We start from the raw sequence: 57,671 nt of genomic DNA, 5'->3' as shown, positions 1-57,671 counted from the left end.
GGACAGTGATGTCTGCCGGGCTGGAAGGTGTATGGGCCAAGCGACGTCAATTCCCCGTTTTCCTCGGTCATATCCGAAGTAACGTCTGCCTACTCCGTCGGATGCGCGGCAGTCGAGTGAACGATTCCTGCGATCCTTACCCAATCAAGAATTCACACCGGTCCGGTCGTGGCCCGGTATGAAAAGCGCCGGAACGTCGCGCGAACGGGCGAAAGGCGACGCTCGGCGGCGCGTCCGGGTGACCTTCCAGCGTCTCCGCGCCGGGGCCCCGGGATCGCCTCCACCCTCCTCCACGCGGGGGTCAGCGCTTGAAGTCCCTCTCCTCGATGCGGGTCTGCACCGTCCGGCCGCTTTCCCAGACGTTGGCGCCGGGTGCCACTTCCGGCATGGGGATGTCCGACCGGTTCTCCCGTTTGCGGGCGGTCGAGAGGCCGAGCCTGTCGTCGCGGGCCTGGATCATCTCGTCCGACGCCTGTCCGTCCCCGGTGAAGCCCATCATCAGCTGAGGGATGCCGTACGGGAAGTCGTCGCGGTCGTACTGCCACGTGTGGAAGGTCTTCCCGTATGTGGTCACGAGGTCCTCGAAGTAGGCGTGCTCGGCCAGGTCGGGGATGCCGGGAGCGGTGAGGCTGCCGGACTTGACCTCGTAATGGTGGCTGTGCCACAGCCGCTTCTCGTCCTCGGGCAGGCCGCGGAATCGTTCCTCGCTGATGATGTACTCGATGCCGATCAGACGGGCGTCGGGCGCGTTGCGGTCGAAGATCACGCACTGGTGCAGGTCGTGCTGGAGGTGAATGCAGAAGTGCGTGGCCTCCACCTGCCGTCCCATGTCGTCGGCGTACATGTGGAAGCCGTTGAGGTAGGTGCTCATCGCGTCGAGCGGATACTTCGGCTGCATGGCGCCGGCCGCCAGGTCGAGTGCGCGGTGCTTGAACGGGTGCCCCTTGCCGACCTTGCTGATCGTGGCCACCTTGCGGCCGAACAGGAGTCCGGCCGCGGCCGTCAGGCCCGCCGCGACACCGATGCCGATACTCGCGGCCGGTCCCCGGCGGGAGCCGCGTGCGCGGTGCGTGCCCTGTACGAGTGTCATGGGCGGCGGGTCCCCTGTGCCGGGCGGCCGTAACGCCACCGCCGAAATCGTCAGACGTCAGGGAGTGCGGAAGCCCCGAAAAGTCACCTGCCTGCGGGTCTTGAAGCCGAGCCGTTCGTACAGCGCGATCGCGCCGGTGTTCGTCTCGGCCACGTGCAGGAAGGGCCGTTCGCCGCGGGCCAGGATGCGGGCGGCGAGGGTGCCGACGAGACGGGCCGCGTGACCTTGGCCGCGGGCGCCGGGGGCGGTGCAGACGGCGCTGATCTCGGTCCATCCCGGAGGGCGCAGGCGTTCCCCGGCCATCGCCACCAGGGTGCCGCCCACTCGGACACCCAGGTAGGCGCCGAGTTCGCGGGTGCGCGGCCAGAAGGGCCCCGGCTCGGTCCGCGCGACGAGGTCGAGCATCTCGGGTACGTCGTCCGCGTCCAGTTCGACCACGCGGGCGGCGGCCTGGGATCCCGGTCGGTCGGGGAGGCCGCCCCCGGGCCAGATCATCTGACGGCCTTCGAGGCTGAAGACCGGCTCCCAGTCCGACGGAGGGAGGGCCGGGCAGTCGAACATGTCGGCGAAGGCGCCGGGACCGAGCAGTTCGGCGAGGTCTGCCCAGTCCCTCGCGTCCGGGTCGGTGGACACGGAGGAGAAGGTCGCTACGTCTGCGAGGTAGGTGGCCGCTCGGCCGAGCCGACGTGCGAGATGTGCGTGCCGACCGCCGAGCGACCGACCCACCGGGTCGTCGAGTACCGGGTCGGCGTCGTTCGTCATCGTGCAAGTCCCCTCTACAAGCCTCCGCCCAGTCTCCGGTGGACGCCGAACTGGCGGAACCGGTACGAGTCAACCGCTTCCTCAAGTCGCCCCTGCGGCACCTACAGCGGCGGCGACGAAGGAGGCGACCTGGCTGCGCCGGTCGTCCTGGGCCCACGCGAGGACGAGTGCACTGGTGGGGGCATCGGTTACGGGCCGGTGGACGAGGTCGGGGTGCATGGGCTGGGCCAGCGAGCGCGGCAGGATCGCGACGGTGCGTCCCAGCCTGATCATTTGCAGGGCTTCGGCCGCGTCCGTGACCTCGGGCCCCGGCCTGGCCTCGGGCGCTCCGGTCCAGCCCACGCCCTTCCAGCGCGGCAGGGTCTCCTGGGCGAGGTCGGCGAGAGTGATCTCTGAGCGAGAGGCGAGCCGGTGGTCCGGCGGCAGGATCGCGACACGTCCTTCGACCGCCAGGGTTTCGTGGTCCAGGCCGGTCATGTCGTCGAACGGCGCGTACAGCAGGGCGACATCGGCGCGGCCGTCGCGGACGTAATCGGCGCGGTCGGTGGCTCCGCCGAAGAGGATGTCCACCTGGCGGGCGTCGGGCCGACCGGCGTAAGCGGCCAGGATGCCGGACAGGAGGTTCGCATCACCGCCGGGTTTGATCACCAGGCGAAGATGGCCTTGCTGATCACCGGCCCGGCGGGCCTTCTCGGCGGCAGCGCTGACAGCGTTCAGGGCGTGCCGGCCATGGTGCAGCAGTGCTTCGCCGGCGGGGGTGAGGGCGACGTGCCTGCTGGAGCGCTCCAGCAGCTTCACTCCGAGCCGGGATTCCAAGCGCCGGATCGCTTTGGACAGGGCAGGCTGCGCGATCGCCAGGCAGGCCGCGGCGCGACCGAAGTGCAGTTCCTCGGCGACGGCGACGAAGTACTCCAGCTCGCGGGTCTCCAGCTCGGCCATGCCGCAAGACTAGCGGCCGATCCATTGCCGACAGGCATGGAACGAGAACGAATAGATCTTGGACGGACCCGGAAAATCACTGTGCCGTGGAGGCATGATGCACCACACCGCCTGCACCGTCACCCGCGTCGCCGCGCAGCAGCACGACACCGGGGACCACCACTCGCTCGTCGGCGCCATTCCCTTCCCCGAGCCCAACGGCCACGACCACGTGCCGCAGTCGGCGGCCCACCAAGGCGGCGCTGGAATCGCTGACCCGTACGTGGGCGGCGGAATTCGCCGAGTCCCAGGTGCGGGTCAACGCCGTCGCGCCGGGCCCGTGCGCCGGCGACGAGGTGGCCGTCGAGGATCAGCGCGCTGAGGCCGCGCAGGTTGCCGATGTCCGCAGCGGGGTCAGCGTTCAGCACAAGCAGGTCGGCGCGCTTGCCGGGGGCCACCGCGCCGAGGTCGCGCACCCCCGACACGACCGTCCTCGTGCGCCACCTCGCCCGGTACGGGACGCTGCCTCCCCGGCGGCCCCGAAGGGTGACTGTGTTGTTGCATTGAGCGAGATGCCCGTCTTCGCAGGGTAACGAGGGGCGACCGTTGGGTGACCGGCTCTGTGAGGGCGCGCACAGGGCGCACGTCACACGGGGCCGGGGTTAGTAGACGCCGGACGGCCGCGCGCCGCGTGGGCGCCAGCCGTCCGGGCCCGTCACACGGCCGGTCTGCGAAGCGGCGTAGTAGGTCACCCACTTGTCGCGACGCCGGAGCGTTCCGCAGTGTGTTCGGCGTACCGGGGAGCCGAGCGCCGGGACCGGACGGGAAGAGCCCGTCCGTGATCCAGACACCGGCCCTGATGACGCGAAGCCGCGTCCAACGCGGACACCGCGTCGCCGACCCCCCGTCGGCCTCCCCATCACGTTCCCGAATGGAGAGGTACACCCGTGCACGCCCTCATGCGCCGCCCCAGCTTCCGCAAGTCCGCCGTGGCCTCCCTCGCCGCCGCGGGCGCCGCCGCCGTCACCCTCACCCTCGCCCCGAGCCCGGCACACGCCGCCGAGCCGGCCAAGGCCTCCACCGCGCAGACGCAGGCCCAGACCGACAAGATCGAGGCCATCGTCAAGGCCGGCAAGAAGAAGCACGGCGACGACCTCGACGGCTGGATCCGCACCGCCCTGGACGTCATGGACGCCAAGAACATCCCGGGCACCTACGAGGGCCTGCACCGCAACATCATGCGCGAGTCGTCCGGCAACCCGATGGCGCAGAACAACTGGGACGTCAACGCCCAGAACGGCATTCCCTCCAAGGGCCTGCTCCAGACGATCCAGCCCACCTTCGACACCTACCACGTCAAGGGCACGAAGGACTCCATCACCGACCCGGTCGCCAACATCGTCGCCGCCTGCGTCGCACCCCGTGCGCCCCAGGCCCCAGAGGCGCCACCACGCCCCCCACGGCCTCGCGTTCATGCGGGTTCAGGCCATCGTCGCCCGCCGCGATCCGGCCTCCCCTCAGCCTGACAAGGCGTTGCGCAAGAGGCTGAACGTCCACGACCTCGCATGGCTGAACGAGGTCCGCGACCTGCTCTGGGACGAACGGCAGGTGATCTTCTACGGTCCTCCCGGACCGGGCAAGACCTATCTGGCGCAGGAGCTCGCAGAATTCCTCGGCGGGGGTCCCGAGCACGTCAAGCTGATCCAGAAGGCACGTGTGCATCAGCAAAGTTACTTGATCACCTGCTCGTAGACTCGGGGCGTGAGCCACAACCAAGAGACGCCTGGCGACAGCTGTTCCGATCGGCATGGCCGGGAGGAGTCGCAGCATCTGGCCGAGCTCGGACCGGAAGCAATGTACGAGGCGGCGGTGCGGCTGTGCACGGTCGGCGAAGGGCCCCCTGGAGCCTCCGTGGCGCGGACCGTCGTGCGGATCGCCGAGACCCTCGCCGACACGCGTTCGCGGGACTGTGTGATGTTTGCGGCGGACCTCGTGAGTCGGCTGTTGCCCGACGGGGGCATGTCCCCCGGCGAAGGTGATCGATTGCTGCGTTCCGTGGCTGCGAAGCTGGTCAGGTCTCAGCACCTGCGCGACATTGAGCCCTTGTTCGCCGAGTTGCCGGACGGGGTTCCGGGTCCGGCAGTCGAGCTACGGGCCTGTCTTCTCGGAGAGCTGGCACTGATCGGTTCAGGGGGTGGTCGTCGTTCTCTGGAGGCGTACGCCGACAGGCTGCGTGAGCTGGGGCACCCACTGGCTCGGCTGCCCAGGACGCGGCTGGACATCGAGCACCGGTTCGCCGTCCGCGTCCGGGGACTGGGGTCGGTCAAGACCGCGAAGCAGCTCCGGTCGCGTTTCCCCGAGGCTCCCTCGACTGACGGCGGTGCGGTCGCCGGCTGCGGTGCCAGGGATGCTCGAGACGACGGTCGGGCGAACGCGGCCGCCCGACCGTTCCGTGCCGGCGGATGGGCCCGTGAGCCCGAGGCACGGTTCTTCACGCTGCCGAGCCCGCTCAGCCCCGGCGACTTCGGCATCTCCTTCATCAAAGAACTGTCCTTGCGCTGTCTGGCGGGTGAGGGTAGCCGCCCGGGGAGCGCGCTCGCCTGCGTGACAACACCCGACGATGTGCTCAACGAACTGTTCTCGGCTTCGTACCTCGGCGGAGTGAACGGCCAGGGGCAGGGCGGTGCGTACGCGAGGCTGTATGCCTGGGAGAGTCTCTACGCGCTCATGGGGCTGCCCACCGGTCTACCCCTCTTGGAAGCGGTGCGGCGCGCGGCGGGTCACCGGTGGTTGCGGTTCATGGCGTTCACGGACTGGTTCCACCACGACACCTCGGACCTGGCTTTCGCCGTGCTCGATCCCACCCGGACTCGGATCGCGGTGCTGGCGGCGACCGATACCGATGCCCACCGCGACGCTCTCGGATAGCGGGAAGACGTCCTGGTACCTTCTTCGCCCTTGTCGTCAGAGTGGGCCGAGATCTTTCCACCTGTGGCGTCTGTCTGCCGTAGGCCGTCGACCTGCGTGAATGTTCTTTCGGTTCTTTCACGCTCGTGCTGGCTGATGCGGCGGGAAGTCCCAGGAAAGTCCGGCCCGCTGATCTGGTCGAGCGGCAGACCACCGCGAGCGTCGATGAGACGGGCCGCGAGGACGTCCGCCCGCTCCAGGGCCCGGGAGTGCCGAGCGGTGATGGTGGCGTCGTCTAGCCCGTAGGCGGCGACGGCTTTGTCGTCGGTCCTTCGGCGGAATCCCCTTCTGGCTTGCACGAGTACAGGCCAGGAGGGATTCACGTCGACTTTCCCTAGTGCTTTCAGATGTCCCGGAACTCATGGACAAAGCTTCTGACCTGCGAAAACAACCCTCCTTGAAGATCGTCTTGCACGGTTGTTGCACAAGCCGAACGGTGCAGGAGTCACGCGGCCCGGGTGTAGGCGCTCCGGACCGCGATGCGGACCTTGGAACCGGCTCCCGCGACCCGGTGCACGTACTTACGCAGGGTGAACGCGGGATCGGCGTGTCCGAGTCGGTCCGCGAGCGTGTACACGTCTACACCGCCGCTGATCATCATCGACGCGTACAGGTGTCGGAGCGCGTGCATCATCACGTCGCGGGACTTCTCCCAACGTCGTCCCTTCGCGTTGGATTCAAGGGGCTTGATGAGGCCGGCCGACGCCAGGGCGGGCTTCCAGCGGTAGGAGTTGAACCAATTCGACTGAATGGCGGTCTTCTCCCGGGTGTAGAAGATCAGCCGCACCGTGACCGGGTCGCCGCCTTTGCTGCCCCACGGTCGGGTCACCTCGACCGGCGGGTACTTCTGCATGTGCTCGCGCAGGGGGATGGCCACGTCGTCGGTCAGCTCAACCCACCGGTCCTTCGGGTCCTCGTCGTCTCCGCCCTTGGGGAGGGCGTATACGAGGAACGAGCCGTCGTGGACTACCTGCCGTTGCACGTGGACCATGGCGCCGTCCGGATGTGCCCAGTCGATATCTTCTGGTGACAGGCCGAATATCTCTCCTTGCCGAAGACCCAGGCCGCGACCACAGTCGACGAGCGCTTTGTAGCGGTCGGGAAGTTCGGCACGGATCTTCTCGGTGTCCTCCCATGTCAGGGTCAGCTCTGCCCGGCCGCCACCTCCTCGCTTCGGCTTGGCGTCCTGCACCGATTTGGCGAGGCACGGATTTTTGTGTATCAGGCTGTCGTCCACGGCCAGGTCAAAGACAGCCCGAAGGTTGTCGAAGACCAGGCGCAGTGTGGAACTTTCGAGCAGCCTGCGACGGTCGTGCAGCCAGTCCAGCAAAGATGAGGCGTTCACGTCCTTTACGCGCATTTTCCCGACTGTGGTAGGAACGACGTGCAGGAAAATTCGCTCCTTGTGGCGTCGGTAAGTTCGTGGATTCTTGTGTTCGTGCCCCTTGAGCCACGTAAGGGCGAGTTCGCCGACCCTGACCTCTCCGGCGCGAGGGTTGACATATGAACCGTCGTCCACTCCGGACCGCATCTTGGTCTCATGCCTGCGGGCTTCGACCTCGGTGCGGAACAGCTCCGTCTGCTGGACATCTTCCCGGTTGCGCCATCGAGCCTGCCACCGCTTCCCCGTCCCGTGATCCCGCGTCGGAACTTTGCCGTGTTCCTTGCAGGGCGACTCCCCGTCTTTCGGGCGCGACTTGTGCCAGCGGTCGTACGGCATCGACTCAACTCCTAGTTTCCAACGGCCCCTTGAGTCCATTTGTGGACTCTTTTGAATCAGGGCCAGCGTCGACGGCGAGATTGTCTGCCCGTTCACAGCGCCCTGTGGGAATTGGATCTTGATCCAGGAGAGCTGAAGATGTCAAATGCATTCTTGGGGTCTTCGCGACAAAGGGCGCAGGGTGGTAGAGAAGATTTCACCTAGACGAATGCTCGCTGAGGGTTCGACGAGGGCTCGACGAACCCTCAGCGAAGATTCGCCTGTGTCCTTCGAGAGTTCGCAAGACTCGTAGGCGTTTCGTCGAAAGGCCCTCTGTTTGGTTCGGCCGTAATTCAATGCAAACGTTCCGCTCACCACCACAGCGGGGTCCGCTCACGTGGTTCTTTCCTGCCTGCTTCGAACCGTTTTGGAGTGCCCATGCGTCGAACCACTGCCCGTGCGGAAGAAGCCGCCAGTGGCGCAGGGGACCGTTGTCCCCTGATGAGCGCGGAGGAGCTGGCCGACTTCCTGGGCATACCTCTGAATACGGTCTACATATGGAATCACCGACACCAGGGGCCGCGAGCCCACAAGGTCGGCCGCTATTTGCGCTACCGCTGGCCGGAGGTAGAGGCATGGCTGGAAGGTCAAGCGGTGAATCGCGCTACCTGATCGGCCGAGATTGGTGCTCTTGTCCTTGGTTGGGCGACAGAACCCGGTGTACAGCCCGACTCGCCCGTCACCACCGGCGACTTTAGATCAGAAAGCGCCTCCGACCTGCTTGGGTTCTAGCGGTTTTTGCAACACCCCAGCTCAAGGGGTGCGATGGACTTCGAGATCCGCAAGGACCGGAAGCCGCAGGGACGGAAGAGGCTGACCGCTGAGCGTGCGGCATACTTCCAGCTCATGGCAGCAGGGCTACAACAGCAAGGAAGCCTGCCGGATCGTCGGTATCGATGTCCGGACCGGCAAGAAGTGGCGCAACGGCCGCCACGCCCACGAAGGCCGCGAGAAGGCGGCGCCTCCGATCTACCGGGAGGTGCCGCCTTCGTCGGGTCCGTCCCGCTACCTGGGCGAGGCCGACCGCATCCACATAGCCGACCGGCTGCGGGAGAAGGCCACGGTCCGGGCTATCGCCGCGGAGCTGGGCCGCAGCCCGTCCACGATCAGCCGCGATATCCGCCGCAACCGGCACCCGGGCAACGGCCAGTACCGCTCGCACGCCGCCCACGCCCGGGCCCAGGTTCGCCGGCCCCGCCCCAAGCCCAGCAGGATCGGCCAGAACCCGGAGCTGAGGGGCTACATCCAGAACCGCCTGGACCTTCGGTGGAGCTCGGAGCAGATCTGCCAGGCTCTGCGGACACAGTTTCCCGACCGGCCGGAGATGCACGTGGTCCACGAGACGGTCTACCAGGCCCTCTACGTTCAGGGGCGCGGGGAACTACGCCGCGAGCTGGCCCGAGCCCTGCGCACCGGCCGCGCCCGGCGCAGACCCCGCCGCCAGGCCCAGCAGCGCCAGCCCAGATTCGCCACCCCGATGGTCATGATCAGCGAGCGCCCGGCCGAAGCCGAGGACCGGGCGGTCCCCGGGCACTGGAAGGGCGACCTCATCATCGGCAAGGACGGGAAGTCGGCCATCGGCACCCTGGTCGAACGCGCGACCCGCTACGTCATGCTGCTGCACCTGCCCGGCGACCACAGCGCCGAAAGCGTCCGGGACGCACTGGTCACCACTGTCCAGACCCTGCCGTCACACCTCCGGCGCTCCCTGACCTGAGACCAGGGCTCGGAAATGGCCAGCCACGGCGCGTTCACCATCGACACCGGCATCCCGGTCTACTTCTGCGACCCTGCCAGCCCCTGGCAACGCGGCTCCAACGAAAACACCAACGGCCTGCTCCGTTAGCACTTCCCGAAAGGCACCGACCTCTCGGCCCACGAACGCGAGCACCTCGCCGCCGAACTCAACGGCCGCCCACGCAAAACGCTCGACTGGGAGACCCCAGCCGAGCGCCTGCATAAACTGCTCGCGGCCTGATCAACACGACCACGTGTTGCGACAACCCCTAGAAACCGCCCTGGTGGTTGGGGCCTCTACTGCATATTCGTGAACTGCCTGAGCCCATCGCGCGCACCCAGGTGCCAAGGCCCCGTCGGATACTCGGAGGCGAGGAAGCGGGTGCCGAGCATGGCTTTCATGCTGGCCTCGATACGGTGCTGAAGCTCCACCTCCAGAGCCACCGTCGAGCCGCGCGGCTCGACGTCCCGGCCATCGGCATCCAGTCGGAACAAGTTTCAGGTCCCTCATTCGCCTCCCCGTCCTCCCCAACGTCAACAGTCGGACAATCGACCGGAGGATACGGCTATGCCGCGTTGTCGGCCTGCCTCTGCGAGGGAGCTCGTCGGTGTAGACGCAAGAACGGGGCCTGAACCAAGTGGAGTTGCGGACGTACACCGCGTTGCCTGGACGTGGGCCTGCCACACGACCGTCAAGGTGACATACATTGTCCCCAGTTGATCGTCAGGGGGTGTCTTGGCAGGACGCGATCTTCGGACGCTGTTCAGCTCGAACGACCTGAGCACCTCCGCGAACGAGGCGTTCACCAGCTGGCAGGCCCAGCGGCAGGCCGTGACGGCTTCTCTCCTCGGATGCACGTTGCGGCTTGCGGACCAGACCGAGCAGCCGGACGAACTCGGTGCAGCCGCGTTCGTGCTTGGGTCCCCCCAAGAGGAACGAAGCGAGAAGGAGCACCCCGATGAGTGAGCGAGACCACCTTGTCGAGGATCTCGTAGCTGAGATCCTTGGCCCCCGGGGAGGGCCGATCGAGAGGCTGGGGGGCGACGAGGATCCGCTTGACGAGTACATCGTCGGTGTCCTCGCTCCGTTCTCATCTCCTTCGGTCGAGGTCGACTCGGACCAAGAGCTTGTCGGCGACGAGGTGTCGGGCGGTGATGACGATCTTGATCCAGGCGAGTCCGTGTCAGGACATCAGCCCGCCGCCGCGGGCTTTCCGTCGCTGGCACTCGACCCTCGCGCCAGGCCGTCGTCGATTGGCCTGTCCCTGGCGGTCAGCGCCCCTGACAGGCCACGCCTCGACATCTGCTGTACGTGGGCCAGGTACCGCAAGGAGACCAACGGGGAATGGAGCCGGGAGCCACACGGTGCTGTCTGGCGCGACGTGGACTGTTCCGTCGACAACACGCTGAGCGACCCCGCGGATGCAGGGATTGTGGCGAGGGTCCGTAGCCGAAGGGACTCCGGCGGCGTATGGAAGATCTCGGTGTTCATGGTCAACCAGAGCGCTGTGGAATCAGACCGCCTCTCCCCGTCGGACCACGTGTTCCAGCCGCAGGTACGTCTGCGTTGCCGGGACGGAGCCGAGCTGGTTCCACTGGAACACCAGCACTTGGCGCAGGACGAGGAGGACGAGAGCCTGGCGCTGCTCTACGAGGACCGTCCCGTCCTCGCCCGGGGGCACCTCTGCTCCGCCGTCTGGCGCCGGGTCGACCCGGAGCGCCCGCATCCGGGAGGGTTGGAAGGAACCAGGCCCCCGTTCAGGTGGTCCGACGGGCGTCACCTGTTCGACGACGGGACGGTGGCCGAGTTCGAACCGGCCGACGTCCGGTCCGAGTTCGTTCCTGTGGTTCCCGTCAACGCTCCGGACAAGGGCTGGCCGGCCGACGCGGGAGAACCACCTGAGCTGGACCCGGTGGAACTGGCCCAGATCACGGATGGTGCCGTACTCCGCCTGAGGTTGGAGCCGCTCGCGGACGCCTACGAACGCTGGATCGAGGGCCAGGCCCGCAGCGTTGAAGCCCATGCGCCAGGTACGCCGGCCCAACGACACCTCTCCGGGTGCCGACGCGCGCTGGATCGGATCCGCGACGGGATCGAGCTGTTGGCAGGGGACCGCGACGCCCTACTCGCGTTCTGCTTCGCCAACCAGGCGATTGCCGTCCAGTCGCAGTGGACCAAGGGGAGGGTCAACCGCTGGTGGCCGTTCCAACTCGCGTTCCAGCTGGTCAACCTTCGGGGAATCGTCGACGACGCCCACGAGGACCGGGACGTGTGTGACCTGCTCTGGTTCCCGACCGGTGGAGGCAAGACCGAGGCTTACCTCGGACTCGCTGCGTTCACCCTCGCGCTTCGGCGGCTTCGTGCCCAGCGAGGGCAGGAGCACGGGGGAGGAGCAGGAGTGACCGTCCTTTCCCGGTACACACTTCGGCTCCTCACGATTCAGCAGTACAGGAGGGCGCTCGCGATGGTGACGGCGTGCGAGCTCCTCAGGGTCAGCGGGTTGCCCGGACAGCGTGGCTGGCGGCCGTCCGGGTGGGAGGATCTCGGTGACGCGCCGTGGGGCTCCACCAGGTTCTCGGTCGGACTGTGGGTGGGCGGCAACGTGACCCCGAACAACCTGCAGGACCTCGAATACCGTGACGCGAACAACAGGATCATCACGGCCCACGGAGCCATCTCGATCCTGGAGGGGGAAGAAGGCGAAGGTGACCCGGCGCAGATCCTGAACTGTCCGGCCTGTAGGTCGACACTGGCGATCCCCCCGGAGGGCCTGCGCGAGGGCGACAGGGGTGTGCTGCACTTCGTGGTGGGCGACCCGGACCCAGCTCTGGGCCCGGACGCGGCGCCGCAGCTGTCGGAAGAGCCGTTCGACGTGACCGCGATCACGGTCACCCGTCATCCGGATCCGTCGTACGCGACCGTTTCCGTTCGGTTCAGTGTCACTGCGGACGTGTCCGACCAGAGCGTCGACAAATGGTTCAACGGGCATGCACGTCGTCTGCTCGGTTCCAGGTCCTGGCTCGTCTCCGCCCGCGCGAGCCGGCCAGGGTACTTCGTGCGGACAGTTGAGTGGGGCAGGCAACGAAGCGAGAAGCCCGTCGAGTTCGAGATCTTCTGCCCGAACCCGAAGTGCCAGCTCAACTCCGACCTGGCTTGGTCCGAGGCGACCGAGGTCGGTGCCTGGCCTGTGCCGCCGGCCTTCGACCGGGGCGACGGCTCTTCGACGCACTGCCCTGTCCCGGCGTGGACAGTGGACGACCAAGTCTATGCCAGGTGCCCGTCGATGGTCGTGGCGACGGTGGACAAGTTCGCCCGCCTGGCGTTCGAACCGAGAGCCGGTGCGTTGTTCGGCAACGTCGACAGGCTCAACGAACACCTGGGCTACTACCGGGACTGGGCACCTCCGGCAGGGCCGGCGACACTCCCACGAAACGCCCGTGAGGCGGTGACGTCTGGGGACGACGTTCCCGTCGGTGGATTCCGCCCACCCGACCTCGTGTTGCAGGACGAACTGCATCTCATCGAAGGCCCTCTGGGCAGCATGGTCGGTCTCTACGAGGCTGGCATCGACCTACTCTCCACGGTGCATGACGGCGAGAACACTGTCAGGCCGAAGTACGTCGCCTCCACCGCGACCGTCCGGAGGGCGGAGGAGCAGGTCCGTTCGCTGTTCGACCGGAGCCTGGAGGTCTTCCCTCCTCAGGGCCTCCGTGCTGAGGAGACGTTCTTCTCCTCGACCGGTTCCTCGCACCCCCTCGACGCGCAGGAGGCGGGTCGTCTGTACGTCGGGGTGGTCGCCCCCGGACGAGGAGCACAGACACCCATCGTCCGGATGTGGTCGCGTCTACTCCAGACACCCCGCGACCGACTCGAGGCTGGCGTCGTACAAGCGGAGTTGGACCCGTTCTGGACGCTGGTGGGCTACTTCAACGCTATCCGCGAACTCGCCGGAGCCGTGGCACTGGCCCGTCAGGACATTCCCCAACGTCTCGGGAGCGTCGCCACGACACCTCGCACTCTGGACGAGCAGGAACCGATGGAGTTGTCCAGCCGCACCAGCTCCCTGCGGCTCCCGGGCATGCTCGAGGAGCTGGGAGTCCGACTGGAGCCCGGCCGGGAACCAGCGAACGCGGTCGTCGCCACCTCCATGTTCGGTACCGGTGTCGACGTGGACAGACTCGGACTCATGGTCGTACACGGGCAGCCGAAGACCACGTCCTCCTACATCCAGGCCACCGGCCGTGTGGGCCGCGGTGTCGGCGGGCTCGTCGTCACCTTCTACCGGGCCTCGCGCCCGCGGGACCTCAGCCACTACGAGTACTTCACCGGCTACCACGCCACGCTCTACCGCCACGTCGAGCCTGTCACCGTCAACCCCTTCGCGCCCCGGGCGAGGGACAGGGCCCTTGGCCCGGTGATGGTCAGTGTTCTCCGCCAGGCGGCGAGGATTCCGACCGTGACGGGTTCCGTGGCGGTCGACGAGCGGTGGCGGATCCAACAGCGGCTCAGTAACGGGGGTTGGTTCTGCCGTGCCCACGAGATGAGCGACGCCCACACGGACCCCGAGGTGGACCTGCTCCCCGGCATCCTCGAGCAACGTGCTGCCCAGCAGCCGTCGCTCCGTCGTCCACCGTCATCGGAGACGGAGAACCATGCTCGCTCGGAGTTGGAGCATTGGCGGGAGATCGCAGACCGTGTCGGTGATGTCTTGCTGTACCACGAGTCGACGGTCACACGTCCGGCCTCTCGCCCGGTCGTCCTAGGCGATCTCGCGCATCTTGTCGCGAACATGGATGAGGCTTATGAAAACGCGCCAAACTCTCTGCGAGAGGTGGAGGCCACCACCACGATCGAAGGAAGGGGATAAACCGTGAGCCGTCCCTACCAGGAGGCCCGCCCCTCCCAGTTCGTCATCACCCTCGGCCCTGGAAGCATTCTCGAGACAGGATCCGGGCCGGTCGTACTCAAGTCGGTGGACACGCTTTTCAACAAGATTGGCCGTAACCCCCAGGACTTCGAGATCGTAGACAAACGGCTCTCACGACTCGAGCTGGACGGTGCACGAATCGCTCGTGTGCCAACCAACGCCGAACTGGGACTTCCCTCGGACAGAACGATCTACCCCACACACGCTTTTCCGTTCTGGTCCCTGTGCACACAGCACCGACCGCACCAGGTTCTGTACGAGACGGGAAACGGGTGCCCGGAGTGCCCATCGGTGTCGGCTCCGCAGCGCCGGGAGAAGGCGGGGCGTGAGGCGATCCGCTTCGTGCAGGCATGCGAGAACGGTCACCTGGACGAGGTGCATTGGCACAGACTCGTACACGAGGGGGGAGACTGTGGCACGAAGCACTACCTCTGGCACGGAGGTGGCCGCGCCCTCCGACTCGTCCGCATCGAGTGTCCCCGTTGCCACGCGACCGCGAACTTCGGCCAAGCGTACGCGAAGTCCTGGCGCTGTAGTGGCCGCATCGTGGAGCACGGGGGGCGTCCGGCGCCGACAACGGCGCGGTGCGTTCAGAAGGCGCGCATCGTCCAGCGAGGAGCTGCCAACCTACGGCTCAACCTGCTCCAGAGCGCACTGACGATCATGGATATGCCGACCCGGCTTCACGACATCCTGAACGACCCGTCCCTTTTGGGAGCAGTCGGTGCACTCCATCGCCGCGGTCTCCTGGACCAGGTCGCTCTTATGGAAGAGGCCGAGCAGGTCGGGCTTGCCCGGGGTGCGATCGAGTACCTGAAACAGACGAACTGGTCCGAGATCAGCAAGGCGTTCGACGGACTACTGGGGACTGGTAACACAGGTTCGTCGTCGCTACGTGACGACGAACTCGACCGCCTTCGCCAGGCGGCGACCTCTGGCGTTCCGGCAGTTCCACATCCATATCCCGGCTCTCCTCCGTTGTTCGAGGTTCGCCAGGACGATGTGCGCCTCGTGCAGGGACCCGTCCGCCGGCACAGGCTGCGCGTCGCACCTGTCAGCCGTCTCCGCATGGTCATGGTCCAGACCGGTTACCAGCGGCTGGACCCGCAGAAGGCCCAGAAGATGTCCACCGCTTTCGACTGGAACGGCACCACCTGGTACCCGGGCATCGAGCTCTTCGGTGAGGGCGTCTTCATCGATCTTGCCGGCGACTCGCTCACCCTTGCGGGCAGCCGGGCCGACCAGTGGAACGATCGGTACAGGAGTGATCCGGACGGTGACCCGTCACTCCACCCCGCACACGTCTGGTGGCATACCCTTTCCCACCGTCTCCTGAGGTCGCTCTCGGTGGACTCCGGGTACTCGTCCGCAGCGATCCGTGAGCGCGTCTATCTCAGCGTGCAGGACGGCAGGGTCACGGGCAGTGGACTCCTCCTCTACACGGTCCAACCCGGAGGAGACGGCACCCTCGGAGGGCTGGTCGCCCTCGTTAACCGGTTCGAGCACGTTCTTTCGCACGCTCTAGGAGACGTTGAGAGCTGTTCGAACGACCCGTTGTGCCAGGAGGCGCCGTCGGTGGGGGCGGAGGGAGTCGCCTGCTACTCGTGTCTCCTGGCGTCGGAGACCTCTTGTGAGCACCGCAACCAGAGGTTGGACCGCCTTCTTCTCGCTGAGAACCTACCCTGACCTGCTGAGCGGTTCGGTCGATCACCGACCGCTTCTGCGTGGGCTGGCGGACAGCCGACGCAGAAGCGGTGTGGCGTCGGACTACGTGCGGCGCTGGTTGCTCGACCAGTAGCCGGAGTACCGCTCGTACGCGAGCTGTCCGCTGAAACGGATGTTGTCCTCGATGTCCACGACCAGGCAGCTCTTCGTTCCACCGAATCGCGGTCCGCGCATGCCCCGACCGATCATCTGCTCGTACAGGACCGGGCTGGTGGTGGGACGACCGACTACCAGGGCTCGTACCGCCGGAGCGTCGAAGCCGGTCGTGAGGACGCCGTAGTTGCAGAGAACGGACAGGCGCTTGTCGCGGAACTGTTCGATGAGCGCGCGCCGCGTCGCACTGCGCGTATTGGAGGTGACGACCTCCGCGGCCCGGCCGGCGCGTCGCAGCAGAACCGCCATTGCTATGGAGTGTTCCACGGTGCAGCCGAAGAACAGCGTCGGGCAGTCCGGCGGTAGTTCGAGCAGTTGCTCGAGCAGGGCACGGTTTCTCGCGTCCGATTCACCGATCTTACGGAGGAAGTCAGGGTGGAAGTCCTTGAACTGCTCGAAGTGCGCACGGTGGCTTTCGACGTCGTCCATCCGGAACCCAGGACCGGCATAGGAGAGCACCTTGTGCTCAGGCCGTGACAGGACGTCTCGCCGACGGAGCTCGGACACGATGTCGCCCCCCAAGGAGCGGGAGCTGAGAAGCTTGCTGTGAAACCTCTCCGCCAGCTGGCGAGTCTCGGCGTCGACCCTCCGGAAGGGCGTGGCTGTCAGCCCGATGACGGGAACCGGGGCTTTCTGTCCGAGTTCGATCCCCAGGAAGCGCAAGACCCTGTTGTAGCTGGGGGCCAGCATTCGGTGCGCCTCGTCCACAACTACCGCACCCAGGTCCTCGCGCAGCAGTTCGAGTTCCTGTTGCGTGTCGTCATTGGTGCCTCGAAGGACCGCGTCAAGCTTCTGGATGCTGGCCACCACGATGTCGGGGTCGCTCGGCACCGAGACGCCGCTTCCCCACAGTCGGGCAATCTCCATCGTGTGCCGTACCTGGTCATTGCGGTGCCCCAAGTCGGTCCACACCTCACGGAACGCCTGGACCGCCTGCTCGCACAGCTCCTCACTCTGGGCGATCCAGAGAACGGTCTGACGGCGTGACTGGGAGATGCGCCACTCGATGAGGCTCTCCACCGCGGTCCTGGTCTTGCCGGCTCCTGTGGGCAGGGTCAGAACACCACGGTTGGTGCCCGGTGCCCCGGAGAGCACCTCGATCACCTGCTCCTTGAGGTCCTGTTGGAAGTCCTCCAGCTCTCGGAGAGGTACGAAGGGGGCAACTTCCAGCGTGTCCGGCTCCCGTGTACTTCCCGGCAGGCCAGCAAAGGCAGGCGGGATGTCGAGGACTCGTGCGAAGTGGCGAGGCCAGCTCTTACCGGGCTTCCACGTGCGCTCCGCGATCTTCTTGGCTTTGGCTCTGCTCCCACCACGGCTGCGTTCGGCACCTCGGTAGTCGTGCAGCGTCTCCAGCTCGTCCTCCGATGCGGAAAGCGCAAGCCTTTCCCGTAGCGTCCTGGACTCAAGAAGACCGAAGCCGGACCTATCGACCAGGAAGTCGGCAAGCTCCCCCTCGGGAAGCTTTGACCGCGCCCTTCCGGATTCGTGCTCGACCGCCGCGATGATCCACTCCACCGACTTCCTGGAGCGAGATCTCCCTCCGCTCTCGAGATCCTCGATCACCGCCCGCAGATCCCGCGGAACGAGTCGCCGACGCAATATTTGGATTGCCTGGGAGCGGTCCTGCTCGCTCAATTGGCCGAAGGCTTCCACCGAACACTGTCTCCTGGGCTGGCTAAGAGTCGACTGTGCTTAGTCGTTCATGGATGGTCAAACAACGCAGTGGGGGGTGTGGAAGTCTCTCACCGCCAGAGCGGTCTTCCTTCCGGGCGCACGGTGACTGATCATATGCCAAGTCTGTTGCAACGGGTGATCAGTTCGTCACCTGGAACACGGTCCTTGCGGCGCGAGGATTCTGACACCTCACCCCCCGAACGTCGTTCAGCGGCCTTCGATGCTTGGCTGAGCGAGGCTGGTGGGTCTGTGTAAGAGCCGAGTCTTCCAAGATTTTCGTAGGCGTTGATCGCTGCGGATGGCTGTCAGTTGAGCAGGATGAGTCGGCGCAGGAGGGAGTGGCTGGCGCGGCCGCACCGTTGACGCTTGAGCAGTTTGATCTTGCAGTTGGCGTTCGGTGCGGCTGTTGTGGTGGGGCAGGGCGGCGTCGGCGGCGGCGCGGTCGCGTTTCCATGCCGGTGGCGAGGGAGTACAGGAAGGGCAGGGCGGCAACGCTCACCAGGTGGTCAAGGCCGACCTGCTGCGCCTTCACAGTGATGTCAAGGAGGCGCTCCTTTCGCGGGTCACGGGTGCTTCGGAAGTAATCAGTGCGTTTGCGCGGTCTGCCGCCGGCTACCACCCGCCGGCTTGCGTCGAACACATGGGTAGGGTCTCGGTACCCGAGCTGGAGAGGTAGCCGCATGGACCCCGAGATCGTTATCGCGCAGACGACGAGTGACGACGAGGAGCAGGCGAAGGCCCTCGCCAGAGGCGCTGTTGAGAGCAAACTGGCAGCGGGCGTTCACATCGATGCGCCCATCACCGCCTTCTACTGGTGGCAGGGGAAGGTCGAGGCGGCTCAGGAGTGGCGGATCTCCTACATGACGTCGTCGGATCGCCTCCCCGCGCTGGAGGCATGGCTGCACGAGAGGCACCCGTACGACGTTCCCCAGTGGGTCACGCTGCCCCTGACGGGGGGCTCGGAGGCGTACCTGTCCTGGGTCGTCGACGAGACGCGCCCGCAGTAGAGGCCACCACCTCAGCGTCTCGCTCTCACCGAGCCTGTGCGCTTGGACGCTTCAGATTGTCGCGAACGTCAGAAGGTGGCTGGCCAGGTCATGCTCGGCGTCGGGGAGCCCGGCAGCGATGGCCTGCGCCCGCTGACGGCCCATGGTGTTGGGCTTCGACTCCGCCGCTGCAGCGAACTGGTGCGCGACGTAGGCCCCGCGGTCTACGTCGCCGCCGCGCAGAAGTGCCGACGCTAGGTCCCCGAGGACAACTACACCGGACTCGGGCAGTTCACCGCCGAGGCGCTCGACTGCGGAGTCGGCCGTGGCCGTCAGCTCCGCACCGTCAAGTCGCCAGCCCAGAGAGCCTCCATCGCTTCCTCGGAGTCGTCGTCGACCGGCGAGAGATCGTCGAGGCCGAAGTCGAGAATGTCGTTCACGCCGCCACCCCTGCCTGCTCGGGCGCCGGGGTGGCCAGCACCCGGTGATTGGGGCGAGTTGCGCTGGTCGTGCAGGCCGCGAACGGTCCGTCGGGCGCACGCAGGTGCGCCAGGGTTTGGTCCAGGTGGTCGCGGTGCCAGGTCGAGGGGCCGGACAAGCCGGCCTCCGTGTCAGTGAACTGCTGCCAGGCGAGCCAGAGTGCGTGGAGCCGGGCGACGGCCTCGGGGTGTTCGTGCCAGTGCGCGCACCAGGGACGGCTCGTGCTGATCTCCCGGCCGTACACCGGCAGGAAGAGGTAGTTCACCCAGTTGCTGAGGGCAGCGAGTTCGACGGCGTATTCCTTGCCGCCCAGGGCGAGGATGAACACCGAGGCGGGGCCGTCGGGCTTCTTCCCGTCAGCCGCCTCGGCTTCCGGAGCGCCGTCCGGCGGCTGGATGGCGCCGGGGTCGGGCTCGGAGCCGAGGCGGTCGAGGATGACGCCGTGCTGCCTGACCTCGGCCATGGTCTTGGCGAGGGTGCTGGCGAGGTCGTCGAGGTCTGCGTCGGGGACGCGGTACGGCTCGGGGCCGGGGGAGGTCGGGCTGGTGTCGGCCATGGGGGTGTGCTCCATCTGTGAGACGGCGACATGGCCGAGAGGATCCGGAGAATCAGCGGTTTGGTCCGGCCGGAAGAAAGCGGTAGTGGAGTGCTATCGGTCGGCGCAGCGGGGACAGCGGGGGAAGGGTGGTGCCAGCAACTGCAAGGCGCGCGAAGCCTGTTGTGGGACGACGCCGTTGCCGAGCGCGGTGAGCTGGGCTGGACGGCCGAGCTCCGGAGTCGCGGTGACCCAGCCGGCGTCGAGGCCCTGCATCCACTCCACGAAGTCCGCGCGGAGCCGACCGGCCGCGTCCGTGGGGGCCGGGGCCGGGCGGGTGAGGCTCTCCCATCGGGTGATGGCGGATCCGTACGCTCCCCATCGCCGGTTCGCGCCCCCGCCTCCGGCGTCTCCTCCGCCCAGAGGGGCAGGACCACCGCCGACAAGGGAGGCCGCCATCCCTTCCCGGGGCGGCGGCCCGGGGTGCCCGTGTCGCTGGCCCTCGGGGTCGGCAACAGAGACGCAGCGGCACTGGGCAGGGTCATGTCGCCATTGCCGTGCCGCTGGTTCGGCGAGCCCTTGATCCCGTCCGACGCCTTCGGGGTCGGCAGCAGCAGCCACTCGACCTCGTCGGCCAGGTTCGGACCGTGCCCCCCGTTCTTCCGCTTCGATGGATGCTGGCTGCCGCCGTTCTTCCCGATGTTGCTGGTCGGCGTCTTCAGCAGGGTGCCCGGCGGGCCATGCGGCGAGGAAGATCCGCTCGCGGCGGTGCGGGGCCCCGACGTCGGAGGCGCGAAGCACGAGCCACTTCGCGTCGTACCCGAGGTCGGCCAGGGATCCGAGTACGGCACCGAGTGCCCGCAGAGCAGGCTGACCTGCGGTGTCTCCCATACACCACGGGCAGGGTTCCACGTCGCCAGGGGAACCGGCGGGGGAGGTGAGGAGGCCGCGCACATTCTCGATCACAACCAGGCAGGGTCGGAGGGCATCGACCGCACGTGCGACGTGCAGCCAGAGCCCGGAGCGGGTCTGGGCGTTGAGACCGGCCCGGCGGCCGGCGACCGAGACGTCTTTGACAGGGGAAGCCGGCCGTCAGGACGCACGCCCGGGGGACGGTGCGCCAGTCGGCGGCGGTGATATCGCCCAGGTTCGGGACGCCGGGCCAGTGGCGGGCCAGGATGCGTGAGGCGTTCGGGTCGACCTCGGCGTGCCAGGCGAGCGTGCCGCCGAGCGCGGACTGCACGCCCAGGTCGAGGCCGCCGTACCCCGAGCAGAGAGACCCGATCAACGGGGCGGCGAGGCTCGGGGCCGAGGCGCGTAGGTCCGGCGCGGGCGCGGAGATGGGGTAGATCAAGGCGAGTTCCAGGGGCAGAAGAGGCTGGTGGCTAGGGGGTCTGGTCTCACGGATGGCCGCGCGAGGGTGGTCGGGCTGTCGACAGCGTGGGGAGACGGCTGGCCGGGACTGGGGGTGACGCGCCTGGGCGTGGTGTGCTGCGGGCGCGGGCGGCCTTCACTCGGTCGGGCGGCGGCTCGGCCGCCGACGGCGCGGATGCCGTGGCCTTCGGAGCCGGACTGCTGTTCGCGGTGGCCCAGCGGGCACGTACCTCGTCGAGCGGACCGAGTTCGTGCAGGGCGTGGTTGATCAGCCGGCCGGGCCCCAGAACCTCGTCCTGGGCCAAGGTCCGGATGGCTCGCGCGGAGGCGGTGGCGGTGCGGGTGACGGAGGAGCGCATCACCCGCTGTCCGAACCAGTCAGCGCTTCCGGGGACCATGCCTTCGCAGACGGCGGTCAGCTGCTCGCTCGACACTGTGCCGTCGGCCAGCAGGCCGCGTCGCTGGGCCTCCCAGAGCAGGGTGATCCGGTCGATGGGTTCGCCCCGGTGGTGCAGCGCGCCCAGGCACCGGTAGAGCTGCCCGTGGGTCGGGTCGGCGAAGTCTCCCGGCCGCAGCCAGGCCACCACCTCGCCCATGGCCCCCGGCTGTCCGGCGAGGACGGCCAGGAGGAACCGCTCGTCCTCGGCGACTTGGCCGCTCTGCCCCGGAGGCGGGATGTCCGTGGCGGCAATGGGCCCAGCGGTGGGTGGGACCGGTCGAGGATCGGTTCCCCAGCGTCGCGCATGGTCGGTGAGTACGCCGGTCAAGACGTCCGCCGTGCGCAAGGCTCCCTCGACCTCGCCCTGGACGGCGTCGGCCCGAGCCGCCTGGTGGAGACGGATCGCGTGCTGGGCGACGGTGCGGTGAATCGCCCCCTCCAGCACCATGCGTCCGTACACCGGGGCGTGCTCGGTTCGGGGACACGCCTGGATCAGGGTGTGGGCGTACGCCGCGGTCAGCCCGCGCACGTGCTGTCCGGCCTCCTCGACCGCGTCGGTCACCCACGACAGCGGCAACGGACCATCGGCCGAGAGCGCGGGATGCCCGTCGTCGCGCAGCTTGCGGAGCGCGGCGAACAGCGCCTGGTGGACCGGCCGATAGAAGTGGTCCGCAGCGAGCCACTCCAGGTGCGTGAGCTGCTCAGGGTCGAGGAGTGCGGCACCGAGGACCGCCTGCTCGGCACTCATCAGCGGGTTCACCGCCGGCCTCCGGGATCAACGCAGGACGCCTCGTCCTGCCGGATGAGGAGGTCGGCGACTGCCTGGTCGGCAGCGGCCATCGACAGCGCGAAGTCGTCCAGGACGGCGGTGAAGGCGGGATCGGAGGCGGGAACCGAGCCTGCCCCGCCGTCAAGCCACCACCGCCCACCGCGCAGGACGACGGGAGCGTGGGCCAACCGCCCCTGCTGTGGTGTGGGCGCGCTCATGCCGACAGTCCAAGATCGTCCTGGCCGATGCTCTTCGCGAGGGCACGCTCGGTGATGGCCTTCGTGGCGCGCGCGGAAGCCGGGCCGACCACCTTGGCGGAGGGCTCCTTGTACCAGGGCTTGAGGTTGAGCATGGCGACCCGGATGCCGGTGGCCAGCAGCAGAACCTTGCCCTTGGGTAGGGCGCGGATGGCGTCCGGCGGAAGGATCCGCTCCGTGCGCATGCTCACCGAGGTGGACTTGCCGCCCTCGCTGGTCGACACCGAGGTGGTCTGGACGTCGTGATCGCCGACCTGGCGGCTGAGCCGGTCAGCGAAGTCCGCGTCATCGATGCCAGATCCGATGATCTTGATGGTGGCGGCGGAGTACAGGGCGTCCATACCGGCCTCGCCCCAGCACCGCTGGCCCTGACGGTAGGACTGCAGGATCGTCATCGGGATGACGCCTCGGCTGCCCAAGTGGCTGTAGAGATCAGGGAGGTCCGAGATGCGGCAGACGTTCGCCGCCTCGTCGAGGACGCACAGGGCGGGCGGGTCGAGTCGCCCGCCGGAGCGCTCGGCCACGATCACGGCCGCGCGCATCACGGCGTCGGCCGCCGCCGCGATGATCGCGGACGCGCTGCCGCCGCCGTCCTTACTCAGCAGGTACAAGGTGTCGCGGGACGTGGCGAAGGCGAACGGCTGGAACTCGGGAAGGTCGTCGTTGGGGGTGACCCAGGCGGCGACGTCCGGGTCGAGCAGGCAGCTCGCGTACTGCCTCGCGGTCTCATAGATGCCGTCGCGCGTTTCGGTCGCGCCGGAGACGGTGCCCTGGAGCTGGGCGGCGACCGCATGGTGGCCGGCGTCGGTGAGCAGGTCCACCGGAGTGCGGTCGGCCGGCATCGCGAGCCAGGCCAGGACGTCGGTGATCGGCCGCCGGTGGGACGCGGCGGCGAGGAAGAGGGCACCGAGGGTGTTGCTCGCGGCGGTGGACCAGAAGTCGGAGCCGCTGGACTCGTCCACGCTCGCCGTCACGAAATGCCCCGCCAACCTCTTAGCCCCGGCGAGATCGCGGGCGTCAGCGAGGATGTCCCACCACATCTCGCGCGGGTGGTGGGCGATCTGCTGCGGATCGAGGGTCCAGATCGTGCCGACCTCGGCACGGGCGTCCACCGTGGTGGTGAAGGCGTCGTTCGCGGCTTTATTACTGGTAAGTAGGACCGGGCCCGGTGCCGAGAGGATCGCGGGGATCGCCAGCCCGGACGTCTTGCCGGAACGCGGGGCCATGATCGCGACGATCACGTCCTCCCAGGATGCGCGGATCTCCGCACGACCGGGATCGAGGGTGCCGAGCAGGATGCCGCGGTCAGCGGGCAGGACCTCTTTTACTCTCCCGGCCGCCCAGGCTCGGGCGCAGGCTCTTCGCCTTGGCGACGATCTCCTTGTCCAGCAGCGGCGCCAGGTCCGCCTTGCGGGCGAGGCCGGACTTGGACCCGGCACGCCAGCGCATCCACAGCACGGCTGCGGTGACGACCAGGGCAACGGTGAACAGGGCGGGGACGACGCGGGCGCCGACCATCAGCATGCTGGTGCTCAAGGCCGGCCACAGCACCTCCGGGTGCAGCAGAGCGTCCGTGATGCGGAAGGGGGCCCATGTCCCGCTTCCGACGAAGGTGTTGGTGAGATTTCCGGTCAGCCAGGCCAGGGAGCCGAAGGCCATGGCGGCGCCGAGGATGCCGAACAGGAGGTAGAGGAGCGCGTCCGACCCGGTGGTGGTCGAGGGCGCGCTGGTGCGCGGGGAAGGCACGGCGGTTCCTTGGGTGTGCGAGCGGGCAGGGGCGGGGCGCGCTCGGCTCTCGTGCAGCTCATGGGGGTACTCCTGGACGTCTGAGGCGGAACGTTTCAGCGGGGTCGGCCAGCAGAACGAGGCGCGGGCGGAGGTGCTGCGATGGCCGGCGGACTGCCGGTCAACGGCGATGTTCCGGCGCGCGGCGAGGAGGCGCGGGCCGCCCGCTGCCGGTTTGAATCGACGTTCCGGGCAGCGGACGGCACAGGAGCAGCCTCGGCACCGAGGACATCGGCGAGCAACTCCCGGCTGCGCAAGACGTTGACCATCTGGTGGTGCCGGGGCTCCGTGCGCTCTGCGGGACAGGCAGCGAGACCGTCCTCGGCGACTTCCAACTGCTCACGGACGCCCTGGAGCATCCCGTACGCGGCTGCCAGTCGGGTCCACGTCTCGAAAGTCGGATGGTGATGCGGGTCGTCGAAGTCGAGACGGGCGCGAGTCCAGTCGGCGGCAGAGGCGACGAGTTCGGTCAGCTCGGGCAGAGCCCCGACCAGTGCGCCGTTGACCTCCTCGATGATGCCCGCCACCTCATCGGGCGAGGCGTCCTCGTGGAGGTGAGAAATCATGCCGCGGACCGAGTACGGATCGGCGGAAGCGCTGGGCAGGTGCCTGACCTGCAGCGGCTTGTCGGAGCCCGGTGCCGTGCTGCGGTGGGCGAGCCGGATGTTGTGCTGCATGGCCGCACCGACGGCCTCGCCGATGCTGGAGTAGTACTCGGGCACGTTTGCCTCTTCGGGTGAGTGGTCCTTGACGGGTGAATCGAGCGCGGGCGCGCGACGTACTGGAGGCCGACGGCGGAGAGAGCGGCCGGGGTCACCGTCGGGGGGTAGAGGCGCGCGGTGGGTGACTCGTCGCAGAGCAAGGTGCCGGCGCGGAACTGGACGCCGAGGAGACCTTGGCCTGGTTCGCCGCAGGAGAAGTGGCCAGAGCGGCACCACGGTGATCACGGACGGTCCGTGCTGCGGAGTAGCTCGTCGAAGCGGCGCCGACGCGGCGTAGCTCGGCCTCGGAATCGACGAGTTCGGACTGGGCCGAGCTGACGAACTCCGAGGCGAAGCCGAACCGGTCAGCGAGCGCATACGCGTCCTCATCCAGGTCGTTGACCTGTTCTCCCGCTGCATCCAGTGCCTCCCGGACACGCTCCAGCGCCGTGCTCGGGGTGAAGGAGGTGGTCAACTGCCCGCTGAAGGCTGGCTCCGTCTTCGGCCGCACGGATCTGGTCCGTGATGCTGAGAAGTTCGGCTCCGGCGGCGTAGGGCCCCAGCGCATGCACCGGAGGGCTCATCCGGGCCGTGTCGAGAGACGGCGGAAGGGTGACGTCATAGCGAGCGGCTCGAAGCATCTCGGCCGCATGGCTGGCGATGGCGACCTGGTCGGCGAGCGGAGTGGTGGTGGGCAGGCGATGGCGTCGGCCGTGCCAGTCGTCGATCTGCTTGAAACCGGCGTGACGGAGGAGCTGCGCGGAGAGGTCATCAGTAGCGCCCTTGGCAACGACGCTGCCGCTGAACTCGGACGTGATGGTGATCGAGGTAGGCACGGAAGTCTCCGGGGCAGAGGGAGCGAAGGACCCGTTGGAGGTGGGCCAGTGGGCAGAGCGTCCGGCAAATCCGGGGTTTGGTCCGGCCGGGAATCGCTGGTAGAGGCCGCACGGTGGCGGTCAGCCGGGTGCCCCGCCGCAGCAGGGCACCCGGTCGGTCAGAAGAAGGGATTCTCTGTCGGCCGGTCGGCCCCGGTGGCGGCTCGGAGCAGTTCGGTGAGGTCTTCGGGCTCGGACGACCTCTGGTCTATCCACCACCCGGCGCGGGTCACCGTACGAGCGTTCTCCTCGATCTCCGCCCAGTCCGCTTCGCTGGTCGTGCCTTCGGTGACCAGTGCGGTGTAGGCGTTGGTCAGGATCTGGTGACGACAGCGCACGCCCCAGGGAACGGCCCGCTCGGTCCCCTCCAGGGGAGGCATCCGGTACTGCTCGGACCAGGCTTCGGACGCCGTCTGCTCCTCGGCGCGCTTCGCCTTGAGCCAGGCGGTCTTGTCCTGCTCGTCGCCCTCGTTCGAGGCGCGCCAGCAGTCCGTGCACTCCTGCCTGGCGAGCCACTCGGCGAAGCCGGCGCGGCGGTCGGCCGGTCGGTCGGACAAGTCGCGGTCGGCATGGTGACCACAGGTGTGGTCGATAGGCCAGATCGTCTTCAACCGTGAAGGATCATCCCAATTCCGCCTGCCAGTTTGGGTGACCAGCGCGCTGGCGATGCCTGGCCCCCGTAGCCCCTTGCGTGCACCATCGGTCATTCCAGGAAGGCGGCGCTTCCCCAGTCGAAGATGGTGGGCTGCCTGAAGCCGTCCAAGGGCTCGGCTACCAGGGACCCGATACCACGGTCACCAAGCTGACCGGCCAACGTGGCCCAATCCTGTTGCAGATCGCGCAGAGCGTTGGCGAATGCCTCCGCGTAATCGCTTCCGTCAGCGAGTTCGATTGCGAGGAGCGCACCGAAAACGGTGGCGGCATCTCCGTCGACTGGCCACAAGTGGCCAATGACCGCTTGGTCGGGTCCCACCACGGAACGGGCGATTCCCCGGTCATCATAAGGGCCTTGTGTGTCTGCGGCCGCGCTGTCACAGGTATTGAACACAACGAGTCGTCGGGTTGACGCTGGCGGCCGCGTCACGCGGGCGAGGTCGTCGAGGAAGACGTATTCGCTGTCGCTGAGTACGACAGCAGATTGGTCGGGCGCGTAGGGAGGATGCGACCCGTGCGCGACGACCCAGATGACGTCGTAGTCATCGCGCTGGAACTCGGCAAGGAATCGGTCGCAGGACAGGTCATCGCCAGTGATTACGTCGACAGTCTTACCAGCGTAGGAAAAAACTGTCTCCACGATGATGGCTTCCGTACGAGCTGACGGTGCATCGCCGCACCACAACTGCACTCGTTCCACAGGACGGTCCGGCAGCGGTGCTCGCAAACTGACGGCCAGCGGAAGGGCCGGTCCTTGCGCGCGGGCCAGCAGCGCTTGTACCGGGGTTAGGCTCGGCAGCAGCGAGATAAAGGCGGCGGCGTTTTCACTAAAGGCGAATTCCACGAGATCCGCTACGTCGAGATGGGCGTGCAGGGCGTCGTGCAACTCCTCTGCCTGCGTCAGATCTTTGCGCCCGGTGGCAGGGTGAGTTAGTGCGGTGTCGCCTTGGCCGCGGGTAACCAAGGCTTTCCCCAATGCCTTATTGAAGGCCGTGGTGAGACGGTTGCCCGAGTCCGGGAGGTCAGGTGATGGGGCCGAACCTGGCCGGAACCAGACCTTACTTCCGGCGTTCGCCAGCGTAAGGCACCGGTCGTTGCGAGCCTGATCCGCTGGTACACCCCGCCAGATGCTCAGCAGCTGGGTCAGGTGCAGCGCGTCACCTGACTGGAGAAGCCGGTACTGAAGCTGGCCCAAAATGGAGAGAACGATACCTCGATCGCGTGACACCTGCGCCGGATCGCTCTCGCTCTCCACTATGGCGATGACCTTCTCCACCTGCTGCAACAATTCAGGCAGGACGGCGTCCCCCTCGTTCTTGGGCATCCCCAAGAACCGACTCACCTGAAGATTCAGGGCGGCGAAGGGATTCATGGAGACATGTTGTACCGCCCACGCCGCGATTACAGTGGGGTCGCGATGGGTCACCGGAGGCCGCTCCCCGGCCAGAAAGGCAGCCATGGCCCCCGCGAGAGGGTGAGTAGGATTGGCCAGTAGGAGAACCTCCAAGGCGTGTCCTAGGAGGCACGCCGGCCGGCGCAAGTCCTGCCAGACCAAATGTTTTGCCAGGTGAAGGGCAGCCTCCACCACATGCTCGTCCCCGGTCGGCAAGGCACGGGCGCAGATGGAGAATACAGGTGCACGGAAGCCCTGAGCCAGGTGCTCGCCGGTACTGTGGTTATTGGCCAGATAGAACACCATCGGCGCAAGCAAGATGACGATTCGCTCCACGGACTTGGCCCAATACGGGTCTTTCAGGGCCCGGTCGACCGGCCCCAAGTCAATGTCGATCGATCCGCCCTCGTTGTCTGAGGTAGCCACCGCCCGATGCAGCCACTCCCACATGGCTAAGGGTTGCGCACACTCGAACGCCAGCCGCGCGGGGGCCCAGCAGACGCCCAGTGCTAGAACAACACGCGCCCCTTCAGGAACCCGGGGAACGACAGCTGGAACACCTCGAATGTCGCTCAGGAGCGCTTTGGTGAACTGCTCCCACATGTGGGGGGTGTCCTGAAGGTGATCCTGTTGAAGTCGGATATGGGCAAGCAACTGCGCCACACTGGTCGGATCCGTGGGATCCACGTCCAAATTGGAAGGCACGTCGAGGTATCCGGCAGCGGAAGGAAACAACTCATCGGGTCGCACCTGCGTCAGACTCGCTCTCTGCCCTGCAGGGCGTTGCACTCCCACACCTGACTCGGCAGTTGGGCCGAGTGGGCTGGCGACACGTCGGTTAGCCCGACACGTCCTACCCTATCGGCGTCTGTGGCTGCTGTTGTGGGCGTCTGCGTCCGCTCTAGCAGGCTGCGCTGGGGTGTTGACCAGCAGGTGACATGCGCCCATCGCTGGACGGCCAGCGCAAGAAGACTGATCTGTGACGAACACGGCACTTTACTCGAGATCGTCACCATTGCACTGAAAGCAACGACGTCGCCGTGGCCGTGGCCGTGGCCGTGGCCAAGCTTAGATTCACGAGCTGCGACCGTGATGGCACCGCGTGATCAGATGACCCAGGCACGGGTTGCAGCCCGGCGAGATGCTGGATTTCCCAGGTCGGAGCGGCTTTGACCACTTATCGTCAGTCCGGTGAGCGACTTCGGCCCTGGTGCCCGCCTCTGCAAGATCCTGTTCGGTCGCGCGACGGGTTGCGCGTACCCCGACTGCTCAGAGCCTCTGATCGAGGAGCACCGTGGCCACCAGAGCCCGAACGTGGAGGTGGCGCACATCCGGGCCGAGAAGCCCGGCGGGGCTCGGTACGACCCGAACTTCACCAAGGCCAACGGCAAGCTCAACGGCGAGGAGAACCTGCTGCTTCTGTGCCTCAAGCACCACAGGTGGGTGGATGCCCATGAGGAGTCCTACCCGACCGAGGAGCTGCTTGCATGGAAGGCGCGGCAGGTTACGGAGAGCCGGGGTGCCGGCCTGAGCGCAAAACAGTTGGATCAGGTTGTCAAGGCGTTCACCACGCCGAAGGCCGAAGCGGAAGCGGTCGGTGCCAGCAGTGTTGGCATCGTCACCAAGATCGAGAATCTCAAGGACGTTAAGCCGGTCAACGTCGACTCCATTGAGTTCTTTCCCGGGGTGCGGATCTCGAACGTGGGGGCCATCGACTTCACTGTCGATGGCGTGGGTTTTGATCTCGACCTCGACGGACAACTTTCGGCCTACCTGTTCCCTCCGGCACATCGCTTGCATCAGCCGGTGAGGCGACTGCAACCACAGTCGAACAGTGTTTGGGTCGCAGACGCCGACGACCTCCGGAGACTAGCCAAAGAGATGATCAAGATGGCGCGGGTGCCCACTCGGTTCCGTGCCTTCGGGGATCTCGGATCAGGCAGTCGAGTCCACGGCCCGTGGGTGTCGTCCCTGCACCTGCCGGTTTGGGAGGGCCACGTGACTCAGGAGTGGCTGGACGGGTTCGTCGACCTCGCCAAGCAGACGCGGGCGCAGTTGGGGCGGGGCACCTGAAAATAGAACATGCATGCGCAGCAAACCGCTTCGAGCGGAGGCCCCTGAGATGCGGCCCCAGCCGCCCTCTCGGAGGCTGGGGCATGGAGCGACGTGTAGTCGTCTACCCGCCCGACGAGCGTGGGCGGCGCAAGGTTCGATATGACGGGCAGATCCTCGGGACCGCCTACCAGGCGGGTGACGTGGTCGAGTTCCTGCGGGAGGCCGGCCACCCGGACCCGGACGCCGTGGACCTCACGGACAAATACCGCCCATTCCGCCGAGAGCTGGGGACGGCGATTCACTCTCTTTCCCCTCTGTCTGGCTGCTAGAACGACGGACCAGCGGCCCCGAAGTCCTCGCGGGTCTTGTGCCGATGGCACGGGCGGAAGAGCGGTTGAACGTTCCCGTCTGAGTCCGTCTCGCAGAGCTCCCCTCGGCGGTCGCTCGGGCCGGCGTTCCGCAAGTTCTGATAGCCGGGATGAACAGCAACAACCATGGGCGGGCCTCCTTGAGGAGTTGGATCAGCGGTCGCGGGAGTACGCGACGCGGGGGTCAACCGGCCGGACCGCCGGTGTGGTGACGGCGGCGGGGACCGGCGCCCTGCCCGGCATACCGGCACGGGCCGGGCTGGCGGCGAGCGCGGCGGCGCTCAACGGAGACGCGCGAACGGGACCACGGCCGCGCTCACGGCCGACGGCCGGCGTGGCAGCAGGGCGGGGCCGAGCCGTCACCTCTTGAGCGAGGCGGGGCTGCACTGCGACCTGGAGCCCCGAACGGTGCAGGGCCACCGTGGCGTCGGCGACCTTCCCCAGCGCCTCGACGCGATCGGTGGTCGCGGGGAGCGTGTAGATGTCCAGGCTCGAGTTGTGCCGCCAGCCGTCCTCCACCAGCGCGAGCTCGCTGAGGCCGGAGACACGGTCGTCGAGGGCTGCGACGATGCCGAGCTGCGGGTGATCGGCGAAGGCGACGTCTGGTTCACCGAGCGGACCGCGGTCGCGTACCTGTGCCGTGTCGGGCGCCAGTGCAGGGTCAAGTGCGACGTCCACATCGACCTGGTAGCCGGCCTTGCGCAGCAGCTCGATGGCCCGGCTCGTACGGCCGTGTCCGTCACGGTTCTGGTCGGCGAGCGCGTACAACGTCGGCTGGTCGGGGACGGGATGGAAGTCGAACCCATTGAGCATCCAGGTGCTGGCCGCGAGATTCTTCGGGTTCGCGGCGACGATGCCGTGGACGGGGTGGTGGCCGAAGGCCAGGTCGGGCAGCACGTCGTAGTGGCTGGGCGTGGCAGATCCATCCGAGGGGGGTGCGGTTACAGGTGCGGGCGACGGGCGGATCAGTTCTGAGGGTGCGGTGCACGGACGACTCCTGGATCGCGGTCGGTCATAGCCGGGGAGCGGATGAGGAACTGGCCGACGGCGGCGCGGCCCGCGCGGAAGACTCCGGCGGCGCGGTCGGGAGCGCGCGCTGGCCGACCGACGGCGAAGAGGCGAGAGCGACACTCGCCCGGGATGGAGCGGAGTCGGGCGGGAGCACGGTGGCGGCGCGCGCCTTGCCGCAACGTTCCTGCTCCTGGCGTGGTTGTACGCCAAGCTGGTCCAGGCGGGCGTCGACAGCGGAAAGAAGGTCCGGCACGCTGCCGCCGTGGCGCGCATGCGGACCGTCCGGCTCGGAGTCGTAGATCACCTCGTAGACGGCGGGCTCGGCGGACCGGTGGCGGGTGACCATCCAGCTTTCCGGGGACTCGGGGTGCTCGGAGGGTGGCTCCTGCGGGGGCGAGATGATCAGCGAACTGCCGTCGGGAAGCTCGGCGTGGACGATGTAGTCGCTGAGGCCGTACTCGACGGTGCCCTCCAGGCCGCGCTGCCCGAGCGCGGAACAGAGGGCAGCCTGAATGCGACGCGGATCGGACACGGCGGTCGGGGGCGAGGCTTCGAGGTGCATGGAGTTCTCCGTTGCGAACGTCCCGCCGCACGGCGGGAGCCGGCGGGGCGTGGAGCTTGAAGGAGTGCGGTGGTCCATGAGGATCTGGTGATCGGGCAGTTTGGCGCTGCCGTTACTGCGTGCTAGGGATCACCGCGAGCGACCGGGAGCCGGCGGTTGCGATGCCGGCGGGAGCTGGGGCGAAGCAGGTGATCCGGCAGGGGCGTTGTGCGTCGAGCGGGTCAGGGCGACGCGAGCCCGCTCGGTCTGCGCCGGCCGTTCGGTGTCCGCTCGGTGAGCGAGGTATTCGCCGACGCGCACCAACGCCATTCCCTTGGAGCCGAGTTCGTGTGAGTAGTGCCAGCCTTCGGTGTTGCGGTGCTCCTCGGCACGCTCCTGGTAGAGGTGGAGCACGCTCGGCTGCGAACCGTCCATAAGCGCCATGACGTCAGCCCATTCGTGCCGCAGTTCCTCCGCCCGGAACAGGATGGTGTCGATTCCGCGTATCCGACGGAGGTCGTCACTGATCGGCCCCTCGACGTAGTCGGGGCCGTCGGCGGCGGCGCGGACCCCGGCCAGCACCTCGGGTCCGTGGTCGAGAAACACCTCGGCGTGCTTCCACGCTGCGGCGTCCCGCTTGACCTTCCCGTCCCCGTAGACCTTGTCGTCCAGCGGCCAGCCGTCCGCGTCGCAGAGGGAGTCCGAAACCGCGTCCCAGGCGTCGCACGCCTCGTTGATCCCGGCGGCGGCCGAGGCCAGTGCCGGGAGGTGCCGTCGCCACGCCAAAGGGTCGGTGGCCTGCGACGGCTGGTTGTCACCGGAGGAAGGAGTGGAAGAAGCAGACATGATCGATTCCCGTTGCTGTGCTGGTCGTTGGGCTAGGCGGCCATGCGGGCGTCTGTGTCGAACAGCTCCCGCTCGGCCGGGTGGAGGATGTGCTGGGTGATGAACGAGCGGCCGGCAACCTTCCACAGACCCCGGCCCTTGGTCAGAGCGGACACCGCCTGGGTCTCGACGCCGGTCAGGCCGAGCAGAGATGCAGCGGCGGCGAGCTGGTCGGGCTCCTGGCGGTAGATGATGCGCGTGCTGCAGTCCGCGAGGAGCCCCTCGGCCAGGACTCGGCCGCGTGAACCGGCGTCGCCCGCCGAGAGCAAGTCGCTGAGCCGGTGGATCACCATGAGGTTTGCGATGCCCAGCCCCCGGGAGAGCTTCCACTGGCTCTGCATCCGCTCCAGCAGCCCGACGTGCCGCATCAGCCGCCACGCCTCGTCGTAGATCACCCAGCGCCGACCGCCATCTGGATCACTGAGGGCTGACTCCATCCACGCGCTCGCGCACGTCATCGCGAGCACCAGTGCCGTGTCGTCACCGGAGCCGCCGAGACGGGAGAGGTCGATGGACAGCATCGGTGTGGTCGGGTCGAACGACACGGTGCTCGGCGCATCGAACATGCCGCTCAAGTCCCCGTGCACGAGACGTCGCAGGGCGTGGGCGAGGTCCTGGGCGGCTGAGCCGAGGTGCCCCGCCTGGTGGCCGAGGGCGTGGTCGAGGCGTTCGGGGGAGCCGAGTACGTGCGCGATCTCGCCGAGCAGCGGCACCGTGCCCCGGGCGGCGGCCTCAGCGACGACCAGATCCAGGGCCAGGTCGAGGGCGGTGTGCTCCATCGGCAGCAGGTCGCGCTTCAGCACGGTGCGGGCGAGGCTGGCCAGCAGCAGCAGACGGCGCTTGCGAACCTCCGTGAACCAGTCCTCCTCGCTCACGGAGGCGGGGCGGGCCGGAGCGTCCAGCGGGTTCAACCGGCCGGGGAGCCCCGGGCCCAGGGCGATGCTGTAGCCGCCGAGGGCCTGCGAAACGCCGGTCCACTCCCCCTTGGGATCGCAGGGGATGTAGATCCGGTAGCCGTGGGCGATCGACCGGGTGGCGATCGACTTCGCCAGCGCCGACTTGCCCATGCCGATGATGCCGGCCAGGACCGCGTTGGGGTTGGTGAAGCCCTCCACCCTGCCGCTGTTGTAGAGCGAGAACGGGTCGAAGCAGAAGGCCGCCTCCGCGTGCACATCGCGGCCGATGAACACCCCTTCGGCGCCCAGGCCGCCCTCGGCCACGAACGGGTACGCGCCGCTGGCTGTGGCGGTGGTCATCCGGTGGGCGGGCAGGGCGAGCTTGCCGCCGCGGGCGGAGGCCGGACCGGGGCGACCGGCGGGCGGGTAGGTGGGCCGCAGATCCGGGTCGAGGGTCTGCTCGGCGCGGTGCTTGGGCGGGTTTCCGGCGAGGCGTGCCTGGCGGCGGGCTTCGGTGAAACCGGCTCGGGCGGCTCGCTGTTCGGCGCGTGTCGTCTTACGGGGCACGAACAGAGGGGAGGCGCTGGCGCGGGTACGGGGGATGAGCGTTTCTCCAGATGAGGGGTGGGTCAGCGGCGGACGAGGCCGGTGAACGGGGCGTGCAGGTCGGCCGGGGTGGTGCGCCGCCGGACGAGATGAGCGGTGCGCTGGTGGCGCTGGCAGATGGTCAGTCCCGGTGCTCCCTCCGGAAGGCCGGCCTGGCACGTCTCCGGTGCGGGGATCTCGCCGGAGTCCGGCCGGTGGCGCCGCGTGGTAGGCGGCGTGGAGGTGCTCGGCGGCCTGCCAGATGCGGGTGCGGGCGGTACGGAGCTGGTCGCCCTCGACCGCGACGAGCTGCCCGGTGCGACCGGTGTGGGCGTCGAGCAGCCCGTACAGCGAGACGAGGTGGGCGTGCAGGGCGTCCAGCTCGGCCCGGCTGGTGACCAGCGGGCCGCCCGGGATGTTGAGCGCCCGGTGGAAGTCGAGCGCGGCGGTGGCGAAGGGCACGAAGTCCTGCGCGGTCGGGCTGGCGGTGCGGGACATGAGGGTGCTCTTTCGAAGGGAAGGGTCAGGCAGCGAGCGCGAGCGGCAGGGCGGCGGCGGTGAACGCCTCGGCCTGCTGCCAGGTCAACGGCCGGAGATCGAGCTGGGCGCCGACAGCGGCGGTCTCCACGACGGCGCAGGCGGTGCGCAGCTCGTCCTCGGTGTCGGCCGAGACGGTCAGCAGACCGGTCAGGGCGACATCGGCGTGCCCGGCGATGAGCTGGCGTTCGCGGGACTTGATGTCCTGGTATTCGATCGAGTCCGCCTCGGAGTCGACCTGGCCGCGCCGGGCCCGTTCGGCGGCGTCGGCGATCACGCTGGACTTCTTGCGCTGCACGTCGCGCAGGGCGGCGTCGAGGTTCTTCGGCTCGTAGGAGAGCGACAGCGTGCGCCGGACGCCGCCGGTGAACAGGAGCTGGTGCAGGAAGCCGGCGCTGGTCTCGGTGCGCGGCCAGTTCTCCACCCAGTAGGTGGCGTGCACGGCGGAGTCGGTGGCGATGTGGTCCGCTTTCTCGACGACCACGACGGGGCCGGCGGCGGCGGGCTCGGCCTCGGGGCGACCGGCCGTGGACCAGCGGTCGAGTGTCGCCAGCGCCTTCGGGTCGTAGGAGGTGCGCACCACGGCGGCGATCTCGCGGGCGGTGAGCCAGCCCGTCGGGGTGAGACCGGCGGTCCGCGCCGCCTGGTCGAACGTGGAGGTGAGCTGGGCGAGGACGCTGAAGGCACCGGTGAGACCGCCGTCGGCCTGGTTGATCAGCTGGCGGGCCGCCTTGGTGTCCAGGGACACCGCGACGTACGCCTCGTGCGGGGCGGCTGCGGGACCGGCGCTCTGGATCAGCTCGTTGTAGATCGCGCCGGCCATCGGGGTGTCGGGGCGTCCGTGCTCTTCCCAGTAGCGGCGCAGCGCGTCGCCGGAGTCGGGGATGGTGCGCTGGATCACCTGGATGCGGGCGATCTGCCCGGTACGGGCGAGAGCTGCCAGCGCGCGTCCCCAGCCGCCGACGTTGGCCTGCTGGGTGCCGGGGTCGAGCAGGGCGTAGGCGCGGGAGGAGACCTTGACCACCGCGGTCAGCGTCCCGGTGTGCGGGTTGTGGACGGCGCCGTACTTGCCGTCGGGAGCGGTGGTCACGCGCAGGCTGGCAGCGGTGCCGGGAAGGTGGAGCAGTCCCTCGCGGGTCGGCCGGCGGGAGGGCCGGGTGAGCCAGACGAGCTGGCCTCGCATTCGGCGCAGCGCGTACCGGACGACGATCGGGGCCCAGTCCGCCAGAGCACGGCCTCGGTGGCGGACGAAGACGAGCAGGGCGATCACGGCCCACAGCGGGATGAGCTGGAGGGCGCCGACCACACCGCGGGCGAGGATCACGGCGAGAAGGAGAAGGCCGGAGAGCCCGGCGACGACCAACTGCGGGACGGACAGGCCGAGCAGGACGCCGCGCCTGCTGCGGTGCGGGAACTTCACGGTGGGCGTGGAGGACTGGTGCTTGCCGGACATGGTGATTCCAGACGGTGGGAGCGGGCGGAGGACGGGGCGCGCGGCGCTCTTCTGGACGTCATGGCGAAACCTTCCTGCTGGTGGGGGGCGGGGCGGGCCGTGGAGTGCGGCCCGCCCCCGGGATGTGGGTCAGGAACCCGACGGCGGCTGGGTGGGATACACCCAGTTCGTCGGCGTCGCGGAGCCGGTGGCCGACGGTCCGGACGCGGACGCCGGAGTGCCCGAGGCCGAAGGTCCGGGGTCGGCTGGCGGCATGGAGGTCATGTCGCCGCCCGGAGATGCGGCTGCGAGGTGACCGGAGCCGCTCGCAACGCCTTGGGCAGCCGATTCGGACCCTTCCGGTTCGTCCTCGCCAGGACGTGTGATCAGTGGCGGGATCCCGGGGGGCTGGATCAGAGCCCGGCCCTTGTCGCCGCTCGCGTCCGGGTCTTCGCCGTACCGGAAGCGGGTCTGCTGCTTGGGCGGCCCGGCGTCGATTCCCTCCTTGCTGAGGTTGCCGCCGGAGGGGTTGATGTCGGAGACGACGCCATCGGTGCCCGCGCCCGGGACCTGGTTCGGACCCTGCGGAGCGGGGGCGCCGGTACCGGCCCGCAGCGCGAGGCTGCCTGCGGTCTTTGCGGCTCCTGCGGCGACCGCCATGCCGGCGACACCGGTGCGGTGCATGTCGTCGTGGCCGCCGCCGTCGCTGGCCCAGTGGACGAACTTGTACGTCGCGTAGGGGCAGAGCAACACCAGGACCATCACGACGATGCCGGCCATCGCATCGGACAGGGCCGCCATTCCGTCACTGGCGTCGGTCTTGCCCATGGCGGAGACGCCGATGAGGAAGACCACGGTCATCAACAGCTTGGAGACGATCAGGGTACCGGTGGCCTCGATCCAGCCGCGCCGCCACCGTTTGGCGACTTCCCAGCCGCCGCCCGCCCCGGCGAACACCGCGAGCGCGACCATGATCAGGACGCCGACCTTGCGGGCCACCATCACGCCCCAGTAGAGGAAGGCACCGATCGCGCACCCGAAGGCCACCAGCGCGGGCACACCCCAGCCGAGGCCGTACATGGCCCCCATCTGATCAACCTTGATCACACGACGGATCGCGTCGTCGATCGAGGTGTTGGCGGCTTTGAAGAGGCCGTCGGACAGCGCGTCCACCACGGTGATGGCGACGGTCGTGAAGGCGATGGCCGAGAAGCTGAAGAGGACTCCGGTCATGGTGCCGAACGCCGCCTTAGCGAGGGCACGTTCGTCTCGGCGCCAGGCAGCGGTCATGAGCTGGATGCAGAAGATGCCGTCGGTCAGGGCGAGGCCGATGGGCAGCAGCAGCTCGTAGTTGTCGCGGAACCACCCGGCGTTGAGGTCGATGGCCGTCGTCTTGTTGACGGCCTTGGCGGCCAGGTCGGCCGCGCTGGACGCCAGCTCGCCCGCCGACTTCGCGATCCACGCGCCGAGACCGTCGGTGACGGTGCCGGCGGGGTTGGTGGCGAAGTCGACAGCGCCGCACACCTTGTCCATCAGCGGGAAGTCGCAGACTCCCATGGGTCGTACCTCCGTTCTGGGGCGAGGATCAGGGCGCGACGGACGGCATGACGCCGACCAGGGCGCAGGAGCGGTTGGGCCGGCACTGGACCGCGAGGGTGGTGGACCGGCTCTCCGCGCCGCCGGCAGCCGAGCCCTTCCAGCGAATCGACTGCTTGCCGGAGACCGTGACGGCGTAGACGTACGCCTGGGTGATCGCCCCGGGGTCGTCCTGGAGGGCCTGGGTAAAGGCGTGCGGGAAGTGCCCCTCGTTGATCTTGGCGGTGGCGACCTGCTTGTTGGCCGCCATCTCCTTCCACAGCACGGCCGAGGGGACCGCCTGGTCGACGGAGGCCGGGTCGGCGTACTTCGACTCCGTGGTCAGCCAGCCGCGCAGCGCCTTGCGCAACTCAGGCTGCGAGTACGCACGGGTGTCGTACGACCACAGCGCTGCGGCGGCGGCCTTCCCGTACGTGATCGGGTCGCGGGTTTTCGGCGGAACGGGCAGAGCGCGGGGCCGGGTGTGCGGCCCGGACGGTGCCGCGGGCGACGAGGATGCCGTGGGCGAACTCGGCGGTGGGGAAGCAGCATCGGAGGGGCTTCGGCCCTCGCGGGTGAGGTAAGCGGCCAGACCGGCGAGGGCAACGAGCACCGCCAGGACGGCAGTGCCGAGGAGCGCCCGGCGGCGCACGCGAGATGCGCCGCCGGGGTGGGTGGAGTGCTGAGCCATCAGTGGACCTGCGTCCCGAGCGTCGAGAAGAACGCCACTACACCGTTGGCCGCACCGAGAAGAAGGGCCGCGCCAGCGCTGACCAGCACGCCCTTCTTCCCGTTCGCCTCGGCCTGGTGACCACCGGAGTGGTGACCCCAGGCCCACACGCCCGCACTGACGGCGAGGGCTCCGACCACGGCAATGAGCCCGAACAAGTTGATCGAGCCCATCACCTGCTTGAGGACGTTGAGGCCAGGGAGCCCGCCCTCGTTGGGCTTGATTCCCGGGTCGTAGGCGAGCTGTATGACCTTGTCGGCGAGAAACATGGGAATTCCAGTTCGAATGAGCGCACGCCAAAGCCCGGCGGGGTGATCCGGCGGTGCGAGGGGGAGGTGAGGAGGGGGGGGAGGAGCGCCGGTCAGACGACTCGGCGGGCCGCGAGAATCCGCGATTTCCAGGACGCGACGGTGGTGATCCGTACGACGTCACCGGTGTGCGGGGCGTGGACGATCAGGCCCTGCCCGATCGCCATCCCGACGTGTTCCGGTACGGCGGCCGTCCCCTCGGTGAAGAGGAGGTCGCCCGGCTTGAGGGCATCGACCGAGACGGCCTTGCCGTCCTTGACCTGCGTGTACGTGGTCCGCGTCAGGCTGACTCCGGCGGCCTTGTACGCGCCCTGCATCAGAGAGGAGCAGTCGCAGCGGCCCATCGGGTTTTTGCCGTGGGAGTCGGTGCACGTGCCGCCCCACTGATACGGGGTGCCGAGCTGGCCGAGCGCCCACCGGATCGCCGTCTGTACCTTCGGCGGCGCGGAGGCGGGAATCGTGTACTCCTTCGGCAGTGCACCCGCCGGGATGGTGCCGAAGTCCGTTCCGTCGCCGTCCGCCGAACAACCCCCCGCGGAATCGGGAGAGGGGCTGGTGTCGGCAGAGCCGGACGGCGACGGGCTCGGCGATGCGCCGCCGGCCTTCTGCAGCAGGGGCTCGAGGCCTTCTGCAGGGCGGTGGCCAGCGGCTCCCATTTGGCGTACGCCTCCGGGAAGCCCGACTTCTGCACCGCCTGGGCGGCCTGGGTGACAGAGAGGGACTGCCAGCCGGAGACCTTCTTGAGCCCCTCGTAGAACTTCGTCGAGGCGTGCACCGGGTCAAGGATCTGGCTGGCCGTACCCCAGCCCATCGACGGCCGCTGCTGGAAGAGACCCAGCGAATCGCGGTCGCCGTAGGTCAGGTTCCGCAGGCCGCTCTCCTGCAGAGCGGTCGCCAAGGCGACGACCTGCCCTCGGGCGGGGATGTTCATCGCGACGCCCGTGGCCTGGATCGTCTTGGCATTGGGCACCTGGTCGGCAGGGGCGTCCAGACCCGGCACGGAGACCGAGCCCTTGTCGCCGCCGCCCAGGATCGCCTTCACCTGCTTGGCGACGGCGGAGGCGTCCACACCCGGTGCACCGTCGGTTGAGCACGAAGCCGAAGCGGTCCCGGCACCGATGCCAAGGATCGGCAGTGCCAGCAGGAGTGGTCCGGTGGCGCACAGACCGACGAGGGCTCCCGTCGTCTTCTTCACGGCCGCCGCCGTTCAGCGCGACGGCGGTGCGGACCGGTCGAGGGAGGTGGGTCGGGGCGCGGGTGTGTCAGGGCAGGCTGCATCGCAGCGGCTCCTCGGTGTTCGAAGGAGACGCGGTGCCGACTTCTCGTGCAAAGCCGTCGGCACCGCGCCGATGTGCATCCGCCTCTCGGCGGGCCCGGGTCAGAGGAGTTGGTAGCTCCAGGACGCCGGTTTCTGGTCACGCGCGGCAGCCAGCCGCGCTCGTAATCTCAGGCAGTGCACAGGGGCCTCCTCATGGCGCTCGCGGGCAGATGGGCAACATGCCTCCGACGCTGCTCGATTGGACGAGATAGCACGGATAAGTACAGCTCAACGGGGGTGGAGCAGCGCTCCTTCCCGGTGGCACGGCGAGACAGTAGACCGGGATTCCGGCCGCACCAAACGACTGCCAGCCAGGGGCCCGAAGTAGGAAGCCACCTCGTTAGGCGCGGCCGGAATTCGCCGTTAACCTCCGCTGCAACCTCGCACCGGCTGCACACCGTTGAGCGCTGCCCGGAGCAGGTCCAGACTCCGCCGCGCCTGAAGAGAGGCCTTCCCCATGAGCTACACGCTGCACCGAGGCGACGCCCTGACCGTCCTGAAGTCCCTCCCGGACGAGAGCGTCCAGGCGGTGATCACCGATCCGCCGTACAACTCCGGGGGCCGCACCAGCTCGGACCGAACCGGCCGTACCGCACGAGCCAAGTACGTCACGAGCAACTCGGCGCACGACCTCGCCAACTTCCCCGGCGAGAACCGCGACCAGCGCTCCTACCGCTCCTGGCTCACCGAACTGCTCACCGAGGCGTACCGGGCCTCGACCGAGCACGCGGTCGCGATGGTCTTCACCGACTGGCGACAGGAGCCGACCACCTCCGACGCCCTGCAGATGGCGGGATGGACCTGGAGCGGCACGATTCCGTGGATCAAGCCATCGAGCCGGCCCCGCAAGGGCGGGCCGAAGCAGGACTCGGAGTTCATCGTCTGGGGCGTCAAGGGCTCCCTCGACAACACCCGCGATCTCTACCTGCCGGGGCACTACATCGCCTCCCAGCCCCGCAAGGGCCGGGTTCACATCACCCAGAAGCCGGTCGAGGTCATGCAGCAGCTCGTCCAGGTCTGCCCCGAGGGTGGCACCGTCCTCGACCCGTTCACCGGCAGCGGCTCTACCGGGGTCGCGGCCCTGCGCGAGGGGCGCCGCTTCGTGGGCGTCGAGCTGTCCGCGCACTACGCGGACGTCGCCGAGGAGCGGCTGCGGGCCGAACTGACGAAGGACGACTTCGAGCTGGCCGGACCGGAGGCATGATCGTGAGAGCGAAGAGAGGCCAGGGCCGACGGCCCCCAGACGCCAGAGGGGCGGCTGAAGCATCGACTACCCGATGCACCAGCCGCCCCTCCTGTTACGTCAGGCCGCCTCGAACGCCCGCCGGATCAGCGGCGCCGCCTTCTCCAAGTCGGCTGCCGAGACGACGCGGACCTCCAGGTCGCCGGTCCCGAGGTGCCCGATACCGCGCATGTCACGGGTGAAGCCCTCCTCCAACTCGACCGTGTCCGGGTCGAGTCTGAGGTACACCAGGATCGCCTCGTGCTTCGGACGGAAAATCACCGACGCCACGTTCACCAACCGCCGGTAGGCGATGTAGTGCCGCAGGGACGCCACCTCCACCTCGCCCCATGCCGTGAGCGCCTCGTCCAGTTCCGCGTACAGGTCCTGCAGGCACTCCGGCACCGCTCCTCCACCCGCAGGCGGAGAGACCGCCGAAGCCGTCGGCACGCTGTCCGCCACGGGTGCCCGCTCCCGGCCCCGGCGAGACGAGGCAGCGCTCGGGAATCCGGTCGCGGAGTCCACGAGCAGCAGCCCCAGCAGGCCACCGTCGAAGATCCGGTAGCGCACCAGGTCGATCCGCTCGGGCAACCTCTGCACCGCCACCCGGTCGTGGTGCGAGAAGCCCGCCGCGATGCAGATCATCCGCGGACGACGCCAGTCGACGGACTCGGCGGCCTCCGCGCCCAGCACCTTCCGCACGAGCGCCTCGAACTCGTGCTGTGCCGATTCCAGCCAGGATAGGTAGGAGACCGCCTGAGACATCACCCCGCTGTCCGAGCCTTTCTTGAACTCGATCACCACCGGGCTGCCGTTCTCATCGAGCCCCAGGGTGTCGATCCGCCCCCGGTGCCAAGGGCCGGTCTGGTACTCCGACGCTAGGAACCGGACGCCCAGCATCTGCTCCAGGCCGGCCTCGACTCGCCGCTGCAGCTCCACCTCCAGCGCCACCGTCGAGCCGGCCAGCTCGACATCCCGTCCGTCCGCGTCCTGCCGGAACATCATCAGCTCGGCCACCAGCGCTCCCTCCCGCGATCTCCACAGAGGGCAATCAAGGGGACGCTGCGGGTATTCCGCATCGGGTAGCGGGAAGGGCAGGCAGCTCGACAATGGGATTGGCCGAGTGCAGGACAACGGCATCGCCTCGGGGCGAGAACCGAGCCCGCAGGGTAGCTCGACTGGCGAGAGCTCCGATGGTCTTGTCAGTGTTTGTCCGTATGGTTGCCCCTCTCCAGTGTTACTGGGGGGTTGCTTTCCAATACAGGGGTGGGTGCCGCGTAATATTCTCGGGGCGCCTGTGGCGTCCTAATCGATCCAGCCATCCGAGGTGGGCGCCGGATTCTTGATCTTGCCAGAGGTTGTGTGATCTCCTGGTGCTCGTTCTTCTCGTCCGATGGAGGTTGGCGCAGTGCGCAGGCAGCACTATGGGGTGCCTCTGGAGCGGAGCGACTGTCTGGAGCTCAGGCGTCACAGGAACAGTTGCAAGCCCGAGAACTTCGGCAAGTGGCTCGGTGGCTTCGGTGCTGGCAAGCGTCTGGCCGTCGACCTCTTCTCTGGAGCGGGTGGACTGAGCCTCGGACTGGAGCGAGCCGGGTGGACGGTCGCAGCCGCGGTCGACTTCAACGAGCGGGCACTCCAGACGCACGCTGCGAACTTCCCCGGCATGAGTCTCCACATGGACCTGGGTAATCCTGACGAGCGTGACAGGCTCGTCGAGATGCTGTCGCCCGCCAAGATCGATTTGGTGGCCGGCGGCCCGCCATGCCAGCCGTTCAGCAGGGCTGGCCGGAGCAAGATCCGCAGCCTCGTGGAGCATCACGGCCGCGATCCCCATGATCGCCGCAAGGAGCTGTGGAGCGCCTACCTCGACGTCGTGAAGCGCCTCCGGCCGCGTGCGGTCCTCATGGAGAACGTTCCGGACATGGGTCTCGGTGACGACTTCTTCGTGGTACGCACCATCGAGGAGCAGCTGGAGGACCTCGGATACGCGACGCAGGTCCGTCTCGTCGATGCGTGGAAGTACGGCGTTCCGCAGCACAGGAAGCGACTGATCCTGCTCGCGAGGAACGACGTGGAGCGCTTCTCGTGGCGGCAGGAGCTGGAGCACGATCAGCGGACTACGCTGCGTGACGCCATCGGTGACCTGCCGGTGCTGCCTGTCGTGCCCACCGAGCGTGTCGGGCAGCGTGAACTCCCGTACGAGGAACCGTCCGAGCTTTCCAAGTTCGCTCGGGACATGCGTAAGTGGGCGCGCAAGGACCGGGTGTGGGACCACATGACCCGGCGGGTCCGGAAGGACGACGCGGAGATCTTCTCCAGCATGGACTCCAAGACCCTGTACTCGCAGATCACCCCGGAACTGCAGCGCTACAAGGCCGACCACTTCACGGACAAGTACAAGAAGCTCGACTGGGCGGACCTCAGCAGGTCGATCACCGCCCACATCGCCAAGGACGGCTACTGGTACATCCACCCGGACCAGGACCAGCCGCGCACCCTCACCGTGCGGGAGGCCGCGCGAGTGCAGACGTTCCCGGACAGGTTCCGCTTCGCCGGCACGCGCAGTGACGCCTTCCGCCAGATCGGTAACGCTGTGCCGCCCCTTCTTGGCGAGGCTGCCGCGGAAGCCCTGCTGCCCGCGGTCGGCGAGCAGCCGAGCGAGGGTGGACTCCAGCCGCACTGGCGCACGGTGCGAAGGGACCTGACCGCTTGGGCCGAAGCGCGGCGTGAGTCGGAGGACTGGTACCAGCTTCCGGGCAAGCAGATGTCCGGCTTGCAGGCCGCCGTCGTAGCCATACTGTCCGGGACCCGGATCCAGCCCGCGCAGCTGGCGGAAATGGTCGAGGCCGTGCGGGGACAGACGTCCCTGAGCAAGGCCGCGCTCGAGACGCTTACTGCGGCGGCGCCCTCCGAGGCAGCGAAGGCCCGGGTCGCCCGGCTCACCGCGGTGATCGATCAGTCGAGCGTCTGGGCCGACGAGGAGAAGGTCCGCGAGCAGTTGAAGTTGAAGCCGGCTGAGGCGACGGTGTACCGGCTGCTGGTCGGCGAGGACCTCCTGTGGGTCGGGCAGGGGGCGCTGCGCGTCGCCGCCCGTCTGCACGGCAGTGATTCGGATCGCACGAACAGGCTCAGCGACGGTCGAGTGGACTTGGTGAAGCTCGTCGGAGCCGGTGAGGACGCGCCTCTGCGTATGGCGGCGCTCCGACTCATCGGAAGCAGCTTCTGTCGGGCCAAGGAGCCGCTCTGCGAGGAGTGCCCCCTGAGCAAATACTGCGTCGCCAGGGAGAGCGTCTCCGGCGACCTGTTCACGGACGCGTTGACCGGGACCCACGGACGGGAGACGGTGCCGACCCAGGCTCGTGGGTCTGGTCGCACTGCTGGGCGACGCTGAGCGCAGCGCGCTCGACGTCCGCCCGGATCTCGCACTCCCAGACACGGGCGACGGTCCAACCGGCGGCCTCGGCTGCTGCGGTGTTCCGGCGGTCGCGCTGCTTGTTGGTCTCGATCTTCGCTTCCCACAAGGAGGTGTTCGGGCCGCGGAACGTCTTCGGGCCGTGCACAGGACAACCGTGCCAGAAGCACCCGTCGACGAACACCGCCACGTCGTATTTGGGCAGGACGAAGTCCGCCGTGCAACGGGCAGCCACCTTGCGCTGTAGACGGAACCGGAGGCCGAGCCGGTGTACGGCACGCCGGAGGTCCACCTCCGGTTTCGTGTCGCGGGCGCGCCGACCGCGCAGATGGCCGCTCAGCTCCGTGCTGACCCACTGCGTGCTCGTGGTGTCCTCACGTGCTGCCATACCTCAGCCCCAGCCCGTCGTCGGCCTACGAGTGTGAGGGTGCCACACTCGTCCCATGCTTCGTGAACCTGCAGAACTCCGTGTCGATGATCATGGCCGGGTCGAGCTTCCCGTCGGCCTGCTCGCGGAGGCGGGCATCGCACCCGGGGCGGACCTCCTGGCCTTCAGCGACGGAGACGGGCGGATCGTGCTCCGCCGCGCCGAGGACGCCATGAGCGACCTGCTCGAGCGCGGGGAGCTCTGAAGGCCGGGACGAGTCGGACCTACGGACCGGGGACGAACCCGAGCGAAAGCGCCTCGTTGCGCGCGTGCAGTGCCTGTACCGCCTGAGGCTCGGGGATCTCCTGCTCGAGTTCGAGCCGGCGGCCGACGTACTGCGCGAGTTGGCGCTGCGAGGGATCCAGGTTGTGCGTCTCCTTCGCCCATCGCTCGATGGCGTACCACTCGTCCGCCGGGATCGACGTCACCTCGTCGCTCGCCCCGCGGTCGCCTTCCGCACCGCCCGCGAGGGCCTCGTCGTCCAGCGGATGATCACGGAGCTCGGCCTCCAGGTCGCGAGGAACGGACCAGGGTACGCGGGAGACGGCGTCCCAACAGGCGGGCTTCTTGGCCCACTCACCCACGTGGTTGCCCTCACGTGGCTTGGTGACGACCCGCATGACCCGGGGGCACAGATCGTCGATCGCGGCTTCGAGGGCCGACGAGACCCTCTGCTCGCGCCAGATCCTGTCGAGATCGATGCGCTGTTTCGTGGCGAGCGCCAGACGGGCCATGGTGTAGGTCGTGATCATGCTCTTGTAGCTGCCCGCCTCGTGGTTCGCCGCGACGCGGTCGACCGCCTTGAAGAGGACCGCCATGGCTATCACGCGCTGGCAGTACCGGACGTCGACCCGAGGGGGCGCCTCGCTGATCCGGTCCATGAACGCGACGAAGTTCTTCTGTGCGCCGCGGCTGACGCTGAACGGGAGGAGACTCCAGGAGTTGACGTACTTCGCGAGGTCCGCCTTCGTGAACTTCCGACTGGTCGGGTTGAGCTTCTTGAAGGTGCGCTGCTTCGCCGGTGTCCGGGCCTTGGCCACCTCGTCGGTGTACTGGCCGCGCGCCCTCTCGTAGAACCAGTGGGTCTCCTGGCCGCTGCCGTCGGTCGCCGGCGCCCACAGGGACCGGGTGATCCGCTGGACGGCCACGTGGTACGCGTGGTTCGAGCTGAAGTCGACGAGCGTCACGCGGTTCTGGGTGTTGGAGTACTCGGAGATCATCGGGACGATCTCCGAGAGCCGCTCGGGAGAGACCTCCGTCAGCTTCATCTGGACGGTCACGTGGGACAGGTCGGCCTTGTCCCGGCTCGAGGCGTAGTGCAACGAGGCCGTGGTCTGACCGCCGTTCACCACCTGGAGCCCGTGCACCCGGGAGATGCCCGTGGGGGTGCCGTCCGGGCCGTGCACGAAGTCGACCTGGGACGCGGTCGCCGTGATGCCGTTGTTGTACGCCAGGAACCTGCCCGGTGAGTGCAGCAGGGTCTCTCTGATTCCCCGGTTGACCGATCCGCGGGCCTGCAGGAAGGACCGGACGTTCAACTCGAGAAGTCTGGTCCCGTACTCCCCGTACAGTTCGGCCAGTCTCTGGCCGGGGATCACGGCCATGGTCACCGAGTGGTCCGGCTCGCTGCTGGGTGCCGAGACACAGGGCAGCGGAGGGGCGAACGAGACCACGATGGGCTCGCTGATGCTGCCGGAAGTCTCGTGGCGGTGCATCCGCGCCAGGTCCCACACCTCGTGGGTCACGGGAAGGCCGTCGAACTCGGTGGGCGGGAAGGAGGTACTCGTGCCGACGCGGTTGCTGAGCAGGAAGAGCCGGATCCTCCGTACCTCGGTGAGCGCCTTCTCCACTGCCGCGCACATGTCGTACACGTCGAAGGACTCGTCGATGTGCTGACGCAGGCCCTCCCGACACCGGCGGACGAACGTCAGCAGGCGCCTGAACGCCGTCTCCGCCTGTCCCTTCGTGAGTTTGGAATCCAGCGGGTCCAGGTCGAAGTCGGTCACGAAGAGGTCGAGGCACTCCCCGGAGTCCCCGATGCCGTACCCGTGCACGAGATGACCGTGGGCCGAGTGGTAGGCGGTGAACGTGTTGGACACGATGCCGGCCCGTTCCAGGTCCTCGAACACGCGCCGCGTGAACGCCTCCGGGGTGGTGGTCCCCTCGGCGTCGGCAGTGGCCTGGACGTCCGCGACGACGTCGTGGGCGTACTGGGACAGGTCGAGCTCAGGCATGGGGTCCCCCGATCAGTGCGGTCACCTCGTCGGTCGTGGCGCGGTGGTGGTCAAGTCCCGAGGTGCTCACGTGGTACGAGCACTCACCGACCCCCTCGGGAAGATCTGCCTCGACGAGTCTCGGGAAATTCTCTCCCACGTGCCAGAAGCGCAGGTCGCGGACGGTGTAGCGAGGCTCCTCGTAGGCGTCTCGCTGGCCGGGGAGATAGCCGGCCTGTACGAGACGACCGTCGAAGGCGGCTCGGACGACAGGGCTCGTGAGCTGCTCGCGTACGCGGTCCACCAGGCGGTTCAGACTCTCTCCTGATCCGCCCCGCCGTTCGTCGAGCATCGCCAGCGCCAACAGGAGCGCAGGCGTCCCGGTGGCGTCCAGTTGGCGCTCGCTGGCGATCCGGATGCTGCGGGGGCGTTTGGCGGTGCTGGCCTTCGCCTCGACGGCGACTCCGGGCAGCTGGAAGTCCTGGTTGGTTCCGCTCGGCCCCGTCCACGCGTCGACGGCCTCGGCCGGCCCGACGACGGGCAGGATGTGGTCGCGCAGCACCAGGAGCTCGCCGACGAGTCCACGACGGGCCTCAGGGCCGAGACCGTCTCTGCCGACCGCGCGAAGGAGGTCCTGCCACCGCTCGAACCTCTCCACCGCTGCTGTCAGGGCTGCCGCGGCCCCAGGGGCTTCTCGGACCGTGTCAGCCACGTCCGTGACGAGCGGGTTGAACACCTCGCGCAGCTCGTCGGCGGTGAGGACCACCTGGAGCTCGTACTCGAGACGCGACACGGCGCTCACGTTCATCTCCAGCCCGGCAGCGCGAGGCAACTGGCGTACGGAGCGCACGATGTGGTCGGCGGAGCGGGCGTCGGCCCTGAGCACGAGCATGCGCTGCTGCGCCGGGTGGGAGACGGAGAGGAAGACGTCCAACGGAGCGTCCGGGTACAGGCGGATACGGGACCTGCCCGGGGCACCCTGAGGTGTCTCCAAGTCACGCCACTCGGACTCGGTGACGGTCACTCGTCGTCCTCTCCGTCGTCGAGGGCGTCAAGGCCCTCCTTCTGCCAGATGGCGTTGACCACGTACTCGGTGTCGGACTGGTGCTCGGAGCGCGGGAAGCTCACCTTGAAGCCGACCAGGGGCGGTTGTGCTGGACCGTCTTCGGTCGCCGGCCGCTCGACCAGATAGACGAGCAGAAGTGCCTGGTCGGCGCGGCGCTGCCAGCGGACGTGATCTCCTGAAGGTGACTGGGGCACTTTCTCTCGCTTCTTGAGGGCTGCAGCCTTCTGTGTCGCTTCCAGGGCGGCTTTCACCTGGTCAGGAGCGAGGTCGCGGTATTCGTCGGGAGGGCTGAGCAGCCGGCGAATCGTGTATCGACCGTCGCTGGTGACGTCGTTGAGCGCCGCGCGCTCTACGGGCCCCAAGTCGTAACCGGCGATGTCCTGTGGTTTAGCTGCCTGCTTGCCAACCAGGACCACCGTCCACTGCGGGAGCTCACCTACGGCCATGCACTGTTCGATGTACTTCGCGATGAAGCGGGGGCGAACCCTCTGGGCCATGCGGTCGGTCTCGTAACGCGTGAGGAAGTCCACGATGGCGTCGGAGGGCACCTGCTTCCATGTCACGCTGGCGCCCACCGCCTTCTGCTGGGCGGTGGCTAGGCCATCAAGTCTACGGACGAAGTCCCCGAGTACCTTGAGGTTGTGTTCAGGTACTCCGTCGGAGAGGTTGAAGATTACCGTCTCCGGCCCCTCCCCGGAGTAGCTGAGCATGACCTTCGTGCCTTGGCGCATCTTGTTGGCGGCCGTGACGGCTAGGCCGAGCGAGGAAGCGCGGACCTTCAGCCCGAAGTACCTCGGACTGAGGTCCAACGCCGCCATCTCTTCGATCTCACGGCGTAGCTCGTCGGTGGCAGCAGTCACCTCAATGTACTTGGCCCTCAGATCGGGCGTGGTGTACAGGCGACAGAGGTCCTCGTGCCCCGGTCGGTAACCGAACCAGCGTCCCATCTGAAGCAGGGTGTCGTACGTGCGGGACGTGCGCAGGTAGTAGCTGACAGTCAGTCCCTCCAGGGTGAGACCTCGGGAGAGCTTCTGGCCTCCGATCGCAATGACCGATAGACCGTTTTTGCGGTGATCGTAGTAGTCGAGTGCGTCGCGGGAGGCGCCGTTCACCGTTTTGACCACGATCTTTCGCAGAGCGGGCATGAGCTGGCTCGACACGTCCTCCCAGGTGACGCGTCGGGCCTCGTCCGCGGGGAAGTGGTCCGTGGTGGGGACGAAGTCCCGCTCCCACAGGGCCCGGAACTCGGCCATGCGCTGCGGTGCCTGTCCGTACCGGTCGCGGAGCGAGTCCACGAGGAGCCGCAGATAGTCGTCCACCTGGTCGCGGACGATCCCTTGGACCGCCGTGAAGCGGGTTACGTGCACCAGCATGGAGTTGTGCACCTTCGTCTGTCCGCGCACCCGTCGTGCAGCGCTGGCGAGGACGAACGAGGCGATCGCCTCCCGGAGGGACCGCGGAAGGTCGTCGGAGGGGACGAAGGAGGACTTGTGCTTGCTCGGGATCCAGCTCTCGGCGTCGTTCACGGGGCGTACGAGCGGAAGCGGGGGCACGTCCTCCTCGTCGTCATTGTCGACCTGGAGACCGAACACCCGCTCCGGGCCAAGGTAGTTGGTCGGCGAGGGCAGGGTGCGGATGAAGCTGTCGGGAAAGAGGTCGGCGCCGAGTTCGGCGTGGTCGACATCGGGATCGATGTAGATGTTGGCGAACGGGGTGGCGGTGTACCCGACGTACGCCGACTTCTCGAAGCTCTTCATGAGCTCACGGATCGCACCGTTGGTCCTGGTCGGATCCGCGTCGGGATCGCGCTCGGTGTTGATGGAGGCGTTGTCCGCCTCGTCGTCGATGACGAACAGCGGGATGTCGCGTACGACCTTGTTCCCGCTCTCGTCCTCCGTGCCCTGGACCTCGGTCACCCACGTCCGCAGGTACTCGAGGATTTTCCAGTGCTTCTTGACCACCAAGACCACCGGGAAACGGCCGAGCGGGAAGTTGACGGCGTTTGCCGCCTGTCGACCGAAGTCGCCCTTCTCCGAGCTGTTAGTCGGAGATGCGATATCGAGTTTCTTGGCACCAGGCATCCGGCCAGCACCCATGAGCCGGGATTTCCCCTTCTGGTTGGATCGCTGGTGATGTTTCGTATCGAAGCCCAGGAGCCCTTCGTCGACACGCAGCTGTGTCTGGCTCCGGAGGTCGTTGTGGATGCCGGCAAGGATCACCACGAACTGGTATCCCGCGTCCACGGCTTTCGCAGCGAGTCCGATGTACTGGCTGGTCTTGCCTGACTGGACCTGTCCGATCACGAGGCCGGTCCGGCGCCATGGGCCGGCACGCCGCGGGTCCTCGAGCTGGCTCAGGACCTCGTCTGTGCTCTGGTCCAGCCGCCGCACAACAAGTGGAGGGTAGCCGCTGACATCCTCCAGGTACCGGCGGTAGCGTTCCCAGAAGTCCCAGGCCCGGTCGTTCTTGGCTTCGGGCAGCCAGGGCTCGTGCCCGCTGTCGCTCTCCAGCCCGGAGGAGCCCTCCTGGAAGACCGCCGTCAGGACCTCGATCTCCTTGGCCAGCTGGTCACGGTCGAGGACCTCGCCTTGGCCGGCCAGCATCCCGAAGATGACGGTGACCGCGTTCTGCACCTCGTCCGGCGTCGGCTGACGGTCCTGGGACAGTAGTGCGAGAACCAGGCGACGGGCCTTGGCAAGAGACTCGAGAGAGTCCTCGGGGGTGGAACTCACAGCAGACCTCCGGCTGGGCGGGAACGGCATAGGGCAGGCTAGGGGCGGGCACTGACAACGGGCTCACCCGTTCCAGAAGCCCTGCATCTGGTCGAAGGGGGGCATCGTCCGGAGGCGTTCGCGAGCGGCCGCAGGTGAGCGGCCGTCTGAGACCAGTGCCTCGTAGATGCGCTGTGCGACCTCCGTGGCCTCGGCGTCGGCGGGCCCGGGGCCCCCGAAGGGTTCGGGGTCGTCGCTGGTGTCAGTCTCGTGCATCACGCGGAGGGCGGTGACCGGCACCGTCTCCTCAAGCAGACGGATCAGGGCACGTACGTCATCCGAACCGGCACCACCAGAGCGCAGAGCTGCCTTCACCAGAGGGTGGCCCCGGTTGATCCGACAGGTGACTTGGTCGTCGACACGGCGGACGTTCCACGCGTACACGAGTGGATCCCCGTGTGTGCGCGCAGCGATCTGCCCGCGGTGCCGAAGCACGTCGGCGGCCCTTCTCCTGGCCTGCAGGGCGATGCGCCGTAGATGAGAACGCAGTGCGACGGGCGGGACGACACTGGACTTCCGGACGTCGACCCCCCATTCGACATCCGTCTCGGCGGGGATGTCCACGGCGATCCGTGCCAGGTTGTACTTCTCCTCGCGGCGCAACCCGCGCTGTCCCAGCCAGTCACCGGCAAGGATCAGACGGTCCCGGCGGTACACGTAGAACCCCTGCTGGTCGAGCCACCCACGCGGGCCGCCGGCCTTCTCGTACTCGTCCGGGGCGAGCCTCTGGGCACTGGGAAGGACGAACGCCTCCACCCGTACGGAACCCGCCCCCAACCGCAGACGCTCGACCGGAAGCGGTTGTACGGACGGGTGACGGGACAGGAACGGGTCCCAGGGCTCGACGGGGCTGCCCGACACACGCAGGTTGCGACGTCGGCTTCCGGTGAGGAACCTGCCGAAGACCATGCCCAGGTGGGACTCCGTGCGGGCTGCCTCCGCGTAGAACTGCTTCTGTGTCCGCTCGTCCTCCACCGTCACCGCGTCGACGTGGTAGCCGTTGAGGCGCCGCCACAACACAACGGTGCCGTGGTCCGCCTCACCCCGGATCCGGTCGAGCAACTCGCTGGTCGTCTCGTCCGCGCCGCGTAGCAGTCGCCACTCGCCCGACCTCTCGACGACGTTGAGGTCCCATGTGCGTACGTGCCATTCGCCGGTGGTGGCGGTGGCGACGGTGAGCTGCCGGGCCTGGGAGAACGAGGCCGACTTGAGGCCGACGCCGAAGCGGCCCAGGTCCGTTGCACTTCGGGGCGTCGCAGGGCCTCGCGCGGCCACGGTCATGGCGGTCACGAGCTCGTCGGCGGTCATCCCGGCACCGTCGTCGGCAACGGCGATCCACGAGTCCTGCCCGGCCCAGGTGAACTCGACGTCGATGGTCGACGCCCCAGCGGACACGCTGTTGTCGACGAGATCCGCGATGGCAGCAGGCAAGGAGTACCCGAGCGAACTGAGCGAGGCGACCATGCCCGCCGGCTCCGGAGCCGCTATGTCGTACATCATGCCGAGTTTCCAGCCTACTTCCGAGTTCTGGTGCTGGATGTGATTATCCACCGGCATCGCCACCTGCAGGGGACGTATCTCTGTCCCGAGAGGACGCACGAGCACCGTGCTCTCGGTGGTTCGCCTGGTTGACCAGACGAGTTCTCATGTCGCGTCAGAGAGCCGATGATCAGGCTGACTCGCTACCCGAAGCGGGGGCGCCAAGAGCTCGTGCGTATCCCGAGCGCGTCGATGTGTACTTGGTGTCGGCCCACGGTGATCGACCGTTTCCGCACGTCGAAGTGCACCCCTCTGGCCGGGAGATCCGGGTTCCTCAGGGCGGTCACCAGGGAATCGAGGTCGGGCGGCGTCCCCAGCGCCTGCACGTAACGAAGAGAGGTGGCGTGCATGTCCGGAACAGGAAGAGGGCGCGTGGTGAGCTGCTGCGGCGTGCCGACGCACCAGGTCCAGCTGATCGAGTCGAACGAGGGCCAATTTCGCGGCAGACGAGCACTGGCGGCACCCGATCGGAGCTCGCCTCTGAGGCGGTCCAACTGCGCTGCTGCAGAACTGATCCAGCTCTCGATCTTCATGCCTTCGTGCAGGGACAGGGCTTCGATCGGCCACTTGATCTCGAGGCAGAGGCCGAGCATGCGGACCGGGTCCACGACGACCACGTCCAGATCGCCGGCAGACCCGCCGTCGGTCCTGGCAGCCGGGATGCGCTCGGCTACCAGGGCGCCCGGGGTGGCGCGCAGCCACTCCGTCCAGGCCGTCGCACGTGCACCCTGCGCCCTTCCGATGCGGCCGAATCCACCGGGCGCATGAGTGGCTGAGCGAAGCATGATCGCGTCCACGGACCTCGGCGTCAGGAGGGGCGGACAGATGATCACGACGTCGTCCTGGCTGATGAGGGGGGAGGTCCTGCAGGACCTGCCGGGTCGGTAGGTGAGTCTCTCCAACACGAGAGCCTGGTGCGCCTCGGACACGTTGGGGCACATCTCCGCGATGACGGCGAGCAGCCGGGAGGTCGGCATGTGCGCGAGCGTCGCCTCCAGACGGGAGAGCCTGTGCGCGGTGTACTCACTCAGAGAGGCGATTCCCATGATCACAGCCAGCACGCTGGTCATGTCACCGGCGGTCATTCCATCTCCGAGTTCGAAGGAGTCGGGAACCTGGCCCTCGGATACCGACTGCCGGTACACCTCGATCGTCGCAGCGGCCCGCTGGACAGCTGCCTCGAGGACCTCCGGCGGTGGACCACTACGAAAGTCGACGACTCGGGACGAGATCCACTTCCGCTCCACGTCGGAGAGCAGGGGCACGCCCGTGGGACGCGCGTCCTGCTCGAGGATCATGTCGGCTACCTCGGCCGAAGCGTCCCAGCGGTGACGCACGCGGAAGTCGCCTCTCGTCATGCGAACGTCGTAGGCGCCGCTCCGAATACTGGCCTCCAGGGGGTCGAACCGCTGAGCTGCCACCGCGGCGAGGACGATCTCGTCGGCGTCCTCCTGCGAGCACGCACCCGTGCCGACGGGTTGGTCGTGATGCCACGCGACGAGTTGCGCGAGAACGCTTTCCCACGGAACGTCCGTCGTGACTCCCGAGGCGATCCCCATCGCACGGACTCTGGTCGCGGTCCGGAGCAGGTCGTAGATCCGCTCCGGACCGGAGTTCCATCCGCTCAGCGCTCGGGCCCGGTCCCGGGCGTCGGCAAGGACGCCCAGCAGCTCTTGTTGTGGTCTCACGCTGAGCTCCACTCGTGCAGTTCGGTGGTCAGGAGCCCTGTGTTGTCGACAGGGCGCGCGGGTACTGCCCTCGGTCTCAGAGAGTCGGGTCCCAGTACCCGACCCTCGAACCGTCCGGGGAACCGAAGAGATGCCAGCGGGAGAGGTTGCGGTTCCAGGACTGGCAGGCCGTCTCGGGCAGCTGCAGGCAGCCGTGGTCGGCACCCTCGTTCGTGATCATGCAGTTGGGGTCGTACAGGCACGAGTCGTTGTCGACGGCGCGACTCACGACCGCGTCGAGGTTCTGCTCCAAGACGGTCCGCATCGCACCCAGGCTGAAGTCGCTGCCCCCGTTGGGGTAGACGGCGAAGGCCAAGTCGTACGGGAACAGGTACTCGGACAGGCTCGTCTCGCTGTACCCGCTGTCGACCGCCAGCGCCCGCAGGATCTGGTGCGACAGGGAGTGCAGCAGACCGAACAGCTCGTGGACCGGGAGGTCGGGGTGTCCCGGAGCGGGCCGTACCTCGTGGGAGAGAGCCTGGCCGTTACTCGGACCGAGCTGGTGAACAAGCCACTGGGCGACACCGCCGGCGTCGTCGAGGGCGCCTTGGCTGACGAGCTCGTTCCGGACCATCCACCGGCTCACCCGGTCCCGGTCCACCGGGAAAAGCAGCGCCTCCGCCTGGGTGGGGTGCGCGTAGAGCAGTGTCTTCTCGGGAGCACCCCGTGAGACGCGCCCCCGGTAGGGGACCAGGTCCGCCTCCTCGGGGCTGAAGCCGGTCCGGCTGTAGCCGATCGCGAGGTAGGTGATCGGGAGGTCACTCACCAGGCAGGTGTCACGGCTGAGACCGGCGGCTGCCAGGACCTCGGGGTAGCGTTCGTAGAGGGCGCGCCGCTCCGGGTTGCGCGCTTCCCGCTGCAGTCGTGGGACCCCGAGGCGTTCCAGGTTGAGGACGCGACGGTAGGTGTGCAGCTCGGCCGCGAGCCCGCGGGCGTCGTCACTCCCCGCGTCGAGCCCGAGAGCCTTGCCCACCCGGTCCCGCAGATGGTCGACTTCGACCGGCATGAAGCGTGCCCGCAGGGCACGCGCCTGGTCGTGCAGACCGGCCTCCTCCATCACCCGGATGCTCTCGACTACCTCGTCGGGCACGTCGACCGTGTGTCCGTCCGTGAGCCGACGGAACTCGTCCTCGGTGATCTCCCCGAGCCACCAGCCGAGCACGGCCGCGGTGTACAGGGGATTGCTCTGCCGGGTCGCCTCCTCCGTCGTCGTCACGTTCACGAGGGTCAGCCCGTGGCCGACGTGCGCGGTTCCCGCGGAGTGAAGCAGGGGGTTCATGAACTTGTCCGGGTAGCTGCACGAGGAGTTGCTGCAACTCCACTGCACACCCAGAGGGAAGCCACAGGTCATGCACTCCCACCGGAAGTCGCGGAACCGGCTGGCGCGGTCGTCGAGCCTGAACCGGGTGTGGCCCCTTGGGCACTTGCTCGGCGGGTACATCGGCGACGTCTCGCCGCACTTGTGCGCGAAGACGAACTGGAGCTGCCGGTTGCCGACGACGCCGCCGCAGGCCGGGCACGCCGGCGGCCAGTCGTCGGTCCCCGGCCGAGGGTCGCCGGCCGTCCAGACGTGCCCGCACCCAGCCCTGGAGCAGCGCACCACCCGGGGCCAGACGCGGCAGAAGACCTTGCCCGGGACCACGACCTCGTAGTGGCGATCGCCGAGTCGGTCCTGGTCGCCGGGGAACTCGGGGGCCCGGTCGGACCCGGCGACGAAGGCGCGTCCGGCGGCCCGCCATCTGCGAACGAACCGCATCGCCTCCTGGACGAGGTGGTCACGATCCAGGGAGGGGCCGTCGAACTCCTCGTCACGCCCGAGCTGGATCACCTGTGTGGTGTAGCCGCCACGGTGGTCGAAGGTCTGGCCGGGCCTGAACCGGAAGAGGACCTGGCCGCGGTCGCGGGACATCTCGTCGTTCCTGGGGTTGAACGCCATCACGACCTCCGGTTGTCGGACACGACGTGGAAGGGGATGCCCTCGGAGACGTCGCGGAGACTCGTCATCGGTCGGCACTCGAGTCCCAGGTAGTCGCCCGTCGCGCGGTACCCCCGGTTGTTCCCGCCGGCGAGGGTGGCGGAGGCGCCCGCGGAGCGCAGGCTGGCGACCGCGTGCTCCACCATGTCCTCCAGGTCGCTCCGGAGCTCCTGTCCCTCAGGTCGGTGGGACTGGAAGACCGCGTGGAGTGCCTCGAGCAGCTCGGTCAGCTGGACTCCCTCCAGGCCGCCCAGGGAGGGATCACGGAGAGCAGCCTGCATCTTGGAGAGGTCGTGCAGATGCCCCGGAGCGTTGCCCGCCTGCCACCAGTCGCGGTTGGCGATCTGGAGCAGGTGACCCATGAGGATTCCGGGAAGGGTCCTGCGCACCGCGAACCGGCTCCAGCGGTTGATCGCCACCGGTTCGACCATGCGGTCCAGGTACTCGTGGAACTTGCCGTGGTACCGGTAGTGCGAGCGGTCCCGCTCCCGTACCGGGTTGAAGAGCATGAACACGAGTCCGTGGTACGCGCGGCCGACGCGTGAGGATGCCTGGATGTACTCCGCCATCGACCTGGGCATGCCGTTGAACAGCATGAAGTTCAGCCGGTCCACGTCGACCCCGTGGCTCACCATGCTCGTGGCCACGACCATGCCCGTCTCGCCGTCGGTGCTGCTCAGGTCGTCCAGGACGCCACGCACCTCGTCCAGGCGCGTCTCGCTCTTCAGCTCGGCCACGCGGAGGTCCGGATAACCTTCCCTGCGCAGCGCTTCGTTGACCTGCGTGTCCAGCGAGCGGCGGATACGGCCGAAGTCGACGAGCGTGGTGGCGTACGTGAGGCTCGTGCGGTACAGGTCGACGACCGCCCGAAGCTCCTCCTCCGGCCACGCCTCGAAAGCCGGCGGAAGTTCGCGGCGCTGCTCGAGCTTCCACAGGGCTCGGTGTGCGGAGGTCAGGATCCTGACCAGCGTCATCTCCGCGGTCCCGCGGGTCGGCATGACCCCGACGAAACGGCGGAGGGGGAGCCCTCGGTCCAGGCGCCAGTAGAAGCTCTCGTCGAGGTTGGGCCCCGGGAGGGGCACCACGACGGACCTGAGGCCGAAGAGGTGCTCGCTCT

The 57,671-nt window shown here is 67.9% G+C and carries 46 protein-coding genes and 6 pseudogenes (1 of these 52 only partly in view); 14 read left to right on the top strand and 38 right to left on the bottom strand.

What is annotated here, in order from left to right; all coding sequences use genetic code 11:
* Positions 1-301: 301 nt before the first annotated feature.
* The 3 genes from BZZ08_RS06875 to BZZ08_RS06865 all read right to left on the bottom strand — a co-directional run bounded on the left by BZZ08_RS06875 (position 302) and on the right by BZZ08_RS06865 (position 2,791).
* Positions 302-1,090 (bottom strand): OBAP family protein, encoded by a 789-nt coding sequence (locus tag BZZ08_RS06875; protein ID WP_104631227.1) that lies wholly within the window; start codon positions 1,088-1,090, stop codon positions 302-304.
* 57 nt (positions 1,091-1,147) lie between these two features.
* Positions 1,148-1,852, bottom strand: coding sequence for a GNAT family N-acetyltransferase (locus BZZ08_RS06870; protein WP_104631226.1), 705 nt, complete (start codon positions 1,850-1,852; stop codon positions 1,148-1,150).
* Positions 1,853-1,933: 81 nt separating this feature from the next.
* A complete protein-coding gene (locus tag BZZ08_RS06865; protein ID WP_104631225.1) occupies positions 1,934-2,791 on the bottom strand; it encodes a LysR family transcriptional regulator in 858 nt (285 codons plus the stop codon).
* Between the two features lie 242 nt (positions 2,792-3,033).
* On the opposite strand from BZZ08_RS06865, the gene BZZ08_RS40080 reads away from it, so the two are divergent.
* The 4 genes from BZZ08_RS40080 (at position 3,034) to BZZ08_RS06845 (ending at position 5,698) form a co-directional block, all read left to right on the top strand.
* Complete coding sequence (locus BZZ08_RS40080) at positions 3,034-3,363, top strand: SDR family oxidoreductase (protein WP_446750239.1); 330 nt, start codon at positions 3,034-3,036, stop codon at positions 3,361-3,363.
* A 354-nt stretch (positions 3,364-3,717) separates the two neighbouring features.
* Positions 3,718-4,296, top strand: coding sequence for a transglycosylase SLT domain-containing protein (locus tag BZZ08_RS06855; RefSeq protein WP_342210966.1), 579 nt, complete (start codon positions 3,718-3,720; stop codon positions 4,294-4,296).
* Positions 4,244-4,522: an AAA family ATPase gene (locus tag BZZ08_RS06850; RefSeq protein WP_342210965.1), complete on the top strand. Its 279-nt coding sequence runs from the start codon at positions 4,244-4,246 to the stop codon at positions 4,520-4,522. The genes BZZ08_RS06855 and BZZ08_RS06850 overlap by 53 nt, the downstream gene beginning before the upstream one ends.
* 9 nt (positions 4,523-4,531) lie before the next feature.
* Positions 4,532-5,698, top strand: coding sequence for a DUF6183 family protein (locus tag BZZ08_RS06845; protein WP_104631224.1), 1,167 nt, complete (start codon positions 4,532-4,534; stop codon positions 5,696-5,698).
* A gap of 484 nt (positions 5,699-6,182) precedes the next feature.
* On the opposite strand, the gene BZZ08_RS06840 is transcribed toward BZZ08_RS06845, so the two are convergent.
* The gene (locus tag BZZ08_RS06840; protein WP_104631223.1) at positions 6,183-7,457 is read right to left on the bottom strand and encodes a tyrosine-type recombinase/integrase; all 1,275 of its coding nucleotides are present in this window, start codon (positions 7,455-7,457) and stop codon (positions 6,183-6,185) included.
* A 417-nt stretch (positions 7,458-7,874) separates the two neighbouring features.
* Here BZZ08_RS06840 and BZZ08_RS06835 point away from each other — a divergent pair, with 417 nt between their 5' ends.
* Together BZZ08_RS06835 and BZZ08_RS06830 are read left to right on the top strand one after the other, a co-directional pair.
* Complete coding sequence (locus tag BZZ08_RS06835; protein ID WP_104631222.1) at positions 7,875-8,108, top strand: helix-turn-helix transcriptional regulator; 234 nt, start codon at positions 7,875-7,877, stop codon at positions 8,106-8,108.
* A 153-nt stretch (positions 8,109-8,261) separates the two neighbouring features.
* A pseudogene (locus BZZ08_RS06830) lies at positions 8,262-9,474 on the top strand (IS30 family transposase).
* Between the two features lie 56 nt (positions 9,475-9,530).
* On the opposite strand, the gene BZZ08_RS06825 reads toward BZZ08_RS06830, so the two are convergent.
* The gene (locus tag BZZ08_RS06825) at positions 9,531-9,728 is read right to left on the bottom strand and encodes a hypothetical protein (RefSeq protein WP_104631221.1); all 198 of its coding nucleotides are present in this window, start codon (positions 9,726-9,728) and stop codon (positions 9,531-9,533) included.
* A 241-nt stretch (positions 9,729-9,969) separates the two neighbouring features.
* On the opposite strand from BZZ08_RS06825, the gene BZZ08_RS06820 reads away from it, so the two are divergent.
* From BZZ08_RS06820 to drmB, 3 genes are read left to right on the top strand one after another with little or no spacing between them, the layout of a single operon-like run.
* The gene (locus tag BZZ08_RS06820; RefSeq protein ID WP_104631220.1) at positions 9,970-10,200 is read left to right on the top strand and encodes a hypothetical protein; all 231 of its coding nucleotides are present in this window, start codon (positions 9,970-9,972) and stop codon (positions 10,198-10,200) included.
* Positions 10,193-14,101: a DISARM system helicase DrmA gene (gene drmA / locus BZZ08_RS06815; protein ID WP_104631219.1), complete on the top strand. Its 3,909-nt coding sequence runs from the start codon at positions 10,193-10,195 to the stop codon at positions 14,099-14,101. Before BZZ08_RS06820 ends, drmA begins: the two co-directional genes overlap by 8 nt.
* Positions 14,102-14,104: 3 nt before the next feature.
* Complete coding sequence (drmB, locus tag BZZ08_RS06810) at positions 14,105-15,847, top strand: DUF1998 domain-containing protein (RefSeq protein ID WP_133169156.1); 1,743 nt, start codon at positions 14,105-14,107, stop codon at positions 15,845-15,847.
* Positions 15,848-15,928: 81 nt separating this feature from the next.
* Here the strand turns inward: drmB and BZZ08_RS06805 are convergent, their stop codons facing one another.
* Positions 15,929-17,602 carry a DEAD/DEAH box helicase gene (locus BZZ08_RS06805; RefSeq protein WP_198601326.1) on the bottom strand — a complete coding sequence of 558 codons (1,674 nt, stop codon included), beginning with the start codon at positions 17,600-17,602 and terminating at the stop codon, positions 15,929-15,931.
* A gap of 791 nt (positions 17,603-18,393) precedes the next feature.
* Here BZZ08_RS06805 and cutA point away from each other — a divergent pair.
* On the top strand, positions 18,394-18,720 hold the full coding sequence (gene cutA, locus BZZ08_RS06800) for a divalent-cation tolerance protein CutA (protein WP_037876769.1): 327 nt from the start codon (positions 18,394-18,396) through the stop codon (positions 18,718-18,720).
* A 51-nt stretch (positions 18,721-18,771) separates the two neighbouring features.
* On the opposite strand, the pseudogene BZZ08_RS39425 reads toward cutA, so the two are convergent.
* The 12 genes and pseudogenes from BZZ08_RS39425 to BZZ08_RS06740 form a co-directional block, all read right to left on the bottom strand.
* A pseudogene (locus tag BZZ08_RS39425) lies at positions 18,772-19,038 on the bottom strand (transcriptional regulator); the annotation flags it as partial.
* 97 nt (positions 19,039-19,135) lie between these two features.
* Positions 19,136-19,735, bottom strand: a complete 600-nt coding sequence (locus tag BZZ08_RS06785) for a DUF4913 domain-containing protein (protein WP_104631216.1) — start codon at positions 19,733-19,735, stop codon at positions 19,136-19,138.
* 93 nt (positions 19,736-19,828) lie between these two features.
* Positions 19,829-20,734: pseudogene (locus BZZ08_RS06780) on the bottom strand (DNA cytosine methyltransferase); the annotation flags it as partial.
* A gap of 121 nt (positions 20,735-20,855) precedes the next feature.
* Positions 20,856-20,957, bottom strand: a pseudogene (locus tag BZZ08_RS39815) (DNA cytosine methyltransferase); the annotation flags it as partial.
* 157 nt (positions 20,958-21,114) lie between these two features.
* Positions 21,115-22,287 carry a DnaB-like helicase N-terminal domain-containing protein gene (locus BZZ08_RS06775; protein WP_198601325.1) on the bottom strand — a complete coding sequence of 391 codons (1,173 nt, stop codon included), beginning with the start codon at positions 22,285-22,287 and terminating at the stop codon, positions 21,115-21,117.
* Positions 22,284-22,514, bottom strand: a complete 231-nt coding sequence (locus BZZ08_RS06770; RefSeq protein ID WP_104631215.1) for a hypothetical protein — start codon at positions 22,512-22,514, stop codon at positions 22,284-22,286. Before BZZ08_RS06770 ends, BZZ08_RS06775 begins: the two co-directional genes overlap by 4 nt.
* Positions 22,511-23,779, bottom strand: a complete 1,269-nt coding sequence (locus BZZ08_RS06765; RefSeq protein WP_202432747.1) for a type IV secretory system conjugative DNA transfer family protein — start codon at positions 23,777-23,779, stop codon at positions 22,511-22,513. Before BZZ08_RS06765 ends, BZZ08_RS06770 begins: the two co-directional genes overlap by 4 nt.
* A gap of 79 nt (positions 23,780-23,858) precedes the next feature.
* Positions 23,859-24,299, bottom strand: coding sequence for a hypothetical protein (locus BZZ08_RS40075; RefSeq protein ID WP_096624751.1), 441 nt, complete (start codon positions 24,297-24,299; stop codon positions 23,859-23,861).
* A 95-nt stretch (positions 24,300-24,394) separates the two neighbouring features.
* Positions 24,395-25,060, bottom strand: coding sequence for a hypothetical protein (locus BZZ08_RS06755; RefSeq protein ID WP_104631214.1), 666 nt, complete (start codon positions 25,058-25,060; stop codon positions 24,395-24,397).
* A gap of 365 nt (positions 25,061-25,425) precedes the next feature.
* Positions 25,426-25,875, bottom strand: coding sequence for a hypothetical protein (locus tag BZZ08_RS39420; protein WP_241965393.1), 450 nt, complete (start codon positions 25,873-25,875; stop codon positions 25,426-25,428).
* A 158-nt stretch (positions 25,876-26,033) separates the two neighbouring features.
* Positions 26,034-26,525, bottom strand: a complete 492-nt coding sequence (locus BZZ08_RS06745) for a hypothetical protein (RefSeq protein ID WP_104631213.1) — start codon at positions 26,523-26,525, stop codon at positions 26,034-26,036.
* 92 nt (positions 26,526-26,617) lie between these two features.
* Complete coding sequence (locus tag BZZ08_RS06740; RefSeq protein ID WP_133169155.1) at positions 26,618-28,711, bottom strand: CHAT domain-containing protein; 2,094 nt, start codon at positions 28,709-28,711, stop codon at positions 26,618-26,620.
* A 441-nt stretch (positions 28,712-29,152) separates the two neighbouring features.
* Between BZZ08_RS06740 and BZZ08_RS06735 the strand changes: the two genes are divergently transcribed.
* Positions 29,153-30,034 carry an HNH endonuclease gene (locus BZZ08_RS06735; RefSeq protein ID WP_104631211.1) on the top strand — a complete coding sequence of 294 codons (882 nt, stop codon included), beginning with the start codon at positions 29,153-29,155 and terminating at the stop codon, positions 30,032-30,034.
* A gap of 503 nt (positions 30,035-30,537) precedes the next feature.
* Here BZZ08_RS06735 and BZZ08_RS06725 read toward each other — a convergent pair.
* From BZZ08_RS06725 to BZZ08_RS06680, 11 genes and pseudogenes are all read right to left on the bottom strand, one after another.
* Complete coding sequence (locus BZZ08_RS06725; RefSeq protein WP_104631209.1) at positions 30,538-31,281, bottom strand: hypothetical protein; 744 nt, start codon at positions 31,279-31,281, stop codon at positions 30,538-30,540.
* 115 nt (positions 31,282-31,396) lie between these two features.
* The gene (locus BZZ08_RS06720) at positions 31,397-31,957 is read right to left on the bottom strand and encodes a hypothetical protein (RefSeq protein ID WP_104631208.1); all 561 of its coding nucleotides are present in this window, start codon (positions 31,955-31,957) and stop codon (positions 31,397-31,399) included.
* A gap of 129 nt (positions 31,958-32,086) precedes the next feature.
* Positions 32,087-32,782: a hypothetical protein gene (locus BZZ08_RS06715; protein ID WP_241965392.1), complete on the bottom strand. Its 696-nt coding sequence runs from the start codon at positions 32,780-32,782 to the stop codon at positions 32,087-32,089.
* 32 nt (positions 32,783-32,814) lie between these two features.
* Positions 32,815-34,320 carry an ATP-binding protein gene (locus BZZ08_RS06710; protein ID WP_198601334.1) on the bottom strand — a complete coding sequence of 502 codons (1,506 nt, stop codon included), beginning with the start codon at positions 34,318-34,320 and terminating at the stop codon, positions 32,815-32,817.
* Positions 34,321-34,346: 26 nt separating this feature from the next.
* Positions 34,347-34,499 carry a DUF6238 family protein gene (locus BZZ08_RS39810; protein ID WP_274543255.1) on the bottom strand — a complete coding sequence of 51 codons (153 nt, stop codon included), beginning with the start codon at positions 34,497-34,499 and terminating at the stop codon, positions 34,347-34,349.
* 79 nt (positions 34,500-34,578) lie between these two features.
* Positions 34,579-34,800, bottom strand: a pseudogene (locus BZZ08_RS39805) (DUF6238 family protein); the annotation flags it as partial.
* Between the two features lie 25 nt (positions 34,801-34,825).
* Positions 34,826-36,292, bottom strand: coding sequence for an SCO6880 family protein (locus BZZ08_RS06700; protein WP_104631205.1), 1,467 nt, complete (start codon positions 36,290-36,292; stop codon positions 34,826-34,828).
* A 129-nt stretch (positions 36,293-36,421) separates the two neighbouring features.
* The gene (locus tag BZZ08_RS06695) at positions 36,422-37,828 is read right to left on the bottom strand and encodes an SCO6881 family protein (RefSeq protein ID WP_104631204.1); all 1,407 of its coding nucleotides are present in this window, start codon (positions 37,826-37,828) and stop codon (positions 36,422-36,424) included.
* Between the two features lie 28 nt (positions 37,829-37,856).
* The gene (locus BZZ08_RS06690; RefSeq protein WP_104631203.1) at positions 37,857-38,537 is read right to left on the bottom strand and encodes a hypothetical protein; all 681 of its coding nucleotides are present in this window, start codon (positions 38,535-38,537) and stop codon (positions 37,857-37,859) included.
* A complete protein-coding gene (locus tag BZZ08_RS06685; RefSeq protein ID WP_104631202.1) occupies positions 38,537-38,845 on the bottom strand; it encodes a DUF6112 family protein in 309 nt (102 codons plus the stop codon). Before BZZ08_RS06685 ends, BZZ08_RS06690 begins: the two co-directional genes overlap by 1 nt.
* A 92-nt stretch (positions 38,846-38,937) precedes the next feature.
* A pseudogene (locus BZZ08_RS06680) lies at positions 38,938-40,049 on the bottom strand (C40 family peptidase).
* 610 nt (positions 40,050-40,659) lie between these two features.
* Here BZZ08_RS06680 and BZZ08_RS06675 point away from each other — a divergent pair.
* On the top strand, positions 40,660-41,406 hold the full coding sequence (locus BZZ08_RS06675; protein WP_104631201.1) for a DNA-methyltransferase: 747 nt from the start codon (positions 40,660-40,662) through the stop codon (positions 41,404-41,406).
* A 99-nt stretch (positions 41,407-41,505) separates the two neighbouring features.
* On the opposite strand, the gene BZZ08_RS06670 is transcribed toward BZZ08_RS06675, so the two are convergent.
* Entirely contained in the window at positions 41,506-42,441 is a 936-nt protein-coding gene (locus BZZ08_RS06670) for a DUF5655 domain-containing protein (RefSeq protein ID WP_198601324.1), read from the bottom strand.
* 391 nt (positions 42,442-42,832) lie between these two features.
* Here BZZ08_RS06670 and dcm point away from each other — a divergent pair, with 391 nt between their 5' ends.
* Entirely contained in the window at positions 42,833-44,815 is a 1,983-nt protein-coding gene (gene dcm / locus BZZ08_RS06665) for a DNA (cytosine-5-)-methyltransferase (protein WP_104631200.1), read from the top strand.
* On the opposite strand, the gene BZZ08_RS06660 is transcribed toward dcm, so the two are convergent.
* Positions 44,730-45,224, bottom strand: a complete 495-nt coding sequence (locus BZZ08_RS06660) for a very short patch repair endonuclease (protein WP_104631199.1) — start codon at positions 45,222-45,224, stop codon at positions 44,730-44,732. The two genes, dcm and BZZ08_RS06660, sit on opposite strands and share 86 nt — an antisense overlap.
* Positions 45,225-45,279: 55 nt before the next feature.
* Between BZZ08_RS06660 and BZZ08_RS06655 the strand changes: the two genes are divergently transcribed.
* Positions 45,280-45,468, top strand: a complete 189-nt coding sequence (locus BZZ08_RS06655; protein ID WP_104631198.1) for an AbrB/MazE/SpoVT family DNA-binding domain-containing protein — start codon at positions 45,280-45,282, stop codon at positions 45,466-45,468.
* Between the two features lie 19 nt (positions 45,469-45,487).
* On the opposite strand, the gene BZZ08_RS06650 is transcribed toward BZZ08_RS06655, so the two are convergent.
* The 7 genes from BZZ08_RS06650 to BZZ08_RS06620 form a co-directional block, all read right to left on the bottom strand.
* On the bottom strand, positions 45,488-47,497 hold the full coding sequence (locus tag BZZ08_RS06650) for an AIPR family protein (RefSeq protein WP_104631197.1): 2,010 nt from the start codon (positions 47,495-47,497) through the stop codon (positions 45,488-45,490).
* Positions 47,490-48,500, bottom strand: a complete 1,011-nt coding sequence (locus tag BZZ08_RS06645; protein ID WP_104631196.1) for a PD-(D/E)XK motif protein — start codon at positions 48,498-48,500, stop codon at positions 47,490-47,492. The genes BZZ08_RS06650 and BZZ08_RS06645 overlap by 8 nt, the downstream gene beginning before the upstream one ends.
* Complete coding sequence (locus tag BZZ08_RS06640; RefSeq protein ID WP_104631195.1) at positions 48,497-51,274, bottom strand: Z1 domain-containing protein; 2,778 nt, start codon at positions 51,272-51,274, stop codon at positions 48,497-48,499. Before BZZ08_RS06640 ends, BZZ08_RS06645 begins: the two co-directional genes overlap by 4 nt.
* Positions 51,275-51,337: 63 nt before the next feature.
* Entirely contained in the window at positions 51,338-52,813 is a 1,476-nt protein-coding gene (locus BZZ08_RS06635) for an ATP-binding protein (RefSeq protein WP_104631194.1), read from the bottom strand.
* A gap of 182 nt (positions 52,814-52,995) precedes the next feature.
* The gene (locus tag BZZ08_RS06630) at positions 52,996-54,552 is read right to left on the bottom strand and encodes a hypothetical protein (RefSeq protein WP_104631193.1); all 1,557 of its coding nucleotides are present in this window, start codon (positions 54,550-54,552) and stop codon (positions 52,996-52,998) included.
* Between the two features lie 64 nt (positions 54,553-54,616).
* Positions 54,617-56,515, bottom strand: a complete 1,899-nt coding sequence (locus BZZ08_RS06625; RefSeq protein ID WP_104631192.1) for a hypothetical protein — start codon at positions 56,513-56,515, stop codon at positions 54,617-54,619.
* Positions 56,515-57,671, bottom strand: partial view of a helicase-related protein gene (locus BZZ08_RS06620; protein WP_104631191.1) — the final stretch only. Its footprint extends 2,296 nt past the window's final position; the window shows 1,157 of its 3,453 coding nt (coding positions 2,297-3,453); the start codon falls outside the window, past its right edge; it ends in the stop codon at positions 56,515-56,517. The genes BZZ08_RS06625 and BZZ08_RS06620 overlap by 1 nt, the downstream gene beginning before the upstream one ends.

Origin of the sequence: Streptomyces sp. MH60 (assembly GCF_002939385.1) — a bacterium.
Classification (GTDB): Bacteria; Actinomycetota; Actinomycetes; order Streptomycetales; family Streptomycetaceae; genus Streptomyces.
The sequence above is the reverse complement of the archived record's forward strand: the minus strand, read 5'-3'. Positions and strand labels throughout refer to the sequence as shown.

Coding starts and splice junctions, on each gene's coding strand:
- BZZ08_RS06690 (WP_104631203.1), bottom strand. CDS start 38,537: ATGGCTCAGCACTCCACCCACCCCGGCGGCGCATCTCGCGTGCGCCGC.
- cutA (WP_037876769.1), top strand. CDS start 18,394: ATGGACCCCGAGATCGTTATCGCGCAGACGACGAGTGACGACGAGGAG.
- BZZ08_RS06715 (WP_241965392.1), bottom strand. CDS start 32,782: ATGTCTGCTTCTTCCACTCCTTCCTCCGGTGACAACCAGCCGTCGCAG.
- BZZ08_RS06875 (WP_104631227.1), bottom strand. CDS start 1,090: ATGACACTCGTACAGGGCACGCACCGCGCACGCGGCTCCCGCCGGGGA.
- drmA (WP_104631219.1), top strand. CDS start 10,193: ATGAGTGAGCGAGACCACCTTGTCGAGGATCTCGTAGCTGAGATCCTT.
- BZZ08_RS06660 (WP_104631199.1), bottom strand. CDS start 45,224: ATGGCAGCACGTGAGGACACCACGAGCACGCAGTGGGTCAGCACGGAG.
- BZZ08_RS06625 (WP_104631192.1), bottom strand. CDS start 56,515: ATGGCGTTCAACCCCAGGAACGACGAGATGTCCCGCGACCGCGGCCAG.
- BZZ08_RS06650 (WP_104631197.1), bottom strand. CDS start 47,497: ATGCCTGAGCTCGACCTGTCCCAGTACGCCCACGACGTCGTCGCGGAC.
- BZZ08_RS06865 (WP_104631225.1), bottom strand. CDS start 2,791: ATGGCCGAGCTGGAGACCCGCGAGCTGGAGTACTTCGTCGCCGTCGCC.
- BZZ08_RS06785 (WP_104631216.1), bottom strand. CDS start 19,735: ATGGCCGACACCAGCCCGACCTCCCCCGGCCCCGAGCCGTACCGCGTC.
- BZZ08_RS06770 (WP_104631215.1), bottom strand. CDS start 22,514: ATGAGCGCGCCCACACCACAGCAGGGGCGGTTGGCCCACGCTCCCGTC.
- BZZ08_RS06850 (WP_342210965.1), top strand. CDS start 4,244: ATGCGGGTTCAGGCCATCGTCGCCCGCCGCGATCCGGCCTCCCCTCAG.
- BZZ08_RS06685 (WP_104631202.1), bottom strand. CDS start 38,845: ATGTTTCTCGCCGACAAGGTCATACAGCTCGCCTACGACCCGGGAATC.
- BZZ08_RS06835 (WP_104631222.1), top strand. CDS start 7,875: ATGCGTCGAACCACTGCCCGTGCGGAAGAAGCCGCCAGTGGCGCAGGG.
- BZZ08_RS06870 (WP_104631226.1), bottom strand. CDS start 1,852: ATGACGAACGACGCCGACCCGGTACTCGACGACCCGGTGGGTCGGTCG.
- BZZ08_RS06840 (WP_104631223.1), bottom strand. CDS start 7,457: ATGCCGTACGACCGCTGGCACAAGTCGCGCCCGAAAGACGGGGAGTCG.
- BZZ08_RS06655 (WP_104631198.1), top strand. CDS start 45,280: ATGCTTCGTGAACCTGCAGAACTCCGTGTCGATGATCATGGCCGGGTC.
- BZZ08_RS06765 (WP_202432747.1), bottom strand. CDS start 23,779: ATGGCCCCGCGTTCCGGCAAGACGTCCGGGCTGGCGATCCCCGCGATC.
- BZZ08_RS06700 (WP_104631205.1), bottom strand. CDS start 36,292: ATGTCCGGCAAGCACCAGTCCTCCACGCCCACCGTGAAGTTCCCGCAC.
- BZZ08_RS06695 (WP_104631204.1), bottom strand. CDS start 37,828: ATGGGAGTCTGCGACTTCCCGCTGATGGACAAGGTGTGCGGCGCTGTC.
- BZZ08_RS06635 (WP_104631194.1), bottom strand. CDS start 52,813: ATGATGTACGACATAGCGGCTCCGGAGCCGGCGGGCATGGTCGCCTCG.
- BZZ08_RS06675 (WP_104631201.1), top strand. CDS start 40,660: ATGAGCTACACGCTGCACCGAGGCGACGCCCTGACCGTCCTGAAGTCC.
- BZZ08_RS06720 (WP_104631208.1), bottom strand. CDS start 31,957: ATGCACCTCGAAGCCTCGCCCCCGACCGCCGTGTCCGATCCGCGTCGC.